Origin of the sequence: Acidiphilium rubrum (assembly GCF_900156265.1) — a bacterium.
Taxonomy (GTDB): Bacteria; Pseudomonadota; Alphaproteobacteria; order Acetobacterales; family Acetobacteraceae; genus Acidiphilium; species Acidiphilium rubrum.
In genome coordinates this window covers 56,245-113,915 of record NZ_FTNE01000012.1, presented here as the reverse complement: position 1 = coordinate 113,915, position 57,671 = coordinate 56,245, and the positions used below count along the sequence as shown (strand labels likewise).

The window sequence follows — 57,671 nt, the reverse complement described above, 5'->3', positions numbered from 1 at the left end:
GCTGGGCGACGTTGGAGTTGGTCGCCATCAGGTCCTGTTCCATCTGGCCTTGCTGGTTGAGCAGGATTGATTCACGGGTCTGGAACTGGGTGACGTTGTGTGCCGTCTGAAACGCGGTGAGCCGCGCCTCGGCCGCGTTCAGGGCCTGGCGCTGGTCGGCGACGGCGCGGGCGACCGCGCGGGACTGACGATCGGTGAAGATGCTGCGGCGGCGTGCGAGGTAGAGTTTCTGCAGGGTCGCGACGACTTGCTGCGCGACCGCTGGCTTGGGGTTGCCGAAGCTGATGGTGATGACATCGTTATCGGCGCCGGCCACGGCATCGAGATGGCTTTCGAACACCGGGATCGCGCGTTCGATGATATCATCGGGTGCCGAGGGTTTGCGGGGGATGATCAGGTCGTGCACCGCGTGGATCAGGCGCAAGAACACATTGGGTTTGCGGACCATCGCCGGGTAGAGGGTTTTGACGCCGATTTCCGCGATGACGGCGTGGGCCAGCGCGGGGGCGCGGATGATGGCGACTTCGGAATCCATCATGTTTTCGAGCGAGAGTGCTTCGTTGGCGAGGGAATGCGAGCCGGCGGTGGGGCGAAACGTGTATTCATTACTCGGCAGCACGACCATCTGGGACGAGGCGACGTAATTCGGTTTGACGTAGAGCGCGATCGCGAGCGAGACCACCAGAACCAGCAGCACGAATTGCAACAGCCGCCGCCGCAGCTTGAAGCCGGTTTCGACCAGTTCGTGCAGATTATCGGCAGAGGTAAAGCGGTTGGTCATGGTTGACATGGCTGGACTACTTTCGGAGCGATGACACGAGAGGGACGAGGGCGCGGCTGGTTTGGGACCGGGATGCGGCGCGAGCGACGACAGCGGGCGGCTTGATGCGGGCGGCGCGCGGTTCGGCAAATCCGGAACAGGCGACCAGCGTGCCGGCGAGGACGAACAGGATGTTGCTCTTGGCGCCGAGTGAATTGCTGGTCGAGGCGACCACGATGATCAGCACCAGCATCACCCGGCCGAACAGCGGCACGCGGCGCCAGAGATCGTACAGCAGCGATAGAAAACCGAGCAGATAGACCGAAAAGCCGATCAATCCGAGATTGACGAAGGCGACCAGCCAGTAGTTTTCGATGCCGGTGAACGGGGGGTGGAGGCCGACCTCGGAGACCAGTTGCGGCAGGCGGTTCACCTCGATCCCGAGCAGCAACTCGCGGAAATTCATCAATCCCGGCACGAGGAACTGGATTTCGCGGACCTTGGCGCTGGTATCGACATAGTCCTGCTTGACGATACGATCGGCGATCGAGGTCTGGGTGATGACGAGCCAGGCGAGTGCGAAGCCCAGGATCAGGGCGCCGATGATGCCGAAGAGCTTGAGCATGGTCAGGCGGCGGTTGAACAGGTCGGCGGCGAGCGACCAGCCGCCGATTGCGAGCAAGGCCGCAACGGTTGCGACCAGATCCGCGCGGCCGCCGAAGGCGAACAACCCGACCAGGGACCAGCCGAGCAGAACCATGGTCACGATCGGGCGCAGGCGCATCTGCAGCAGCAGGAAAATACCCATCGATGTCATCATCGCGCCGGTCAGCGGGTGATCGTACAGCGCGACGCCGCGAAACACCGGGAACGGCGCCTTGTATTGATACGAGCCGATGTAGAGCCCGATCAGGAGGTGGCGGGTGAGGCTTTCGATGATCGCGATGGTGACGTTGATCATGAACAACGACAGCATGATCGCACCGAGAAGGCGGCGTTCGGCCACCGAGATATCGCACAGCACGAGCATCAGGATGCCGGCGGAGAGGTAGCTGTCGATCAGCGAGGCCGAACCGGTGACGCCGATCGTGATCAATGAATAGGCGATGCAGGCGATGAAGGCGATCACGAAGGTGGCGATCAGGCGGTTGGCGGCGAACAGGCGCAGCAGCGCGCCGAACGGGTCGCCGCCATCGAACAGGCGCACGGCGAGCGCGAGCACCGCGACATAGGTGGCCGGGTTGATCTTGACGATCGGGTTGCCGCCGGGAATGTCGTAATGGATTCCCAGGATCATCAGCAGATTGGCCGAAATGGTCAGTTGCATGACCAGCGAGAGCATCGCGAGCGCAACACTCAGGCGTGGCGCGGTTGGCGCGGCATAGGGCGTCGGGGTGGGGCGGCGCATTGGTCGCAGGGCGCGCGGGGCGGTGATGCTCATGGCGAACGGCCCCGCAGATCGGCGACAATGGCGCCGGCGAAGCGGAACGCGCCGAGACCGTAGCGCCCGGCGAGGCGGCGCGGTTCCTGGATGAGGCGCCAGAGCCATTCGGCGTGCAACGTCTGCACCACCGGTGGTGCGCGGCGCACCAGACCGAGCGCCATTTTGACGCCCTGACCGACGCAGAGCGCCCAGCAATCGGGTAAGGCATTGTGGTAACGATCGATAAAAATCTCGCTCTGCGGCGCGCCGACTCCCATGACCAGCAGGGTCGGCCGGTGCCGCGCGATGGCCGAGGCGAGGTGCTCGCAGGCCGATGGTTGGGTGATGAAACCGAGCGGCGGGATGCTGGTTGCAACCTGATCGGCGATGCCGTGCGTGTGCGCCCAGGTTTCGACGGCGCGGGCGGTCTCCGGGCGGTCGACCACGAACAGCAGGCGGGCGGCGGGATCGGGGGCGTGCATCAGCCGGGCGATCAGGCCCGATCCGGTGACACGATGGGCAGGGTGGCCGCGCAGCCGGGCGTAGTAATGGACCGGAAACCCATCGCAGAGAATGATGGCGGCGCGGCGATAGGCAGCGCGGAACGCGGGGTTGCGACGGTATTGAACGATATGGTCGAGATTGGGCGTGACGACCAGGGATGCCCCCGCGCCAATCGGCGAGGGCGCGGCGATGCGCGCGGCGGCGGCCGCTTCGTCGAGCGCGCTGGGCACAAAGCCAAAAATCGGGCGCGCAGGCGGTTGCACTGCCAAGGACATAAATGAATCAAAATTTTTTTGCTGCTTTTTTTTCAAAAAAAGCAGACCTTGCTTCTGATCACGGGTCACGGCCGCACCCGATCGAACAAAGCGACATACGCGCCTGCGGAAGCGGTGACGGTGTAGTGATCGGCGCGGGCGCGCAAGGTTTCCGCCGACCAGCGTTGCCGCAGATCAGGGTCGAGCGCCGCGGCCAGGCCGTCGATATCGCCGGGTTGCACCAGGCTGCCGTAGCGACCGTGGCCGAGAATTTCGGCGGGGCCGTGCGGGCAATCGGTGCTGATCACCGGGGTGCCGCAGGCCATGGCTTCCACCAGCACGTTGCCGAACCCTTCGTAGCGCGACGACAGGACGAAGCCAGCGGCGGCGGCGAACCAGGGCTGCGGGTTGGCGACGTAGCCCGGCATCAGCACATCGTCACGGATGCCGAGTTCTTCCGCCAGGGCTTCGAGCGTCGGGCGGAGCGGACCTTCGCCGAGAATGACCAGCCGCATCGGGCGGTGCGCGCGGGCGCGGGCGAAGGCGCGCAGCAAGGTTGCGTGATCCTTCTGGCCGACCAGGCGCCCGGCGGTGATGAACAGGGGCCGCGTGGCGGTTTCGTCGACCCAGGGGTGGTCGAGCGGGGCGGCGGCGCGGGCGTGGAGCCTGGCATCGACCACCGGATTGTTGATCACTGTGATCCGGCCGCGATCGAGCCGAGCGCAGGTGACCAGATCATCCGCGACGCCGCCGGATACCGCGACGATGCCGGCGGCGCGGGGCGCGAGCAAGCGGTAAGCGAGCGGCAGCAGGCGGTATTTCAGGCTGGGCATCGCCCGCGCTTCGGCGCTCAGGGCGTTGTGCTGGGCGATGATCAGGCGGGTCGTTGACCGTGTGGCACCGAGCCGGGCGATCAGGCTCGCGAGGGTCGCGATCAGGTTGTTGTGATCGAGATTGGCGAGCAGGATGTCGGGATTATGGGTTCGCAGATAGCGCACCAGCGGTACGAGATCGGCAATGGTGCGGGTGGTCGCGAAATTGATCACCGTGAGGTCGGGCGGGAGCGCCGCGCGCAATTCACCGGCATCGGAATGAACCAACAGGGTGACCGCGATGCCGGCCGCGCGGAAGGCGCCGATCAGGCTGAGGGTCGCGTGTTCGACACCGCCGCTGCTGAAATCGTGCATATAGATGGCGAGCGTCAGCGGCGCGGCCTTGCGGCGGGCGGGCGGGAGGCGGGAGTCGATCACGGCGCGGTAGGCGGCGAGGCTGGCATCGATCGTGAAATCGCCGGCGCGACGGCGCAGATCGGCGCGGCTCTGGCAATCATCGAGCGTGCGGTCGATCGCCGCGGCGATCGCCGGGGCATCACCGACCGGGACGAGCGTGCCGAACGCGCCATCGGCCAGGATTTCGCGCGGGCCGACCGGGCAGTCGGTCGCAACGACTTTGGTGCCGCTGGCGAGCGCCTCGACGATGACGTTGCCGAAGCCTTCGAAGCGCGAGGTGCTGACGAAAACATCGGCCTGGGCCAGCAGGGCGGGCAGGCTCGGTGAAAAGCCGGGCATTTCGACGTCGCCGGAGATGGCCAGATCGGCTGCCAGAGTGGTCAGCCGCGCGCGCTCGGGACCTTCGCCGGCGATGATCAGACGCGCTTGCCGGTGGGCGCGGAGCAGGGCGAACGCTCGAAGCAGCGTGGCAAAATCTTTTTCGGGTGCCAGACGACCGGCGGCGACGATCAGCGCGGGGCCGTTGGGACCGGTATTCCGTAGGTCGTCGGCCGAGGTGGCGCCGGCTTCGACGACTGGGTTGAAGATGGTGTGGATCGTGGTGCCGGCCGGCAGGAGCGCACGAAATTCGGCGGCGATGCCGCTGGAGGCGCAGACGCGCACATCGGCCATCGGATAGCAGGCCCGTTGCAGGAGCGGCAGGACACGGTAGCGAAGACTGGCATGAGCGGCGATCAGCAGGGCGATCGGTGCGTGTTCCGTAACCACCACGACAAGGCGCCGGCGGTACTTGATCCGCGCGATCAGCCCGGCGGCGATGGCGGCGAGGTTGTTGTGCGGCAGGGCGGCGATGAGGGCATCCGCTTGCCACGCCACCGCACGTCGCGCCAGTGCGAAGGGGCTGGCGCGGGTGTGGCGGACATCAAGCGTCATCAGTTCGACGCCCGGAGGCACCGCAATGGCCGTATCGCCGGTGACTGCCGCCTGCACCACGATCGCGACACGGTGGCCGGCGGCGGCGAACGCACCAGCAAGCCGCACCAGCGCAATCTCTGCGCCGCCGATCGTCAGCGCGGGCAGGAAGAGCATGACCGATGCGGGCGGCGTGGTCGCGGCCGATGCGGGTACCACCGCTTCATGCGCGGCGCGCACCATGCCGCCATGGTCCAACGGCGGGTTCACGATGTGAGCCGCAGGGTGCGGGGGCGAGCGAACAGGCGGCGGTTGATTTTACCGGCCACCACGCGCGGATCGAACACCAGGCGCTTGCCATCCACCAGGCAGCGATCGCCATCGGCGGAAATGGTGTGCAGCCCGTGGGGGAACGTGCCGCCGGTGTCCGGGGCGATGCGGCAGACGATGCGTTCGGCAAAGGCGTCCGGCGTCAAGGTGGTGATTTCGGTGATGACCAGCGCGCCGCCGTAGGTTTCGGTGCAGTCCTGCGCCGGGCGGTAGAGGCCGTCGCGATGGCGGAACGGCGTCCCGCCGCTGCGCGCGGTGCGGCGGCCGGTGACGACCGGGTTCATGCCGTGGGGGTGCCAGGGACCTGCCGGCTGATCGGCATAGTAGATGCACAGGTTATTGTCGGTGCCGTAAGCCAGATCGGTTGCCGCGATCCAGAGGCGTGCATCGGCTTCGAACATTGTGGCGTCAACCAGGCGCCGGTCCGGGGCGATGGTGGCGACGCGTTCGAGGTTCCAGCCGCGATCGAGACGATAGAGCACGGTGGGGCCACACGCGGCGGACTCGGGGAGCAGATACGTCTCGCCATCATATTGAAAGACGAACGGATAGGACCGATGGCCGCCATCGTTGAGCAAGGTGCGGACCGGGGTGAACCGGCCATCGGTTTCGCGCAGGGCAACGATATGGCCGATGCCGGTGGTGAGGGGCACTTCCTCGCACAGCACGAGGCCGGTGCCGGGCCAGACGAACGGGTCGGCGCGGTAGGCGGCGCCACGCGCCGGTTCGAGCCAGCGGACTGGACCGAGGGCGCCACGTTCCAGAACCTCGCCGATCGACCGGTCGCAGATGCCGATCGACCACCACTCGCACAGCAAGCGGTCGCGCCAACGGCTGCGGAAACCCCGCGGCGGTTCGGTATGGGTCAGGGTGGTGCTCACACCTGTTCCTGGAGCGCGAATATCCGGCGGAATCGGCCGATCGCGACGCCGCGCAGGCCGGCCAGATCGAGCACGATAAGCATGACAGCGTATGAAACGACGCTTTCGGCCATGACGGCGCCCAGATGCAGCCATGGGTCGGTCAAATCGATCATGCGCGCGAAGACGATCATCGGCAGCAGGGCGGTGGCGACGCGTGCGATATCGGCTGGGGGCAACCAGAGCGGAAACACCCGGCGGGCGAGCAGCGCGCTGATCAGGCATTGCAGGCTGAGGCAGCCGAGCGCCGCCCATGCGGCGCCGAGCACGCCGAAGCGGGGGATCAGCACGACATCGATGCCAAGATTGAGCACCGCGAACGGGCCGTAGGCCAGCAGCATCAGATCGGAGCGGCGGGCGAGGTGGTAGGCGTGATCGATGAAATGGGCCGACATCATGCGGATCAGCGCGGTTGCCGCGACGATCGGCAGGAGTGCGACGAGTCCGGTGCGAAACGCCGGGCCGACGGTGATGCCGGCGAGTTGCGGGGCGATCAGCATGAGACCAACGCAGGCCGGTGCCGCGACCGCGAGCAGCAGGATGCCGTTGAAACCGAGTTGCGCCCGCGCCGCTTCGACCCCTTCGTCTTCGAGGGTGCGGACCACGCGCGGAAATGTGGCCGTGGTGATCGCGATGCCGGCGAGAGCGGTTGGGCGATCGACCAGGACGGTGGCAACGGTATAGATACCCAACGCCTGGGCACCGGCGAGGCCGGCGACCATGAAACGGTCGCCATATTGCAGCGCCGCGCCGACCGAATAGGTGAGGGCGAGCGGGGCGGAAAACACCCAGGCATTGCGTTGCAGGGTACGATCGAAACGTCCCTCGACGAAGGCGCGCCAAAAGTCGCGCGCGCCGATCCCCAGCATCGCGGCAGCGCCGATGATCAGGCCGAGCATGACGTTCTCAGCGGTCGGGCCACGCAGCACGACCAGCAGGACGCCGGCAGCGAAGCCGATGATCGCCTGACCACATTCGACGACTGAATAGGACCCGGAAGCATCGCTGGCGCGGCGCACCGCCTGGCCGGCCGAAAGCGTCGCACGCAGCAACAGCAGCGGCAGCGCGAGCCACAGTACCGGCAGCAGTTTCGAGGGCAGCGGGGCGAAGATCAGCACGGCCGCTGCCAGCGCCGCCGCGATCAGGCCGACCACGATGACGCCGATATAGCTGGTTCGGATCAGATCGGATGTGGCACCTTCGCGCACCGCGACCGGATAGAACCGCACGATCGACAGGCTGAGCGTGTAGAACAGGGAGACCTGGACCACCATCAGCGCCGTGAACGCCAGGCTGTAGCGCCCGTATTCCGCCGGTGAGAGCAGTCTGGTGTAGGCCAGAACGACACCGAGCGAGACCAGTGCTGGAATGATCGTGGCGGGCAGATAGCCTGCGATCAGTCCTTGCAGGTTGCGGCGCGGTGGGCTCGATTGATGCGGTCGGGCCGTCAACCGCGTCCCCCCAGCCAGCGCGGCCGATAACTGCGTTCGCGGTTGAACACCGCGCCCAGCACCTGCCCGCCGACCAGCGTGATCGCATCGCGCGCGGCCATGACATCGCGTGCCGAGGATTGCGTGGCGGCGGCGACCAGGGCAGTGCCATCGCAATGCCGCGCGATGGTGACGGCTTCGGGTGAGCGGCCAAGGGCCGGGCAATCGACGACGATGGCGTGGTAATCCCGGCGCAGGTCGGCGAGGCGTTCATTGAGGCTGATCGCGAGAGGGTCCGAGAAATGGTGCGGTTCCCGCCTGATGGTGGCGGCGAACAGGAATGCGGTTTCGGTTGGGACCGGTTCGATCGGGCCGGTCGCGGTATGGGCGGCGCCCGCATCGATCAACAGGACTGGGCGACGGTAGGACTGGGCGGCGGCGAGCGCGAAGCCCGCCGCGATGGTGGTGGTGCCGGCGCCGGGATGCGGGGCGACGAACTGGATGACGAAGCTACGGTCGGGGATGCGCAGGGTTTCGATCGTCTGGAACAGCGCAATGAAGCCGTAGGGCAGCGGTTCGGTATGGATTGCGGTCGCGGTGGTGAGCGGCCGCGCGATGGCGGGATCGGGTGCGGGATCAAAAAATTGCGGTTTCGCATGATCCGGGGAGATGTGGCTGTTCATGGGTTCAACACTCTTGCAGGGGCGGCAGGTTCAGAAGGCCTGATCGTCGCGGATGATGCAGCCGATGGTGCGAAGCAGGATCACGATGTCGAAGCCGAACGACCAGTTTTCGATATAATAAAGGTCGTGGTCGACCCGGTTTTGCAGGGCATCGACGCTGTCGATGATGCCGCGCCGGCCGTTGATCTGGGCCCAGCCGGTGATGCCGGGCCGCACGGCGAAGCGGTCGGGATAGTCCGGCACCAGAGCCTCGAGCTTCATGCCGGCGACGGTCATGGCGGCGGCGTGCGGGCGCGGGCCGATGATCGACATATCGCCGCGGAGGACATTGAAGATCTGGGGCAGTTCATCGAGGCTGTGGCGCCGCAGGATCGCGCCCAGGCGGGTTACCCGACGATCGTTACGCTCGGTTTGCAGGGGTGCGTCCGGTTGATCGGGTTGGGATGATGCCGATGCTGCCATGGTGCGGAATTTGAGAATTTCAAACAAGGTACCGCCGCGGCCGACGCGGAGCTGGCGGAACAGGACGGGGCCGGGCGAATCGAGCCGGATCAATGCCGCGATGATGAGCATGACCGGTGCGATGATCAGCAGGACGAGGGCGCCAACGATCAGGTCGAACAGGCGCTTCTGCACCATGCCGATCGGGGACAGCCGTGTCGTGTCGCGTTGCAGCACGGGCACGCCGCCGAGCGTGGTGAAGCCGGCGGCAGGATCGCGCCGCAGTGACAGGCCGGGCAGCGCCACCGTGGCGACGCCGCAGCTTTGCGCCGCCGCCGCGATGACGGCGATATCGGCCTGCGGAACCTGCGGCAGGGGGACCAGAACCGCATCGATGTTTTCCCGCTCGAGCAGGGCGGTCAGCCGGACGCGATTGCTAAGCGCGCCTGACTGGGCATCGGGCCCGAACAGCTCGATTGCCGGATCGCGGTAATCGAGGCTGGTGACGAGGGCGATCGATGTTTCCGCGTGCAGCTGGGTCAGCAGGCGGCGGCTGGAATCGAGGGCGCCGATGAACAGCACGCGCGGGATCGCGCGGAGAGCGAAGCGCGGGCGGATGGCAGCCCAGGCCAGACGACCGCCGAGCAGGGCAGTGAGGCCAGTGACGAACAGAATGGTCAGTTCGGACGGCACCACGCCGATGTGGCGCAGGCGTTGCGGTTCGATGCTGCGCGCCAGCGTTGCCACCACGACCGTTGCCCCGAACGCACCGATCCAGGCCCCGGTGAGACGGAATGGCTGGAACGGCGCGAACAGCAAATGATGAGTGGTGTAGAACTGGCGCTGCGTAAGGATCAGCACACTGAACAGAGGCAAGCCGATCATGGCGGCCCAGCTCGCCCCGCCGAGGCTGACGGCGGGGCGGAACGACAGAAACGCGACGATCACGACGCAGGCGATGAGAGCGGTCTCGATCATTGCGGCGAGAAGCGAAAGACCGGCACCGGGCGGTGCGCGCCTGAGTGCCGGCTTCGCAAAAGAAGTCGACTGAAATGGCCCGGTCTGAGTCGGGTACGGTTCTTTCGGTAATGCCGCCGCCTCATTTTGAAATGGCACGAAAGTCTCCTCGGCTGCGGATAGCCGCAAACGCTAAAATAACTTCCACGGAAGCCTAACGTTCCCGCTGAAAATCAGTCTTTTTTGATTTAAAGTGCAGTACAGCAATGAGTTTACGCATACCTAACGTACGACCTCAGAGCAATAGAAATAATGTAAATAAATATCTAATTAATATCGATAATAATATGTTATTCGATAAATTAGATAATTTACGCTGAAATCGGCATTAATTCTATAAATTAATACACTTTATCTGGTGATGATCATCGCGGCACCTCGGTGTTTAACGGCAGGAGTTGCCGCCAGGCCACGGATTGCGCCGGCCGCAAGGCGCCCGCAGCGTTGAGCGTACCGTCGGGCGCCTGGCGGGGTAGGTAGCCCCAGACCCACCAGTCCCCCGGCACCGGCTGCTCGCCGGGCCGAAAGGTTGGGCCACCCTCCGTTCCGTCCTTGCCGTTCATGTAGCCGAGCAATGTCGCGGCCCAGGCACGGGCGTTGGTGGACCGCATGCTGCTGCCCATTTCGCCGACCCAGACCGGTGCGATGTGCTGTGTTACCAGATAGCCCCAGGTGCGGTTCATCTGCGCGATGGCGGCGGGACCGGAGTCGGGGCGGACATCTGAAATCTCGGTCGGGTATTCGTGCACCGAGTAGACGAGCTTGTGCGGAATCGTCAGTTTCACCGGAATCCGGCCGGCGAGCGTGAGGTCGCCGGCCGGGGCGGGACCACGATCGGCGAAGGAGGTGCGGTAATTCTGCGGGCCTTCCACGATGATCAGGGCACCGGGATCGACCGCCTGGATCGCATCGCCGACGGTTTGCGCCATGGCGTGGATATCGGTCGGGCCGCCGCCGCCCCAGGTGATGTGCCCGTTGGCTGTCGGTTCGTTATCGAGATCAAAGCCGATCACGGTGGGGTTGGTTGCGAATGTCCGGGCGATCGTGACCCAATCTGTCTGGAATTGCGCGGCGGTGACGGTGCCGACCACGCCGGCACCGTTGGTGTCGTTGGTGCCGGGGCCGCGATCGAACCACAGGCCGTTGCGCTGCTGGGCGCCGAACCCGTCGCGCGGGTTGGTGAAACCTTCATCGTTATGATGATCGATGATGACTTTCAGGCCGGACCGGCTCGCGGCGGCGACGATCTGGATCAGCAGGCGCCGGGCCGCGGCGAGATCGGCATCGTCCCAGGAGACGCGCACGGTATTGAAGCCGGCGGCGGCGATGGCGGCGACGGTGGCTTGTATGGCGTTGAAGTGCTGGTTCCAGCCGACGCTGGCGATGCGGACGTCATGACCCGCGGCATCGATGATCTGGCTGCCCCTGGTGCTGAGATAGCCCTGGGGCAAGCGCGTGTCGCGGGCTGGGGCGGCGGCCAGGGCGGCGGCCAGAGCGGCGGCGGGCGGTTGCGCCATCATCGGCGGCGACCCTGGTCGATCCAGCCGGCGGTGAGCGAAACCGCGCCCGCGGCGACGGTGACACCCAAGGCGAAGCCGGCAATCGTGTCCGAGACGAAATGGAAATCGGCCGCGATCAGGCCGATTATGACCAGTACGATGGCGCCGCCCCAGAGCGGGCGATAGCGCGGGGCAAGCAGCCAGAGCATCGCCATCGGGGCGGTGATGGCGGTGGTGTGGCCGGATGGAAACGAGGCGTAGCTGCTGCCGCCGTGGAAGGGGAAAAACCCGAAGACATGGTCGTTCAGGTATGACGGATGGTCGTGAATGCCTGGAAACGGGTAGGATTGCGGCCAGACGCGGCCGAAATCGAATTTCAGCTGATTTTTGATCATGATGGCGACCAATGTGGCCAGCGCGATCGCCAGGACCATCCGGCCGGTGCGGTTGAGCGGGATACCGCACCAATGGGCGACGACGATGCCGACCAGTGCGATCGTGGCCAGGGGTGACGGCAGGTTGGCCATGGCGGCCATGGCGATGAAGGGCAGGCGGTCATGGACGTGGACGGCCATGAACCGGGCGACGGGGCGGTCGATATAGGTGATCGCGACCAGAATCAGCCCAATTGTTGCAACGGCACCGGCGACGCCACGACGTAGCGCGGGACCCGCGCGGACGACGGTACGATCAAGCTGTTCCGACACTGATGGCCACCTCCGGCACGCGATGCACATCGGTGTGCTTATGACAGCGATCGGAGCGATGCAAAGCGGTGAGCATCGCAATCGGGTGCGACGGGTGAAAATCGTTGCACGGTTCATTTCCGGTATGCTAACGGAAAAATAAAGATTGGGCACGTATTTTTATTTGTTTACTCATTATTTTTTTATGAGAATTATATAAATGATTAGACGGTCATCTGTAAAAGATTGTTTTCTGGTCTGTCCGGTCTCCGCCGTTGGCGGCGGCATGGGGCAGGTCGTGTCGTATCTGATGCATGGTTCGTCGGTCGATATGCCGCTGCGTCTGGTCGCGATCGACGCGCGGGGGCCGGGATCGGTGCTGTGGTCGCCCTACTATATGAGTGTGGCGATCGGCCGGATCGTGATTGCGGCGGCGCGCGGGCGGCTTGGGCTGGTGCATGTCCATGTGGCTGAGCGGGCCAGCCTGGTGCGAAAGGGTTTGGTCGCGTTGGCGGCGCGGATGATGGGCGTGCCGGTGCTGTTGCACCTGCATGCGGCAGAAATTCAGCCGTTTTACGATCGGTTGCCGGGGTGGGGCCGTTGGCTCGCGCGGGGCGTGTTTCGGCGTGCGGATTTGTGCGTCGTGCTCGGGACCGGATGGCGCGACTGGCTGATCGACACCATCGGGGTGGCACCGGACCGGGTGGTGGTGGTGCGAAACGGCGTGCCGATGGTGGCGGCACCGCGGCTGGGGGATCGGTCCGGCCCGTTTCGGATTTTGTTTCTGGGCAATCTGACGCCGCGCAAGGGGGTTGGTGATCTGCTCGTGGCGTTGGCCAGCCCGGTTCTGGCGGCAGCCGACTTCGAGGCGGTGTTCGCCGGCGGGGGTGAAGTGGACACCTATCGGCGGCAGGCGGCGGAATTGGGTCTGGATGCGCGGGTTTCGTTCACCGGCTGGGTCGACCGGGCACAGGCAGCCGCTCTGACCGCCGCTGCCCATGTCCTGGTGCTGCCTTCGTACCATGAGGGTCTGCCGTTGGTGATTCTTGAGGCACTTGGGGCCGGAACGCCGGTGATCTGCACGCCGGTCGGCAGCATTCCGGAAGTGCTCGACGATGAGACGACGGCGCTGTTCGTACCGCCCGGCGACAGCGAGGAGATGGCGCGGGCATTGCGCCGGTTGATCGACGATGCGGCGTTGCGCGCCAACCTCGCAGACGCGGGGCGCAAATTATATAGCCGTGAATTCACCATGGACGCATTTGTTGGGCGCATGGCAGCGCTATATCGAGAATTAATCACAGCAAACGTGTAACTGTGTCATATTTTGAATGTATTATCTATTATATAGATGAACAATATAATTATTTCGTTTGATTCCGCGCTTTGTTGATGATATTTAATGATCGGCTGGTCAGATGGACGTCATTTACGCAACGATTGATCGATCGATTAGGGATTTATCTGATCACGTTACAATAAATAGATATTCTGACACTGTATAATTGATTTTTACAAAAATTGGCATATTTTCATGAGAACACTTGATGTCGCTATTGTAGGTGCCGGTCCTTATGGGTTGTCGCTCGCCGCAGAACTGGATCGTCACAGCCTCGATGTTTGTGTGTTCGGTTCCGCCATGGCGTTTTGGCGCGATAACATGCCGCCCGGGACGAAGCTGAAGTCGGATGGTCAGTCATCCGATCTGCCGGCACCAGGTGCGGGATTTCCGATCAGCCGGTATCAGACCGAGACAACCGGCACGTTCGAGGCGACCCGGCCGATCCCGGTTACCGAGTTTTATGACTACGGCCTTCGGTTTCGCGACCGGGTGGTGCCGCGCGCCGACCCGCGCATGGTTCGTGATGTCCGGCAGGCCGGCAGCGATTTTATCGTGACGCTGGACGACGGGTCGCACGTGACGGCGCGGAATGTCGTGATCGCGGTTGGCGTGGCGTCCTTCCCTCATCTGCCGGAGCCGCTGGCCGGGCTGCCCGCGGGGTATGTCTCGCACAGCGTGCAGTATGGACCGGTGGCAGCGTTGGCCGGCAAGCGGGTCGCGGTGGTGGGTGCCGGTGCCTCGGCGATCGATGTCGCTGCCGCGCTGCATGAAGCGGGGGCGGACACGCAGATCATTACGCGGCGCGCGACAATCGCGTTTCATCACCCGCCGGCGCGCCGGCCGTTGCGCCACCGGGTCCGCCGGCCGGACACCGGGATCGGCGGTGGTTGGGATTTGTGGTTCTATGCCAATTTTCCGCAGCTGTTTCATGCGCTGCCGGAGGCGATGCGGCTGCGCATCGTTGCGAACACGCTGGGGGCGGCGCCGGGCTGGTTCATGCGTGAACGGATCGAGGGGCGGGTACCGATGCGCACGGGCATGACCATGCTGGCGGTCACCGGCGCGAACGGGGTTGTGACGTTCGACTTGCGGGACCGGCAGGGTGCGAAACACCAGATCGAGGTGGACCACGTGGTTGCCGCGACGGGATTCCGGCCTGACGTGGCGCGGTTGGACATGCTCGATCCGGCGTTGGCCGCGGGCATCCGCACCGCAGGCACGGCACCGGCCTTGTCGCGCCGGTTCGAGACCTCGGTACGCGGACTTTACATGATCGGGCCGATCGCAGCACCGAGCTTCGGCCCGGTGATGCGATTTGTGTTCGGCGCCCGGTCGACCACGCCGATTCTGGCACGGCATCTGGCGGCACAATGTGAACGCGCGAAGCCGGCGGCGGCGCTGCGGCGTGTCGGGCAGGCGGCGTATCGCCAACCAGGCGAATGAGCGACGTCAGTTTTCGCACGGCCGCGATCGTGGCCGACGGCACGGCACCGGTGGCCGCGTGGCCACGACCAGCCGCCGCCGCGCCACGCAAATTGCGCGGCTTGCTGGTGTGCGGGCTGTTTACCCTGCCGTATCGCGCGATGCGCTGTGCGGTTGCGGCGGGCGTGTCGGTATCGGTGCTCGGCAATGCCGGGTCCGATGGGCTGCGACGTTCGCGGTTGTGTGCGCGCTACACAAAAACGACGCGCGCGTTCGATGGCACGTGCGATGACGGGATGATCGCCACCGTGAACGCGGCGATTGCGCGGGACGACATCGATTTCGTGTTCGCCGGCGATCAGCCCAGCACGCGCTCGTTGATTGCGATGGCGCCGCATTTGTCCGCACCGTGCTTTCCGATGCCTGATCTCGCGACGTTTGATCTGCTGAACGACAAGGCGCGCTTCACCGAACTTTGCCAGACGCTGGGGATTCTGTGCCCGCCGACCCAGGTGTTTGCCGCTCGGGGCGCGCTGCTCGCGAGCCTGGCAAGGGGCGAGACGCCGGTGCCGGCGGTGATCAAGCCGTTGTCGCTCGACGGCAACCGGGGTGTGACCGTGGTTGAGAGCGCGGCCGCGGTGATTGCAGCAACGATCGATTATCGGCCGGTGCTCGTGCAGCGGTTTATTGAAGGGGCGGATATCGGCGCATCGGTGTACGCCGAGCGGGGGCGGGTGCTCGGCTATATCTGTCATCGGTTGCGCCGGGCGACCTATACCGCGCTCGATCTGCCGGTGGTGTTCGATGCGCTCAGCCGGATCGTGGCGGCGACCGGCACGACCGGGATTTTGAATTTCGACATGAGGCTCGATCCGGCGGGGCAAGTGCACTTTCTGGAGTGCAATCCGCGGGTGTTTTACAAAATGCCGCTGTCGATGCTGCTCGGGGTGAATTTCACCGCACTCGGGCTCGCGGCCATGACGGGCGGCGCGACGGATGCGCGGATGGTGCCACCGGGCAGCGCGGTGCGGTCGATGAAGGCGATCCTGGCGGCGCTGCCGACGCCGTGGCGGATCACGCGGCGCGACATTGCGATGCTCGGTTATATTCTGGCCGATCCGGTGCCGTATATCCGGGAAAATCTGCGGATCGACTGGGAAGATCGATCCTACTGAACAGGTTTTGATAACCGCACGGGCGCGGCGTTGCGGGCGCTATGCGATCAGCGACGCTTTCTGAACCTTGCCCGTCGCGCCCATGGGAAGCGCTGCCGCCAACCGGATTTCGGCGGGCCGCTTGTAGTCGGCCAGGCGGTTCGCGGTGTAATCGATCAGATCGGGCAGGTGCAGCGTGATGCCGGCCGCGGGCTCGACGAAGGCGATGATGTCCTGATGCGCCCCATCGCCGCGGCCGATCACCGCCGATTGGCGGACGCCGGGATAGGCGTTCAGGACGGCTTCGATCTCGGCCGGGTAAATCTTGAACCCGTAGCGGATGATCTGTTCCTTGCTGCGACCGACGATGAAAAGATGGTCGTTCTCGAATTTCGCGAGGTCGCCGGTATCGAACCAGCCATCGGCATCGAGCACGGCGGCGGTGGCGGCTTCGTCGCGGTAATAGCCCGCCATGACGGTGGGGCCGCGGAGGTGCAGGGCGCCGATGCCGCCGGCCTCGCCAACCAGGCGGGCGTCGAGACCAGGGAGCAACATGCCGACCGAACAATCACGACGGGGCTGGTCGATGCGGGTCTGCGCGATGGTGGGGGCGCATTCGGTGATCCCGTAGCCGTTGTTCAGGACCATGCCGAAACAGGCTTCGACCGCGGCTTTCACTGCCGGGTCGAGCGGCGCGCCGGCGCTGGCAATCAGGCGGAGGTGATGGGGGGGCAGAACCGACATGCCTTGCAGCGCGGCGTATTCGGCGAGCAGCGCGAACATCGACGGTGCGCCGATGATCATGGTGACATGGTCATGCAGGACCGCCCGCAGCGCACCTGGCGGATCGAACCGTGGGGCGAGCATGATGGTGCCGCCATAGGTGAGCGTGCCGAGCATGACGCCGGTGAACCCGAGGATATGGCTGATCGGCAGCACGGAATAGACGATGTCGGCGGGGCTGATGGCACGGATCGCGCCGGACGCGCGTGCCGAAATCATCAGATTGCGATGGGTCAGCATGACGCCCTTGGGCCGGCCGGTGGTGCCCGAGGTGTAGATGAGCGCTGCGACATCCGCGTTGGGTTCGGGCGGGGCATGGTGGGTGGTTTCGGCCAGGGCGATCGGCCCGAGGCCTTCGATCGTGAGGGGTTGAGCCTTGCAGCGCTCGGCGTGCTGGCGCGCACGGCCGGTACCGGGATTGGCGAACAGCAGGCAGGTTGGCGTGGCGTGGCGGGCGATCTCGTCGATTTCCCGGTCGGACAGGCGGGGGTTGAGCGGGACGACCCAGGCGCCGGCGAGGCTGGCGCCCAGCATGAGCGCGACCATGGCGGCACCATTATCGCCGAGCACAGCCACCCGATCGCCCGGTTGGCTTCCGCGGGACAGCAGCGTGTTGCGCACCATGATGATGGCTTGGTTGAGCTGGGCGTAGGTCCAGGTGCCGGCGCCATCGACCAGCGCGATCTGATCGGGGGCGTGGGCAGCCCACCACGCGACCGGCGCGGCCAGATGATTGAAGTCCGGCGGTGCGAAACGGCTCATGCGGGGTGCTGGTTCGCCCGGCCGATCGTGCGGGACAGCAGGACGGCAAGGTCGGCGGCATGATCATCGAGCATGGTGACGTGGTCGCCCGGTACCATCTGGACGTCGAGACGGGGGATCAGACGTTGCCACACCGCGCGGGGATGGGTTGGCAGGAACACCGAAGCGATTTCGGGCCTCATGAAGGTGACCGGATGGTTGAAGGCGGTCGGTTGGTAATGATCGATCGCGACCGAGGCGGCATCGAACACGGCGCGGATATCGGGCGTGGCGCCATCCGGTGCGGCGAGCCATTGGCGGCGCGACGAGGTGGATTCGGGGCCGCTGGCACCGAGCCCGAGACGGGTGCGGCAATAGGCGAGGCGCGCCGGCCAATCGGACGATCGCAGGACGCCGATCTGGTGGCGGATCCGCCGGAGGCGTACGTCGAGCGCCTGCCGGCGCGGCCAGCGCTGCGGGTGGGGGTAGGAGTCGAGCAGCACGACGCTGCCCACCGGGGTATCGGCCGCAAGCAGGCGGCGGGTGAGTTCGAGCGCAACCATGCCACCGAAGGAATAGCCGATCAGGTGAACGATCTGGTTGGGAAACTTTGCCAGGATCAGGCTTGCGTAGGCATCGGCCATGGATTCGACGCGGTCGAGCGGTGTTTCGGCGCGCTCGAGTCCATAGGCACGCAGGGCAATGACGCTGTGGTGCGTTTCGATCAGGCTGCCAAGGCTCAACAGATCGAACACGTGGCCACCGACACCGTGGATCAGGACGACCACACCGCTGCCGGGCTGCGCTGCCTTGATGGGGACAATGCAGGATGAAGCTGATGGCATTGTGCTGGCGTTGGCGATGCGGGTTGCGAGGGCGGCGATGCGCGGGGCATCGTAGATCGTGGTGAGGGCCATCGCGCAACCGAACCGCTCCTCGACGGCGCCAAACAGGGCCAGGGCGCTCATCGAGTCGCCGCCCAGATCGAAAAAATCGTCATCCGATCGTGGTACCGGCACGCGCAGGATCGAGCTGACCTCATCGCACAGCCAGCGAAGAATGGTGTCGGTCTGCTCGCCGGCCACGCGGGCCACGTGATCAACGACGAACATGACGCTCATCGATCGGACAAGTTGACTGCGCGTTGGCCCGATCATCGCGATCGAATTTCAGGAGAGCTGTAATTAAAAGTTGCATTAAGAGCCCTAACAGTCGCAGAAGTCGTAAAATACAGCACGAGATTCGTTATTTATTGATTCTGTCTTTGAATAATCGGTGTATAACAAGATTACGCTCCGATTGCACGACTAACTTTTATAAAAAATGACATCCAATTGGTTATTTTTTGACATGATGTTGATAATATAATATTTTGTCTTTTTAACTAAATCGAGTGCAGACCTAGTCCGCAGGATCTTGATTGCGATTCTCACGAAAGCCGGCGTTTCGGTCGACTATAAGGCACGGGTGCAGATCGGATCGACCACCATGAGTGGTATTTTATGATCTGATGCACGCGGCTTCTGAATTTTCTGTAGAGAATCCGCATTTTCCTGATGTCATTGTGCAGTGCACTTGGTATACTGCGACAACATTGATACGGAAGCGACGCATTATCGCGACTATATATATTTTTTTGCTTTTTTCTATTTATTTGTTTTGATCTTTTCTCAGAAGGACGACGTCGATGGGCGGTTCAATTAGAGATGCCCTTCAGGTTTGTGGGCCAAGCGCATGAAGCGCGAAACCATAGCCATCCATGCCGGTTACCAGACCGACCCAACGACCAAGTCGGTTGCGGTGCCGATTTATCAGACCGCCGCCTACGCCTTCGATAGTGCGGAGCACGGCGCAGCGCTGTTCGACCTGACGGTACCGGGAAACATTTATTGCCGGCTGAGCAATCCGACCAATGATGTGCTGGAGACGCGCATCGCAGCCCTGGAAGGCGGTGTCGCTGCGTTGACGGTCGCATCCGGCATGGCGGCGATTCAGTATGCGATTCAGAACATCACCGAAGCCGGCACCAATATTGTGACCTGCCCGCAATTGTATGGGGCGACGTACACTTTGTTCGCCCACGTGTTCAAGCGTCAGGGCGTCGAGGTGCGGATGGCGCGGGATGACCAGCCCGCGGCGGTCGCTGCGATGATCGATGACCGGACCCGGGCGGTCTATTGCGAAAGTGTGGGCAATCCGGCGGGCAATATTTCGGATATTGCGGGGTTGGCCGCGGTTGCGCACGCGCATGGCGTGCCGTTGATCGTGGATAATACGGTCGCGACGCCGATGTTGCTGCGTCCGATCGAACACGGTGCCGATGTTGTAGTGCACTCGCTGACAAAATTCGTCGGCGGTCATGGCACGACGATGGGCGGCGCCATCATCGACGGTGGACGGTTCGACTGGGCCGCACAGGGCGCGCGTTTCGCCATGCTGACCGCGCCGGAGGACGCGTATCACGATGTGACCTTCACCGAGCAATTCGGTGCATCGGCGTTCGTGGCACATTGCCGCAGCGTGTGCCTGCGCAATGGTGGTGCGACGCTGGCGCCGCTGAGCGCGTTTCTGTTGTTGCAAGGCCTCGAAACCTTGCCGCTCCGAATCGAACGGCACGTGGCGAATGCGCGGCGCGTCGCGCAGTTTCTGCGCGCCGATCCGCGCGTGGCATGGGTGAATTATGCCGGGTTCGCCGATAATCCGTACCACGCGCTGGGGTTACGCTACCTCGATGGCAATTTTTGTTCGCTGATGACCTTCGGAGTGAAGGGCGGGTTTGAGGTCGGGCGCCGGTTCTTTGACGCGCTTTCGCTGTTCAAGCGGCTGGTCAATCTGGGTGACGCGAAATCGCTTGCGACCCATCCGGCATCGACCACGCATCGGCAACTCAACGCCGATGAACTCGCGCAAACCGGCGTCACGCCGGAGATGATCCGGCTGAGCATCGGCATAGAGCATATCGACGACATCATTGCCGATCTGGATCAGGCGCTGACGGTTGCGGCGGGCACGGCCAGTGCTGCGCAGCCGCCACCCTCGCGCGCGACGGCGGCGTGACGGTGTCGGACGTTCAGAATGCGCTGACGCAGCCGATGCCGCCAAGCGGCATGACCACGCAGCATTTCTGGCCGCGCCGGGGTGGGGCCGTTCGCATTGGATTGGTCAACAACATGCGCGGCGCCGGGTTTCGCGACGCCGACCGTCAGTTTCGGGCGCGACTTCATGCCGCCGGGCAGGAAGATGGCATCAATGTGACGATGGGCGGGTATTGCCTGCAACCGCCAGGGCGCGATGGGTGGGACGCTGACTATCGCCCGGTTGCGGCGCTCGACGCGGATTGGCCGGACGCACTGATCATCACGGGCGCTGAGCCGAGCACGGACGATCTGCGTGAGGAGGCCTATTATCCGGCGTTGGTCCGGGTGATCGACCAAGCGATCAGGCGGCGAACGCCCGTGCTGTTTTCGTGCCTCGCGACCCATGCCGCGGTCCTTCACCTCAGCGGGGTCACGCGTCAGCGGCGGGCACGGAAATGTCATGGCGTCCTGCGGTTCGAGGTGCGGCGCGAGCATCCGCTCATGGCGGGTATGGGTGATCAGATCATTGTGCCGCATTCGCGCTGGAACGGGCTCGCGCCGGCGACTCTCACATCACACGGGTATCGGATATTGGCGGCGTCCGCGCGATGGGGTGTCGATCGGTTCGTGCATGACGATGCGCCGGGCTGCGTGTTCTTGCAGGGCCATCCGGAATACGAGCCGGCCAGTCTGGCGCTGGAATATCGGCGGGATGTGCGACGCTATCTGACGCGCGAGGCGATGGGATACCCTACCCTGCCGATCGGCTGTTTCGATGCGGCAACCCGCTCCGCGCTGCGGTCGTTTCAACGGGCGGTGCAGGGGCGGTTTGAGCCGGCGCTGATGGATGCTCTGCCGCTTCCGCCTGCGCTCGCGAACACAGCCTCTCCCTGGCAACCTGACACGATGCAGCTGTATCGCAATTGGCTGGAAACTGTCGCTGCTTTTCGCGTGCCAATGGGGGCGCCTGACTGAACCGATAGCGACATTTCAATATCTCACCCCCCTCATTTCAACTTTGACGCATTTTAGACGACAGGATTATCGAATGTGGATTGATCAATCAGGCCTGACCGTACGATCGCTGCGGCGTTTGGGCGTGGCTGGGGTGGCGTTGCTCGGAGGATGCACCCAGCTGCCGCCGCTCCAACCTGCACCGACGACATTGCCGGTGGCCGCGACCGTGACGCCCCAAATGGCTCAGCCGTACCGGATCGCGGTCGGCGACGAGCTTGCAATCAGGCTGCCGCTGGACCCCGAACTGAACGAAACCGCAACGGTGCTGCCCGACGGCAGCATTTCGACCAGCGTGGTACAACGGCAGGTGGCTGCGGGACTGACTTTGCCGCAACTCGATGCCGCGCTGATTGAAAATTACGCGCAGGTTCTGAAAAAGCCGGTGATCTCCGCGATCGTGGTAAAATCCGCACCAACCACGGTCTACGTGCTCGGCTATGTCGAAAAGCCGGGCGTCTATAGTTTCGAGGGATCGGCACCGCGCCTGGCCCAGGCGATTGCGGCGGCCGGCGGGTTGAAACTGGGCGCCAACCCGGACCGGATTTACATTCTGCGGCATCTGCCGAACGGATCACAGCAATTTTTCGGGACCAAATTCGCCGATCTGCAATCTGCGCGCGATCCGGCGGCGAACGTGCCGCTGGCCGCATCGGATGAGGTTTTCGTGCCGCGATCGGCGATCGCGCGGGCCTACGGGTATTTCAACCAGTATTTCCAGCAGTTTATCGCCACCAGTGCGAGCGTTAACTATCAGGTCAACTCGAACGGAACGACGAGCGTCATTCCCGGTCACTGAAATCGGCGCGGCTCAAGCGCCGCGTCAAAGTCTGTCACCCAAAGATCAACCGTCGACCCTAGGTCGACGGTTTTTTCGTGCCGGTAAATCAGTGCTGTTTAGTTGCGCTAACCGGTACGACGATCGCCTGATCTAACACATAAGGTGCTTTTACTGACGGCGACCACCCTCAGAATAATTTTATTTTTAGAATAAATATGATTATTTATACCAAAATCACATTTCAGCTATTTGTTTAAAGAATCTGTTGCTGTCAGTTCGTCATTATGCAATTATGAGTTGTGTTTAGCAGAATAACGCAATCTATAATCATGAAGGCGGACCTCGATGCAATCGTCTGAGTCGATGGGTCAATCCAGCTTCAGTCGTTCGACGCCGGTGAAGGCGATCCAACCCGGTGGCGTATCGGTCACCGCATCGCCAATGCTGCTACCGGCGGAATATCTGAGTACCAACGGTAACCAGATCGTCGATGCGGCGGGAGCACCCGTGCGGATCGCGAGTGTTGGCTGGAATCAGAACTTCACGAATATTCCGGGCACCGTCGCCGCGATGGTGGCCGCGGGCTTCAATACGATCCGGCTTGACTGGGTCGATGCCACGCTGTTCCAGGCCAACCCGGTCGATTCGATCAACCTTGCCACGATCAAACAGATTGTTGCCGCGGCGGGGGCAGACGGGATGAAGGTGATCCTGGATCACCATACTGATGAGGCCGGCACCGCGGGCGATGGTTATGGCGCCCAGCAGCAGAACGGGCTGTGGTACGATCTGGGTCCTGGCACAAACAACACCAACGGCGTCGGTGTAACCGGAACCGTGACACAGGCGCAGTTTCAGGCCGATTGGGTCACGGTGGCCAAGGCGTTTGCCGGCAACTCCACCGTGATCGGGTACGATTTGGCCAACGAACCGCTGATGTATGGTTCGGCAGGTACCACCGGCGTAACCTGGGGCAAGTATACCGCGACCGGCACCAACAACGGCGTGGTGGGTGGCCCCACCGATATTCATGCGATGTATCAAACCGTGGGCAATGCGATCCAGGCGGTGGACCCCGGCGCGCTGATCATTGCGGAGGGACCGCAGAATTACGGTGGCAATTTCGCGGGTACCGGCACCGCACCGGAAGGCGATCTCAGCGTCGCCGCGAAGGCCCCCGTGGTGCTGAACGATCCGAACAAGGTCGTGTATTCGGTTCACGAATATCCAACCGAAATTTCCAATATACCCGTCGATTCCGGAGCGGCCGCGGTGACCAGGATGAACCAGGCCTGGGGCTATCTGGAAAGCACCAACACCGCGCCGGTATGGGTGGGTGAAATGGGCAGCAGCATGATCACCGCCAATTCCCAGGCCTGGGCCTCGACGATGACCGCCTATATGAACGGTCATGACGCCGCACAGGGCGGGCCTGTATTCACGGGGCGGCAGCAGCCGGTCGGTGGCGATTGGTGGGTGTGGGGGTATCTGCCGGGTGAGGCGCCGGACGGCACGTTGAACGCCAACGGCAGCCTGAATGCGGCACAGAAGGCTGTCTGGAGCCAGTTGCTGCCGATGACGTGCTTCGCGGCGGGCACCCGGATCATGACCTTGCGCGGGGAGATCGCGGTCGAGCGGCTTGAAATCGGCGAGATCGTGATCTGCGCGAACGGACGGACCGCGCCGGTCTGCTGGGTTGGCCGGCGTACCGTCGATCTGGCGCGGCACCCGACGCCGGAGCGTGCGAACCCGATTCGGTTCGAGCCGGGGTCGATCGCCGATGGTGTGCCGCGCCGGGCGTTGCTGCTCTCGCCGGATCATGCATTGCTGCTCGATGGGCATCTGATTCCGGCCAAGGCGCTGGTCAATGGTGCGACCATCCGGATGACCACACCCCGCAGTGTTACGTACTACCATGTCGAGTTGCCGGCCCACTCGGCTCTGTTTGCCGAGGGCACCCCGGCGGAATCGTATCTGGATACCGGCAATCGCGGCGTGTTCGAAAACGGCGATGCGCCGTTGGTGCTGCATGGCCTGTTTGATCAGGCGCGGCGCGTTGCGAACGGCTGCGCCCCGTTTGCCGAGGCCGGGCCGGTGGTTGAGGAACTGCGCCGCCGTTTGCTGGATCGCGCCGCAATCGTGACCACGGCGGACGCTGCGGTCGAGGTGCGGTACTGCGCGGCCGGGGCGGTTATTTGCAGCCGCTCGGCGGTGCCGGGCGAACTGACGCCAGACCCGCGTGATCGCCGGCGATTGGGGGTCAAGATCGCTGGCATCGCGGTCGGAGGTGTGGCGATTGCGATCGATCAGCCATCGCTGACCGATGGATGGCACGCAATGGAAGCAGATGGGCGGTGGACGGACGGTGCGGCTGTGATACCTGCGGCGCTGCTGGAGGGGCGGTGTGATGTGAAGGTGACGATCGTGGCTTCGCTGGCCTATCCGGTCGAGGCTCGAGCCCTTGATACGGTGTGCGTCGCTTAGCGGAGTACCCAGACGAGTAGAGCCGCGATCATCATCCAGAATGCGATTCCCAAAGCGAGGGCTTTCAGCAGGCCCCGCGTGGGTGCGTGGCGAGCATCGTCAGGCAGCGGAAGATCAGGGGTTTGCGCGCTGGGCACCGCGCCATTTGCGGTCCCGCGAGCATTGCCGTCCGAACCACCGAGCAGATCACGAAAATCAACCTTTGACATCGGCATTGACCTCGGCGCTTTACCGGCTCACGGCATCGTGCCCGGCACAGGGTGAAAATCGTCGGTCCCGGCAATTGGTCGCACGGTGATGCTCCGGTATCAGGTCTTGGTCTCGATTACACCTTTATCGTTCACTCCCGCAACCTGAGTGTGTATGGTCTGGCGCACAAACCAAATCAATCAGCGTTTCGGGCCGAAGTTGGCGAATACGGTGCGGTTTTTATTGTCTTCCATCAACATGCGGAAACCTTGCAAGGTAGTGAACCCGAGGCCGCGCGGCAGGCCGGTTTCAGGATCGGGTTCGATCGCGCCATAGGCGGCACCCGATAATTTTTCCCATTTGCCGGCGGGTTTCTTCGCTTCGATATTCACGACAGTCGCTTTGCAGACCATGCGGACCACCGCCTCTTTCGGCGCGGAGGGTTTGGTCAGGCTGGGGTGGCCGGCGATCACGGTCCAGCCATTGGCCAGCGCCCAGGTGGTCAGTTCGTCTTTGGTCATTGTAGCCTCCTTATGGTTCAGGCGTGCGAACCGGCGGCCCAGCCGCTGGCCCAGGCCCATTGAAAATTATAGCCGCCGAGCCAGCCCGTGACATCGACGGCTTCACCGATGACGAACAGGCCCGGTACGGTCCGTGCCTGCATCGTTTGCGAGGACAGGTCTCGTGTGTCGACGCCGCCGCTGGTCACTTCGGCCTTGGCGTAGCCTTCGGTGCCGGCCGGGATCAGGCGCCAGGATTTCAGGGCTGCCAGGATGCCGGCCAGGCGATCATCGGTAAAGCTGCCGATCGGGTTGGGCGCGATCGGGGCGGGCAGAAAGACATCGGCCATGCGGCTCGGCATCATGTCCGCGATGATGCTGCGCAGCGCCGCCTTCGGGCGGGCGCGTTTGAGGGCGGCGAGGCCGGATGCCGGCTCATCGGGCAACAGGTCGAGCATGATCGGCGTGGCATCGCGCCAGGTCGATGAAATCTGCAAGATGGCCGGACCGGAGAGGCCACGATGGGTGAACAGCATGGCTTCGCGGAACGCGGCCCGGCCGCAGCGGGCGAGGATGGGTTGGGAGACGCCGGCGAGCGCACCGGTGCGTGCCAGTTGGGCGGAATCGAGCGTCAGCGGCACCAGCGCGGGTCGGATTTCGGTCAACCGGAGGCCGAATTGTTCGGCGATGTCGTAGGCGAGACCGGTCGCCCCCATTTTCGGAATCGACAGGCCGCCGGTTGCGAGGATGAGGGATTCGGCGGTGACTGTGCCGTGATCGGTCTCGATCCGGAAATGATCGGCGCGACTGACGCCGGTGATCTTGCGACCGAGAGCGATGGTGACCTGGGCGGCGGCGCATTCGTCGAGCAGCATCGCGACGATGGCGCGGGCCGATCCGTCGCAGAACAACTGGCCGAGCGTTTTTTCGTGCCAGGGGATGCCGTGCTTGTCGACCAGAGCGATGAAATCCTGCGGCGTGTAGCGCGACAGGGCGGATTTGCAGAAATGAGGATTGGCCGACAGGAACCGGCCGGGCTCGGTGTCGAGATTGGTGAAATTGCAACGCCCGCCGCCGGAGATCAGGATTTTTTTGCCGGGTTCATCGGCGTGGTCGAGCACCAGGACCCGGCGACCACGCTGACCCGCGGCGATCGCCGCCATCAGACCCGCGGCACCGGCACCGAGGATGACGACGTCGTAATGTTGCATCCGCATGCCGGACGTTATCGTAGTATCATTCATCAGGGGGATGTACGACGACATGCACGCCGAAGCGATGCTGGCAGAGGTCATTCTGGCGATTCACCTGATCGTCATTGCATTCAACGTTCTGGGATTGGTGATTGTTCCGCTCGGCGGTCTGCTGGGCTGGCGGATTGTGCGGGTGGCGTGGCTGCGGCTGCTGCATTTGGCGTTGCTGGCGATCGTGGTCGGGCAGGCCCTGGCCGGGCGGGCGTGTATTCTGACGATCTGGCAGGACGACCTGACCGGACAGGGCAGCGCACCGCCGCCGATGATCATGAAATTCATCGATGGATTGATCTATTGGAATCTGCCGCTCTGGGTGTTCACGATCATTTACGCGGCCGCGTTCGTGTATGTCGTGGCGTTGGTCGCGCTGGTGCCGTTCTGGGGTCAACGGCGCGCCCCACTATGAAAACTTAATTTGTATCGCTCGCTGTTTAGTCATACTTCATCGATCCATGCATATCACGCTCCGACAGCTACGGGCGATCGCTGCCTTGCACCGGCATGGATCGGTCACCCGGGCGGCGGGCGAATTGAACGTATCGCCGCCGGCGGTGACCTTGCAGGTCAAAGCACTGGAGGATCAACTGGGTATCGCACTTGTCGAGCGATCGGCCGGCGGGATGGTGCTGACGCAAGGCGGCATGGTGATCGCCGATGCGTCAACCCGGATCGAGGCGGTGCTGCGGGAATCCGAGGCACGGTTGGCTGCGATTGTTGGCGCGGAACGGGGCGAGGTTCGGGTCGGGATTATCAGCACGGCCAAATATTATGCCCCGCGCGCTCTGGCGGCGTTCTCGCGGGCTCATCCTGGCATCGATCTGCGACTGACCGTTGGCAACCGCGACGAGATCATCGACGGGTTGGTGCATCATGTGGTCGATCTCGCGATCATGGGGCGGCCGCCGACCGAGCTGAAGGTGATTGCCGACGAAATCGGCGATCACCCGCATGTGGTGGTCGCGCCACCCGACCATCGGCTGGCGACCGCGCGCGACATTGCACCGAACGAGTTGAACAACGAGGTCATGCTGGTGCGCGAGGCGGGCAGCGGCACCAGGCGGTTGATGGAGTTTTACTGCGAGGAAGCGGGCATCACGCCACGGATCGGCATGGAGATCGGCAGCAACGAGACCATCAAGCAATCGGTGATGGCGGGATTGGGAATTTCATTCATTTCGGCGCACACGATCGATGCCGAAGTGCAAGATGGCAGGCTTGTCGTGCTCGACATCACGGGTCTGCCGATCATCCGCCAGTGGTTTGCGGTCCATCTGACAGAACGGGCGATGATGCCGGCATCGGCTGCCCTGCTTGGCTTCCTGCGTGAGCAGGGCGGCAGCTTTCTGCCGCATGCCGCGATCGAATCATTGAAAAGAAGCAGCTCACTGGCATTATGACAGGATGGCATGACCAGTCGATGGCGAATTATACATTTGATTTGATATTATAATAAACAATGACCGCATAACCCGCTGTAATTGAAGAAGCCACGCATCATATCTGTGATGTTGCCTGATCAGGGATTATGCTGTTCGGTAATGCGGCGACATTAAGGCGGAGGTGCCAAACCTTCGCCGCATCGGACTCCAAACTTGCGCCGTGGATGGAAACACAGTCGTCTTCGATCGATCCACTCGTAGGAGTTTGAAACCGATGCGTATTGCGCAAATCGCCCCGCTGACTGAAGCCGTGCCGCCGAAACTGTATGGAGGCACCGAACGCGTTGTCTCGTTCCTGACCGAAGAACTGGTTGCGATGGGTCACGACGTGACCCTGTTCGCGAGTGGCGACTCCGTGACGCGTGCTAAACTCGAAGCGGTTTGGCCGCGGGCGCTGCGGCTCGACCCGACTATTCGTGATTTCATGGGGCCGCATATGTTACTCATGGAACGCGTGCGGCAGATGGCGCACGAATTCGACGTGCTGCATTTCCATATGGATTACTGGCCCGCCTCGCTGTTTTCGCGCCAGGGGGTGCCGTTCGTCACGACGCTGCACGGCAGGCTCGATCTGCCGGAGCTTCGGCCGGTCTTCGCCGGCCTGCCGCCGATGAGCGTGGTGTCGATTTCGGACAGCCAGCGACTGCCGTTGCCGGAGGCGAATTTCATCGCGACGATCCATCATGGCCTGCCGGAATATCTGTTGACGCCCCGGCCGACGACGCAGGATTACGTTGCCTTTCTGGGGCGGATCTGCCCGGAGAAGCGGCCGGACCGGGCCATCCGAATCGCGCGCGCCGCCGGCGTTAACCTGCGACTGGCAGCAAAAGTTGATCGGGCGGATATCGATTATCATGAATCGACGATCAAGCCGATGCTGGGGCCGGACGCTGATCTGATCGGCGAAATCGATGATCGCAACAAGCCTGAGTTTCTGTCGGGGGCGAAGGCGCTGCTGATGCCGATCGACTGGCCGGAGCCGTTCGGCTTGGTGATGATCGAGGCAATGGCCTGCGGCACGCCGGTCATCGCTTATGGTCATGGCTCCGTGCCCGAGATCATCGAGGACGGGGTTACCGGCTTCATCGTCAACAGCGAGGAGGAGGCGGTTGCCGCGCTCAGGCGGATCGATGATTTGTCCCGTACGCGGATTCGCGCTGAGTTCGAACGCCGCTTTACGGCGCGCCGCATGGCGGAAGATTATCTGGATACTTACGAACGGCTGATGGTGCCGAAGAGCGACCGGCTGCGCCTGGTTGGTTGACCGACCAAAATCCCACCCACTGCCAGGGGTGGGATTTTTTTTTCGCGCCGTGGAGCCGCGCGCCTGTCGGATGGGAATTCAAGCGAGTCGTCCCACGCCTGATTGAACGTGACCGCAAGTTCCGCCATGGTCCGCGCCGCATGAGCCCTGTCCCGTTTATTGCCCATCCCGGTTTCGCCACGCTGGCGCTGCCGCGCCATGTCGCCCTGCTTGCGGGGCTGGCTCTGTTTTCCGGCATTGTGGTGCGAACCATGATCTCGGTCGGCGTGCCGGACCGTCCCGACGCCCGGAAAGCCCACACACGGGTTACGCCGAAATCGGGAGGGGTGGGCATTGTCGCCGCGTTCCTGCTCGGCATTTCGCTGCTCTACCGCTTTGGCGAAGTGTCGCGCCTGGCGGCGCCGCTGTTTGTTGGCGTAATCGCAGCTGCCGTGCTGATCGCGGCGGTATCGTTGCTCGATGATCTGTTTGATTTTCCGTTTCTGGTAAAGCTCGGCGCACAATTCCTGGCGGCGCTGGTTGCGGTCGGTGCCGGGTTATCAGCGCGGAAATTCGATCTGCCGCTGCTGGGTGCCGTGCCACTGGGCATGGCAGGACCGGTGCTGTCGTTGATTTGGATTCTGTTCGTGACCAATGCGATGAACTTCATTGATGGGCTTGATGGTCTGGCCGCCGGCACGACTTTGATCGCGTGCCTGTTTCTGGCGGGCATTGCCGGGCTGCACGGCGGGTTTTTCGTCTATACCACGGCTTTGTTGCTGGCCGGCGGCGTCGCCGGGTTTCTGCCCTTCAACTATCCGCGCGCGCGGATTTTCATGGGCGATGTCGGCAGCCAGTTCTGTGGCTTCATGCTGGCCGTGCTGGGCATCGCCGCGACGCATTACCAGCGGGTCTCATTGTCATTTCTGGTGGTACCGCTGCTGCTTTCGGGTGTCCTGCTCGATGTGACGTTCACGCTGGTGCGGCGCACCGTGGCGGGGCAGAACATCGCCCGGGCGCACCGCGGGCATCTTTACCAGGTTGCGCATCGCGCGGGGATGGATGCGCGGTGGGTTGCTATCATTTATTGGGGGTTCGCGATATTCGGTGGTGTGGTCGTCATCGGGTTTCTGCACGCTCCCACCGATTGGAAGCCCGTGGTGATTTTTGCGCCGCTCCTGCCCTTCGCGATGTGGGCGGCCTATGTGGTCAGGCGCGCCGGGCGTGCTGAGATTGGGCCATGGGGATAGCGACCGCCCGAACCGCGATCAGATCAGCCGTGTTTCGGCTTCGAGCCCGACCATCGAGGCCAGGCGGGACAGGCGGCGGTCGATCGGGTCGCCGGCGAAGACACCGCTCGATGCATTGAGCGTGAGGACCAGTTTGCCACGATCGATCGTTAGGCTGGTTGCGGCGAGCAGTGTGGGCGTGCCGGCGGAGAGCGTGTACGCGAGGCGCAGAGCCGCACCTAACGTCTCGGCGCGACGGGCGGCCGCCATATCGAGCAAGGCACGCGCGGGTGCGAGGAACGGGCTTTCAATCGGCGCTTCATAGCGCAACGCCAGGGTCAGGGCCAAAAAGGCGCGAGCATGGTGATCCAGGCCGACGCCGGTTTGGCGGAGGACGCGCAGAAAGGCTTGTTCGGCCCGATATTCCGGATGTTCATGATTGCCGATGTCCGAAAACCAGCAAGCGCCCTCACGCAGCCGGCGCTGGGCGTTGGTTTCCGAGGCAAACAAGGGCGCGGTCCATGCGATGAGCGCGTCCGGCAGGCCGGCATCGCGCAGCAATCCAACCGTGAGGTCGCGCCCTGCCGCGACCAGCGGGTCTTGCAGACGCATTTCCGCAGGAAGTTGGCGTAGAAACCAGCCTTCGCGGAGGCCATTGGCGCTGAAGACGACTCGTGCCGCATTGGTGGCACGCAGCAGGCGCCGGAGAATGATGGCTGCGTAGGGCAAATCATCAATTCGTTTGCGGGCAACGCCAGGCATGCGCTCGATCAGCTTGCGCCCCGCTTCGGCGATGACCGCCGAAAGATCGCGGGCCTCGTCGCGACCAATCGTGTAATGGTGCACCATTGCCAGCGGGTAGCCGGTTTGCGCGATGTGGATACGGGCCAGTGCACGGAATGCGCCGCCCGACACATAAAGGTCGCCACCGGCGCCTTCACCGAGAAACGGGATCGCCTCAAGCTCGTCGGAGACGATGGTTTTGGCGCGGAGATGATCATTGCCGGCACGTTCAGCGAGGCGGATCACGCCGATCGGCATGGTCGCGGCTTCACCGATGCTGCCGGCAGACAGGCGCACGACCTCGAGCGAACCGCCGCCGAGATCGGCCAGAATGCCGTCGGCGGCGGGAATACCGCAAAGCACGCCCTCGGCGGAGAGGCGCGCCTCCTGCTCGCCGGTCAGGGTAATGACTTTCAGGCCGGGCGTTGCCGCTTCCAGTCGTGCGGTGAATTCGGGACCGTTGGCGGCATCGCGCACGGCGGAGGTCGCCAGGGCTTCAAATGGATGCGCACCCATGGCACGCGCGATCGCGCCGTAGCGTCGCACCACGGTGACCGCTTCATCCATCGACGCCGGGTCGAGGTTGCCGGTCGCGATCAACCCGCGGGCGAGGCGAAGGACGGCCTTTTCATTGAAGATCTGCACGGGATTGCGGGATTGGCCTTGGAACACGACGAGGCGGACCGAATTGGAGCCCAGATCAACCACGGCACGACGAGCATTGCTTTGCATGAGACGCTGCGTAGCGTGTCTGGCTGATATCGGATAGTGGGTCTTAATCCCTTGATTTCATTGAAGGGGCGGGGTGTATGCGGACAATTGTTCGGGACGTGTCGCGACTGACTTGGCAGAACGACCGGCCATAAGGCCAAGTGTTACTGCCTGTTCATCAAAATTGGCGTTTGACTTAGCCGGACAGCATCGCACTATAGGCTTTTCGCGAAAGAAAGTTGTGTGACATGATACCCTCTCTGATGCCGAACTATAATCGGATCGACGTTTCGTTCAGCCACGGCGAGGGCGTGTGGCTGATGACGGATGATGGTCGCCGATTTCTGGATTTCGGCGCGGGGATCGCGACCTCCTCGCTCGGACATGGTCATGCCGGCTTGACCCGGGCGATTGCCGAACAGGCCGCCAAGGTGATGCATGTTTCGAATCTTTATCGTGTGCCGCAGGCTGAACGACTGGCGGCGCGGCTGGTGGACGCCAGTTTCGGCGACAGCGTGTTCTTTTGCAACTCCGGCGCGGAGGCCAATGAGGCACTGGTCAAATCGTTCCGCAAGACGATGGCCGATGAGGGTAAGCCGGAACGGTTTCGGGTGATTTGCGCCGAGGGTGCGTTTCATGGTCGGACACTCGCGATGATCGCCGCGACCGGCAATGCAAAATATCTGGCGGGGTTTGGCCCGGCGGTCGACGGGTTCGACCACGTGCCGTTCAATAACCTGAACGCGTTACGCGCTGCGATTACGCCGGAGACCGCGGGGATTCTGGTCGAACCCATTCAGGGTGAGGGCGGGGTGCGGCCGGCCTATGGGGAATACCTGCAAGGATTGCGTGCGGCGGCCGATGAGTTCGGCCTGCTCCTCGGGTTCGACGAGGTGCAATGCGGCATGGGGCGGACCGGCAAATTGTTTGCACATGAATGGGCCGGCGTTATGCCGGACGCGGTCAGCATGGCCAAGGGAATCGGGGGCGGGTTTCCGCTCGGCGCGCTGGTCGCCAACGAGCGTGTCGCAAAACATCTGGTGCCGGGCAGCCACGGCACGACCTATGGCGGCAGCCCGCTTGCCTGTGCCGCCGGCAATGCTGTGCTCGATGTCGTTCTTGCACCGGGATTTCTGACCCAGGTCGAACAGGTGGGTGCGCGATTCCAGGCCGGACTCGAAGCGTTGGTGCGCCGGCATGGCGATGTATTTGGCGCTGTGCGCGGACATGGGCTGATGCAAGGTCTGGTCTGTCTGGTGCCGAACGGCGAAGTTCAGACGGCGTGTTTCAACGAGGGGTTGCTGGCGGTCGCCGCAGGAGACAATGTGTTGCGTCTGGTTCCGCCGCTGATCGTCTCGGAATCGGAAATCGATGAGGCGCTGGTCCGGCTGGATGGTGCGGCCCGGCGGTGCAAGCCGTCACTGTTCGCGGCTGCCGCGAAATGAGCATTGCGATCGGGACAGGCAACAATGACAACCAACCGAGGCACTTCCTTGATCTGGCACTGATCGAGGCGCCCGTTTTGCGGCGAATCCTCGATCAGGCGGCCCGGTTCAAGCGCGCCGGCCGATCGGCCGCGCGGCCGCTCGCCGGACGGTCGCTGGCGCTGATTTTTGAGAAACCGTCGACGCGGACACGCGTAAGTTTCGAAATGGCGATGCGCGGCCTGGGTGGCGATGTGGTGATGCTGTCATCACGCGAAATGCAGATCGGTCGGGGTGAGACGGTGGCAGATACTGCGCGGGTGCTGTCGCGCTATGTCGATGCGATCATGCTGCGGACGGATCGGGAGGCGAAACTGCGGGAACTGGCTACCTATGCTACTGTTCCGGTGATCAATGGCCTGACCGAACGGTCGCATCCATGCCAGGTGATGGCGGATGTGCTGACGTTCGAGGAGCGGCATGGTCCGATTTCCGGGCAGACCGTCGCCTGGATCGGCGACGGCAACAATATGGCGAAAAGCTGGATCGAGGCGGCGGCACGGTTTGGGTTTCGCCTGAATTTGGCCTGCCCAGCCGAATTGCGCCCCGACGCTGCTGCTGTGGCATGGGCAGAGGCGGCGGGCGCCAATATAGTCCTGACCGAAGACCCCGATGCTGCAGTTGCCGATGCGCGTTGCGTGGTCACCGACACTTGGGTGAGCATGGGCGATGACGATGCCGAACGCCGGCATAACCTGCTGGCGGGCTTTCAGGTGAATGAACGATTGATGGCGCGTGCATCAAAGGATGCGATATTCATGCATTGCCTGCCGGCGCATCGCGGTGAGGAGGTCAGCGCCGGGGTGATCGATGGACCGCAGTCGGTCGTGTTCGATGAGGCGGAAAACCGGCTCTATGCGCAGCAGGGAATCCTGGCGTGGGCTCTGGGTGGTTGAGACCAGCGGATCGTCGCGTGTTAGGGCGGGTCGCACCTACCGGATCGCCCAAACCTTTTGAAATTAACGCCGCCCCGCAGTCGCGGAAGCGAATTGTGTCCGGCTCAACTCCAGACGGTAAAAGCCGCTATCAGCAGCAGAATAACAACAAGACTGATGACGGTCACGACCAGAAACCGGGTGAACCCGTTCCAGCCCGCTTGGCTGCCTTGTTCGAGTTGCTCCAGACCGATAGGGAGGTTGTTCGGTGTATCAGTATCAGCCATCATTACCGCCTTGACCCTTTCGAATCCCATCCGCTTGTTATCGTGTCACACGCTTTCGTGACATGTTCAATGGTTATTGCGTCTTGGCGTCAAGCGCAAGGGCTGAGTAAAGCCACCGTCGGATCAGCGTATCTCGGCTGGACGCCGATGTGATGACGGAGCGCCATAGGGTAAATGATATGCTCCTGTACGAGAACCCGTTCGCTGAGCGTTATTTCGGTGTCATCGGGCAAAACCGGCACCGCCGCCTGCGCGAGAATCGGCCCCTCATCCATCGCCGCCGTGACCAGATGCACCGTGCAGCCGTGGATTTTGGCGCCCGTCGCCAGAGCGCGCGCGTGCGTGTCGAGGCCGGGAAACGCCGGCAGCAACGACGGATGGATGTTCAACATGCGTCCTGCCCACAGCGTCACGAACGCGGGCGTCAACAGCCGCATGTACCCTGCCAAACATACGATGGTGCAGCCGGCACCGATCAGGGCCTCATGAATTCGGGCTTCGTGCCCAGCGCGGTCAGTGCGGAAATCGCGACTCGGCATTGCCATGGCGGCAATCCCGTGCTGGCGCGCAATGTCGAGGCCGACGGCATCGGCACGGTTTGAGATCACAAGCGCGACCTCGGCCGGGTAATCGGCATTGGCCGCGGCGCGGATGAGCGCCTGCATGTTCGACCCTCGCCCCGAGATCAGAATACCGACACGTTGCTTCATGTAAATAAAGCGTCGGGGTCGGTGATGTGGATTGCCGGGGGACCGTCAGCGGCGACAATCCGCCCAAGGCGGCACGGTGCCAGCCCTTGGCCGGACAGCAGCGTGGTCGCGCCATCGCAATCGGTCTCGCGGACCACCAGAACCATGCCGATCCCGCAATTGAAGACCCGGAGCATCTCAGTCGACGCTACGCCGCCGGCACCGGCCAACCAGCGAAACACCGGCGGCATCGGCCAAGGCTGGTCGATCACGGCAGCGCAGCCTTCAGGCAACACGCGCGGTACATTGCCAGGCAACCCGCCGCCGGTGATATGGGCGGCGGCCCGCAAGAAGCCGGCACGGGCCAGGGCAAGCACCGGGTGAACGTATAGGGCCGTTGGTATCATGAGCGCGGCACCCAGGGTTTGCGCCGGGGCAAACGGGGCCGTATCGTCCAACTTGATCCCGGCGGTGTCGATAATGCGCCGCACCAGCGAAAACCCATTGGAGTGAACACCGGAACTCGGCAATCCGAGCAGAATGTCGCCAGGGGCGACCCGGTCGGGGAGCAGAGTGCCGCGCTCGGCGGCACCGACGGCGAAACCGGCCAGATCGTAATCGCCTCTGCCGTACATACCCGGCATTTCGGCGGTTTCACCACCAGTCAGCGCACAGCCCACTTGGCGACAGCCTTCGGCGATTCCCGCAATGACGCGGGTCGCGATCGCGGGATCAAGCTGGCCGGTTGCGAAATAATCCAGGAAAAACAGTGGCTCTGCGCCCTGCACCACGAGATCGTTGACGCACATTGCGACCAGATCAATCCCGACGGTATCATGAATACCGGTATCGATGGCGAGGCGAAGCTTGGTGCCGACCCCATCGGTGGTGGCGACCAACACAGGATCGGCGAAGCCGGCAGCCTTAGGGTCGAACAGCGCGCCGAACCCGCCGATACCGCCGATGACGCCGGCCCTGGTCGTCGCCTTCGCAAGCGGTTTGATCATATCGACCAATTGGTCGCCGGCCTCAATATCGACGCCAGAATCGCGATAGGTGACGCCGTTCCTGCCGTCGCTGCTGGTCATGCACGTCTCCGATGCGCTAATCGTCATTCATGAACAACCGGCGCACAATGGTCACCAACGATACGTCGCTCGATGGCGGACGGCAGCGCGCGCTGCGTTCGGCGCGGTTATCACCACAACGCCGGAGCAAGCGCAACCAGGCAGATCAATCATGCCGGATGGCATAAATCGTCACAGTAGCAGGGCCGGCGCTTCAACCGACGTCGCGACACTTCCGAACGTGCTGACGTTTGGCCGGATCTGTGCGGTTCCGATTGCAATCTGGTTGGTCTTGCGCCGCGACTGCGCAATTGCGGCAATACTTTTCGCGCTTGCGGGGCTGACCGACGCGTTGGACGGATGGCTCGCGCGGCGCCAGGGACCGTCTATCCTGGGCACATTGCTCGACCCCCTGGCCGACAAATTGCTGCTGACATCGATGTTTATCACGCTGGCCGCGATTGGGCTGCTGCCGTTATGGCTCACGATCCTGGTCGTGTTTCGCGATGGCATGATTATCGGCGGTATCGGCTTGCTACGCTTGCTCGGCAGAACCGTTGCAATCCGGCCGCTGATCATCTCCAAGCTGAACAGCGTCGCCCAGATCACGCTGGTTGGCGTTACTCTTGCCGAGGCTGGCTTCGCCGTGCATCCACCCTATATACGTCCGATGTTGATCGGTCTCGTCGCGCTGACCACGTTGATTTCAGGAGGGGCTTACGTCATGCGCGGCAGCAGATTGGTATGAATGGACGGATCGAGGCGGGGCCACGCTGGCAACGTTTCCTAGCGATTGGCGCAGCTGTTGTACTAGCGATAGTTTTTTTACGTCTGTTCTCTTCAATCTTGCTGCCGTTCGTTGCCGCCGCCGGAATCGCCTACTTCCTTGATCCGGCTGTTTCCGCGTTGACGCGCCTGCGGATTCCACGCTCGCTGGGCACCGCGATCATGTTGCTGACATTGATCGCCGGCGCTGCACTGTGCATCCTGCTGCTCTATCCACTCATTTCTGCGCAGATCGGGCTGCTATCGCAGCAATTGCCTAGCATGGTCCAAAATCTGCAGAAATTCGCGACCCATGAAATCAACAGCATCCAACAGAAGTTCGGTCAGGGTTTCGTTTCCAGCAAACTCAAGTCGCTGGTCAGCAACGAAGCCGGAACGCTCATGGGCTTCGTCGGCACGGCGGCACGGCGCGTGGTCGGCACTGGGTTTGTGCTGATCAATATTCTGACGCTGCTGATCATCACGCCAATCGTCGCATTCTACTTCCTGCGCGACTGGCCGTTCGTGATCGCCCGGATCGACTCGTGGTTACCGCGCTCCCAGGAAAGCGTGATTCGTAATCTTTCGCAGGAAATTAGCCGAATTCTGAATGCCTGGTTACGCGGCCAGGCCATCTGCTGCCTGTTTCTGGCAGTCTTTTATGCTGTCGCCCTTAGTATCGCGGGCTTGAATCTGGGCCTGGTCGTGGGGCTCACCGCCGGGCTGTTATCGTTCATTCCTTATGTTGGCACCATCGTCGGTGCCGTCTCCTCGATTATTCTGGCTCTGGGCCAGTTCAGCGGGATCGATCACGTCCTCGTCATCGCGACCATTTTCGTAGTCGGTCAGTTACTGAACGATTATGTCGTGGCGCCGCGGTTCCTGGGCGATCGACTTGGCTTATCGGCCGTATGGGTGATCTTCGCGCTGTTTGCCGGTGCCGAAACCTTCGGCTTTCTCGGCGTCATGCTCGCCGTACCCGTTACGGCGACCCTGGGCGTTCTGGCGCGCTTCTGGCTGCATCACTATCTCCAGAGCTCTTTGTATCTGGACCCGCCGAAGCCCAGTGCCTGACAACGCGACAGCCGCACGCCAACTGGCATTGCCGTTTGATGAGCCGGATCAATTCTCGGCGGCCGATTTTATCGAGGCTCCGTCAAACCAAGCAGCAAGGGCCGCCCTCGCCGCACCAGTAAATTGGGTCAACAACAGGCTTGTATTGTGGGGCGATGCGGGTTGCGGCAAAAGCCACCTCTCCCGTCTTTGGGCTGCCGAACGCGAGGCGGAGATCGTTGAGGCCTCGCAACTGCGCCAAACCCTTTCGTCATCGCGAGCGGCGATCGTCATCGAGGATGTCGACACGATGGCCGCCCCGATCGCCCTGTTCGCAACATTGGAACGGGCATCGGCAAGCCAGAAACCGGTCCTGATGACAAGCAGGACACCCCCCGCCCGCCTTGCCATCGACCTCGCCGATCTTGGGAGCCGCTTGCGCGCCAGCCTGACCATCCAGATCGCACCCGCCGAACCCGCGTTGCTCGATGCCATGCTCATCCGCCTCGCGGCCGCTCGACAAATGGCTATTTCTGCGTCGGTCCAGCAATTTCTGCTCGGCCGCCTCCCCCGCCGCCCTGCCGTATTGCGCGAAGCAATCGCCCGCCTCGATCGCTATGCGCTCGCACTCGGCACCGCGCCGTCCCGCCGGATCGCCGAACGGCTCCTCGGTGAACTCGCTGATCCGCCGGAGGAGGAACAATCGATACCGCAGCCCGGCCGCCAAGCTGAATTTCATGCAACGGAAACGCCATCGCTGCTTTAGCGCTGCGCCGATTCATGCCAACATCCTCGGATGGATAGTAGCACACATGTCAGCGCGAGGGAGGCACCGATCACAATCGCAGACCCCGCGCGCTTCATCAACCGCGAGCTCTCATGGCTCGACTTCAATTTGCGCGTGGTGGGCGCCGCTGAAAACCCCCGTTATCCATTGCTGGAGCGTTTGCGCTTCGTCTCGATCAGCGCCTCGAATCTCGATGAGTTCTATTCGGTCCGCGTAGCCGGGCTGATCGGTCAAGCCCGCGCCGGGCTCGTGCTGCATTCATCCGATGGGCAGACGCCGACCCAGCAACTTGCCGAGGTCAACCGCTGCGCCCGCGGCCTGCGTGAGGCCCAGCAGCGTGTTCTGGCGGAGTTGCGCGCCGAACTCGCCGCAGTCGGACTGACCATCATCAGCACTGGCGATCTGAGCGGAGAAGATCACAAATTCCTCGACAGTTACTTTATGGAACGGGTCTTTCCCGTTCTCACGCCCCTGGCGATCGATCCAGCCCATCCATTTCCCTTCGTCCAGAATATGGGCCTCGTGCTCGCGCTCAAGCTGGTCCGCGAAGACGATGCCGGGGTGATGCGCGCGCTCATCCCACTCCCAGCCCAGATCCGGCGTTTCATCCGCCTGCCGGACGCATCGTCCGCCACCATCCGGTTCGTCATGCTGGAGGATCTGGTTGCCCTGTTTCTTGACCGGCTGTTTCATGGTTTTCGCCATGCTGGCTCAGGGCTGTTCCGCGTTTCACGCGATACCGATGTCGAGTTCGAGGAAGAGGCCGAGGATCTTGTGCAATCCTATGAATCGGCCCTGAAACGCCGCCGCCGGGGTGCCGCGATCCAACTGACCCTTGCAGCGAATATGCCGGAGGACCTGCAAAGTTTCGTGATCGACGAGGTCGAGGCCCCGGACGACGAATTGTTCATCGAAGCCGGGATGCTGGGATTGGTCGATCTGAAGGAAATGATCGTCGACGATCGCCCCGAATTGCTCTTTCCCGCCTACACGCCCCGCTTTCCCGAACGCATTCGCGATTTCGGCGGCGATTGTTTCGCTGCCATTCGCAACAAGGACATCATCGTACACCACCCGTTCGAGAGTTTCGACGTGGTCGTGCAATTCCTCCGCCAGGCTGCTGGCGATCCCAATGTTGTCGCGATCAAACAGACCCTGTACCGAACCAGCCGCGACTCGCCGATCGTGGGTGCACTGATCGAAGCCGCTGAATCTGGCAAAAGCGTCACCGCCATGGTCGAACTGCGCGCCCGCTTCGATGAGGAAGCGAACATCCGCCTCGCCCGCACACTGGAGGCCGCTGGCGTGCAGGTCGTGTACGGCTTCCTTGGCCTGAAAACCCACGCCAAACTGTCCTTGGTCGTCCGCCGCGAAGGCAGTGCGATGCGAGCCTACGCCCATTTCGGTACCGGCAATTACCACCCGATCACGGCGCGCATCTACACGGATCTGTCGTTCTTCACCTGCGATCCCGAACTGACCCGGGACTCCGCCCGCCTGTTCAATTACATGACCGGCTACGCGCGCCCCGAGCACATGGACCAACTCGCGTTCAGCCCGATCAGCACGCGCCGGACGATCGAGGCTCTGATCGATGCTGAAATCGCCGCCGCGAAAGTTGGCCGGCCATCTGGAATCTGGTTGAAACTTAATTCCCTCGTCGACGAACGACTGATTGACCACCTCTACCGGGCATCGGCAGCCGGTGTGCGGATCATCTGCGTCATACGCGGCATCTGCTGCCTGCGACCCGGTGTGCCGGGACTGTCGGAGACCATACAGGTCAAATCGATCATTGGCCGCTTCCTGGAGCACGCACGCATCGCAGTGTTCGCCAATGGCGCTGACATGCCCTGCCGGGACAACAAGGTTTTCATATCGAGCGCCGATTGGATGGCTCGCAACATGGATTGGCGGGTTGAAACCTTCGTCCCGATCCACAATGCAACGGTGCATGCGCAGGTGCTTGACCAGATCATGGCGGTCAACTTGCGTGATGACGTCGATTCCTGGAGTCTCGGCGCAGACGGTAACTGGTCGAAAATACCACAGGGACCACACCCCGTGTCCGCCCATGAGTATTTCATGACAAATCCATCGCTATCAGGTCGTGGCTCAGCGTTGCGTAACCCGATTAACCATCAACAGCGTGAACGCAATCGATATCGCAAAACATTCCTGATCAACGAGTAATTAACGGCACCTGCAAAGTCTGTTTTACGGCCGCCAGATGATCATAACAGATCGCATGCGCCCGCCACAACGCCGCAACGTATTCCGCGACCTGCGACTGCCGTGTCGCCGCCGGCACAATCGGGCTTCCAGGGCAAGTCAACAGCGCAGTTGGAATTGCCGGCTGCACCAATTTGATTTTGGTGATCGTCACAGGCTTGCCCACAGTGCACCCTGCTACAAGGCAGCACATGAGTATCAATCTGATCATCGCGGGGCTCCTTGTGTTTTGGCGATCGATGCCAGAGTGTTCGCCAAAACTGGCGCGACGGTGGCATCATCCTTGGAGGGTGCTGTCGCAACCGTTTGGAGCAAGCCGTCAGTGAAGCGAGTGATCTGACTGTCGCTCGCCAATGTCGTCGCCAATGTTGCCTGCCAAGCCGCATCTTCCGCACGCAAGACTTTCAAGGCAGCCATGTTCTGCTGGTTTATCGCGCTTAGCTGGACGATCGTCGATTGCGCGGATGCAATATCCCCCTGAGCGGTTTTCAACTGATCGCGCAGATACCAGACATAAATCAAACAACCAATCACGCACAAACCGCCAATCAACCATGGCAAAAATCGCGTTATATATGATGCAAGCAATGCCGGCATTCTAGCCTCCAAACCGTGAACTCAACCCCATGCCGATTGCCCCAGCGGCAATCGCCGAACCCAGACCCATGCCGAACCGCTCCGGCTCAAACGCCTGATGCCGCACAAGAACGGCGAACAACTCGAGCCCGATAAAGCTAAGCACCCCAATGATGGACAACACAGCCAACTCGTCAGCACGACCATTGGAATCCGAAATAAGTTCCGCGAATATACGTTTCATGTTGAATGATCGCCGATCATGACAGCGAGTGCAGAACATGCGCGGCAATACTGCCAACCACCGCTGAAAGCAGCCCCACAACAATCATTGTTACCCGATGACCACCGGACTGTTCACCCCGGAACTGGGCCAGATCTGCATGAAATCGTGATAGCTCCTTGACCAGCTCATCACTCTTGCAGACGAACCGGTCCTGCGCTGTCTCAACCTGCATCTCGAATCGGCTGCGCCAGGTCTCCAGTGCCATATGACGTGCCTCGATGGCTACAATATCCCTGCGCGCCGAAGCCACTTCCGTCTGCAATAGCCCGACCTCAGATCGCAGGTCCGCCATCGCATCGCGCAGCAGCGCGATCGCATCATCCGCCATGTCTTTAGTCAGGAACCGTCGCCAACGGCACGCCGTAGGCTGTCGCTTGAAGTGGCATGTTGATCGAGAATGATGCACCAAGATCAGCCGCCATCGACCAGCCAACAGGCGGCGTGACTTGCGATAAGTTGTCAGTCACTGCATCACCTCTCCCAATTTGGTTACTACCGTAAGGATAATAGAACAGGCATTGACTGGCAGGGCTGGCCGGCGCTCGCGCCAATGTCACCGAAACATGGGTCGCATCAATCCGCACTGCCGCGGTCGCGGCGATAATCGGGCCGGGATTGGCGACAGTGCCACCATCCATAACTGCAAATCCCGCACCGTTGGTGGCTTGGAGCGGTACGATCAGATCATTTCCCGCATCATGCTTGATCGTCAGAACAACCTCGGTTGGCGTCGCCTGATATGCATGAACAATACTCGGCCCCCCCGCGATCGGCAGACCAGATACCGGAAACGCCGCAGGTGAGATCGTATCGGACAACCCCAATGCAATCATGGCCCGTGCCGCCACGTGCGAGCCGATCTGGCCATATCGCAACAGATCGGGTTGATCGCGGTGCTCCGGGTCGCCGCCGGCAAATATCCCGGTCACCGGATTCCATGTCGCATTCAGCGGGTTGGAATCGGCCGTCTGTGAGACAAACATCCGAATGCCCTGCGTCGGGTCCTGCGCAAGGTCAAACACGCTCTCGCGCACCATCTGGACGCCGGCATCGGTTTCATAGGGAATCGCGCTCCACATCAACAGAGGCATCTGCGCCGCGGACCGCCCGAACAAGCCGCGCGTCGCAGCTGCGAGTTGAACGACGCTGCCTTTGTAAAGCGCCTTGTTGGAATACGGCGTGGTGCTGTCCTGCTCGGACCAGGGCCAGAGCAAAAAGGCGATATCGCTTGCATCCGCGGCCGAAACGAGGGCCTGCGCGCCCGTCAGATACGCGGTTAGCGCCTGACCATCGGGCCCGAGGGCCCAGGTCGATGGAGACGAACCATCACCCGGATTAGTCAGGAATGTTCCACTGCCCGCGCCCGGAGGAAACAGCGGCGGCGATGAGTTCGATATCGGATGACCCGAGACCATGGAGTAGCGGGCCGGGCTGATGTAGCTCCCGGACTGTAGCGACGTCGCGGCCCATGAGGCAGCCCCAAGATACCAAGCCACACCACGCGCAAGCGCAAGCGGTGCCCCGGACTGGACGAACCATTCAGCGTTGGATTGACCCATCACCAACAGATTGACGCCGCGCCGACTTCTGAGCACCCATCGCCCCTGACAAGCGATCAGCGTCGCGATATCGGCAGCATCCAGCGCCCGCGCCCAATGTGCCGCCTCATGAAACCAGCATTGTGCCGAACCCTGCGCCGTACTGTCATGAAACAGCAAAACCTGCCCACCACTTGACGCCGGTAATGGATTTGCTGCCGCCGTTACCACCGGTACGCCATCGAGCCAGACATCCACGCCCGATCCGGGTGTGTTCCGCATGATCAGCGCGTGGCTGTGACGGCGCGCCAATGTCGGCGTAATCGTCACGCTATGCGGTGTGTTGGCAAACAGCACCAAACCAACGCCTGTTGGACCACCCGCCTGCACAACAGTGATCCCGCTTGCCATATCATGGATCAACGGTGTCGGGTCGTTATTGACCTGATAGGTGCCCTGCCGCCAGTTCGGCCGGGTCCATACCAAGTATACTGTCCAAGCTGCAGCATTACCCAGGTCGAGCGCCGCCAGCGATAATCCCCAATCCGGATCGAGGCTCGGTCCGTACTGGGCAATGGTCGCGTCGGGGCTGCCCACGGCACCCAGAAAGCCATTAATGCGCGGAACCACGAGCGTCGGGTTTGGCGTTACATTAACGAAATAATGGAAAGGAACCAAAGCCGCGCCTTGGCCCGTTTTATCAGCAAGCGCGCCCACCGTACTGTTGAAGGAACCCACAACATTGCCGTTTAAATCCAGAACGCCGCTCAACGCGCCGGCATCCCACCATCCCGCCAGGCCCGTGATAACCGAAGGGTAGGGACCTGAGAACCCGGTTGGCAGTGGCGCGCCAGAACTACTAGCTGCGAGCGAGCTTGATAAAATCCGCCCGGCCGACGATGCGAGAGGATTACCGCTCGCAACCACCATCAGTGCCATCCTCAGGTCACCTGGATCGAAAACGTTGAAACGACGGCGTTCGTCCCGCTCGTAGTCTCGACCCAGATGTAGTAGGTCCCTGCCGACGCTGGCACAGTCGCGTAAATCGCCCAGACGGTGTTGTTGTCGATAATCGCCGCATTTTGCCAGCCTGTCGTCGGGCGCACCGTGTTACTGGTCGAAAACGCGATCTGTGTCGCTGTCGACTGCGGCGGGCTGACACCGCCGTTCAACGCCAACGTGCCCGACCCTGCCGCTATGCTCACGCTCGCGGGTTGATTGACCGTGTAACTGATCGCAGCAACGCTGGCCGATACAACAATCGCCCCCGATACTGCCTGAATACTGACATCGTTGATCTGTTCCGCCCAAACGTAATAGGTTCCTGCCACAGAACCCGCCACCAGAGACGTACTCCAGTTTGCACTGCTAACGCTTGCCGCTGCGTAAACGGTCGGTGCAACTGTGCTGCTCGCGGAAAGCCCAACCTGCACCGCTGCACCAGACGGCGCCACGGTTCCGGTCACAGGAATCGCGCCGCCAACCGTCACGGACGTCGGCACGGCACCAATTGTGACGGTCGCTGCCGTTATGGTGAACGGCGGGCTGGTACCAACCACCGCAGTGTTCGCGTGATCGCGTACCATGATGGTATACGTCCCGGCCGCCATGCCCGGCACTTGGAAGTGATACGATGTTGCACCGATATTCGGCGTGACTGCTGCCGTCCAATGATTTCCGTCGAACGAGTAGTCAAGCGCGGTCGGAGTATCATCGAACAAACCACCGCTTACAGTGAACGCTGTATTCGGCGCGGGCGCGGCAACCATCGCAACCGTAATCGTGGGTGAGGTCGGCGCGATACCGTTCCACCACACGATCGAACCACCGGAGTATGTCAGACCGACAATCTCAGCGCTCGCACCTGGTGGCAGCACGCTGCTACCTGTACCAGAAACAATGCCCGCCCCCATCGTCACGACTCCCGCCGAGAGGTTGATCACACGGCATGAAAATCCGCTACCCATATTCGTGAAATTCGCCGACAAAACCATCGGCTGGCTCACCACTAACACGCGCTGGTTATGGTTCGTCGCATCGAGCACCGTGTTCGCCGTTAACTCGACCACACCAGCCCGCATTGTCGGAATTTTCTGTCCAACGTAAGTCCAGATGGCCGCGAAACTCTGACTCGCCAGCGCGTTGCCGCTCTGGGCGACCAGCAACTGATCAGAATCCGAAACCGGTCCAGCCGCGGGCAACTGATCAATCGTCTGCCCACCGATCAACTGCTGATAGGTAATCCAGGCGTTTGCACCGTTCTGCCAGATCGCGACGTAATCAGTGCCGGCGATGGTGCTGGCGGCATTATTGCTTCCCGGTGCAAGCAGCCCCGCGCCCGGCGGTCCTACCGGCCCCGCCACACCTTGCGGCCCACTCGCCCCAACAGGTCCCTGAGGCCCCACCGGCCCCGCAATCGCGCCCGCCGTCACACTAAACGTCCCGTTCGGATCAATGGCAATTCCTGCGCCAGCACTAAACAGGCCGCGCAACAAACCCATCGGCAGGCGACTGGGCGCCCCTGCAGCGTTCACAATCACCTCGTCATCGATCGCGAAACTGCCAAGCAGGCCGAATCTCAAATGATCGGTGCCGTTCGCCTCAAGCGTGGTGGCCGAAAGTGCCAGTCCGCCGCCCAGCGAAAGCGCTTCCGGCATCCCGGTGCCGGCGCTCGCTCTGCCCAGCACCTCGCCGGTCGGGAGCACAATCTCTGTCTGCAGACCTGCGGTAATCTGTTCGACCGAGGCCGCATAGAGTGTACCACCCTGCGATAACGGCAAAAGATCGGTAAGCCCGACCGTAGTCGCGGTCGGAAGCTGTGGTATCATGGTCATGGATAAAATCCTTGTCGGCGTTTCGGAAGCGATCTGACGAGGGCTTAAGCGACCGCCACCCACCCTGTGGCATCCGTCGCGGATTGTTTGATCCAAAACGTCGCGTTCAGACCGCCATCCAGATTCCGGTAGCTGGAACCAGGAACAGCTGAGACAATGCCCGCCGGCGAACCGCGCCCGATCAATGTCACACACCCGGTCGGCTCCGTCGTCGAAATCAAACGGACACCGCCGCCCACAGCGGGACAGAGCTTCACATCGCCCGCCTGACTCTGAAACGTCACACTGCCATCGCCGTCCGGCGACACGTAATCCGATTGCATGAACCGCGTCGCCTGCCAGGCGCCTGCCTCGCCGGCCCATTCGATCGTCGCACCCGTCGGCACCGTAATTGTCGCACCGGTCCAATTCTCCTGAGCCGGCACGCTGCCGGCTGCAGCAAAGCCAACCGGAGCAACGCAATGCACCGCCAACCGCCGTCCCTGTATCACCGGCAACCCAACCTGAACCGATATCGTCGCACCGCTGCCATTGCCGCTGATCACCGCAGCAGTGCCCGCACCATAGCCACTGCCAGCGTTCGTAACGGTGACGCCAATGATTACGCCACCAGAAATCCAGGCCTGCGCAGTCGCACCGCTCCCCGTCCCCGTAATCGAAATCGTCGCACTGCTATAGTTTGAGCCGCCGTTAGTCACCTTGATAAAACTGATCTGCCCCGCAGTCGCAACAGCGGTGGCACTCACAATACTTTCAACCAACCCTGTGCTCTGCGAAACCGTCACGCGATCGAGTAAATCTGGAAACACCAGCGTATTCACCCCACCGACACTGGTTGGGTTCACCGAAAACGAGTCAGCATAGTTCAATATATTACCGCGCAGAACCAGAGAATCAGTGTACGGTAAAAGCGCATTGAGCGGGTTACCTGCCGTACCCGATGACACGATATTATCTGTGACGACCACGCGCTGTGGGGCGTCGCGCAGAACGATCCCGGATCCCCCCGCGCCATAGCAGACGTAATTGCCTAGGATCGATAGATTATTGCAACTAATTCCAAAGTTATCGCCTCGGCCATCAGACTCGACATTCAAAGCCATGATACCTGCGACACAATCCTGAACATAGTTGCCCCGAACCGTGCAATTCTGGGATCCACCGATGCCGATCCCAATCGTCGGCCCATCAATGTAGTTGCCAGTCAGTTCGACATAGATCGACCCACCCGCATCGATCCCAAAGCCGCCCGATCCCGTGATCATGTTATCGGCGATCCGGCAATAACCGGTATTCGCCAACATACCCCCACCGGCGGGACCATTATTGACGATCAAATTTCCCGATACCAGAATATTTCTGCCAGATATCGAAATACCATAATTGGTGTTATCAAATACACAATTATTGGAAACCAATCCTCCGAGCACATCCGGGTTGGCGTTGCCGTAAACCCCAGGCTCGGTGTTGGTCGCATTAAAATTGCCGACCGATATTCCCGTCTGATTGTTCCAGCAGGTATTCCCGACAATCTGGACATCCCTGATCTTCAAAACAAATGTGGAATCTTGACTATCCACGTAAATGCCGTTGCGCGCGTTGTCATGGGCGCGACATGCAGTCACAGCGACCGAATCGCAAGCCGCCACCCACATGCCGTCAACCGCATTGGCCGTAAATTCACAATCATGCACATGGTGACGGGTCAGTGTCGGGTCGCTCGGCGCAATCGCCAGCCCCCAGCCATAAATCGAACCCATGGCATTGCGAAACAACGACCGCGTAATGTTCGCATTCGTGCACGAAGCCTGCACCACCACGCCCCAAGTGTCCGCCGTGACCGCCCGATTGGCATCAAACACAATGCCGTCCACAAAAAATTGGGTCGCCGTCACGCTGATCCAGGCGGGATTGCCGGATGTTCCAACCGCACTCTGCGCACCGCGGGTCAGCACGGTCGTGCCGGGAATGCCCAGTAACGCGGCGCAGAGTCCGCCAATGTCACATTCACCGTCAATCCGGTACGTCTTCGGCCCAAACCGCACCGGATTGCCCGACGCCAATGCAGCAATCAGCGCCGCCGCGTCATTGGTCACCCCATCACCTGCCGCGCCGAAATCCTCGATCGCGACAGCATTGGCACCTATCGCCGCCAACGTCCGCAGCTTGGAGGCACCCGCTGCAATCGCCTCCAACGCTCCGGCTTGAATACCCGGCACGCCAGCCATCCCCTGCATGAATGCCGCATAAGGCAATGCCGCATTCGCGCCACCTTGGCCGAGCGCCACCAGATCATTCACGCCAGGCGTCACGCCCTCCGGCAACCCAGCAATCGCAAACGGCGCCGCCGCGGCCGACAGAACCGTGCCGTTCAGAGCAAGATTAGCCCCGATACTGATCGGAACCGGGCTCGCAACCCCAGGGCCCACGCCGCCCAGCAGGCTGCCTTGTGGCAATGCGAGAGCCTGCTGCATCCCCGCCAAAATCTGCGCCCGCGTCGCGGCAACGGTTGCGCCGTTCTGAAATATCGGTAGTTCATCGCTGTCCGAAACCGAAGCAGCAGCCGGCAACTGTCCAATCGTTGGCATGTATGCTCCTTCAATCCGCAGTAATCGGCTGGCCGGAGGGGCTGGTCAGCGGCACGCCGCCCAGCGTGGTAATTGCCGTCGGCGGTGCCGGTACCGAAGCAAGCGCAACGACCGGCAATGCAATGCTGCGCGCGAGGCTCCGCCCACACACCGTCGAAATCCCGATTGTCACGGTGTAGTCAGTGCCTGGTTGGCCGCCGCTCAGCCACAGGATAGCCCGCGTTCCATCCGCGGCGGCCGACGCGAGGGTCAGATCACCGGGATTGGCGGGTGAGATCGCGACGCTCATGGTCGCAATCGTATCGCCGGGATTGCCGGTTAGCGCCGGCGCGATCTCGAATACATAGTCCAACGTATCGCCCGGATCCTTCTCCGGCCACGTCAAAGGCTGTGGCGGTAGCAAGGCAAGCCCGCGCGGGGTGGGAATAAAACCCTCGATTTCGATCAGCCGCGCCGATGAGACCTGCCAGGCATGGCCGATCTGCGTTGTCGTTCCACTCATGATGCCTGATCCCGCTCAATATTCGACGATCACGCGACCCGGCGCGCCGGCACCACCAGGGCTTCCAACCGAATTACTGGTCGAAGTGGTGGTACCGCCGCCGCCGCCGCCGCCGCCAAATCCGGTCGCCGCGAATCCGGCAACCGGCCCACTGGCACCCCGACCCCGACCGTCGCCACCACCATCACCTCCCCGGGATGCGATCGTGATGCCATCACAGCCCATCGCCCCAGCCTGAACGATCCGCGCGCCCCGACCCATGCCGCCAGCACCGCCGGCGGTTGCAAACAGCGCCGTCGTCCCGCCCTGCCCGCCGCCCCCGCCTGACGCGGACAAATAAGCGCCGAAGCTCGAGGTCCCGCCGGCGCCGCCATCGCCCGCGCTACTCGGCGGGACCCCGCCCGAACCAACACCCACCGCAATCACCTGCCCGGGCACCAAACCACCGATCACATCGATCGCCGTGCCACCCTGGCCGCCGCCGCCACCGGGCAAAGTCGCGTGATACCCCGCAGCACCACCACCGCCGATCGCCGTAACCTTCACCTGCGAAACACCCGCCGGAACCACGAAACTGCCGGATGATTCAAAAACCTGGATCGCAGAAAAACCAGGACGCAGCTGTGGTAATTTGAAGCTCAGAAACGGCGCGGTCGGCATCGTCACGATATCCGCGGCCGTGATCGCGCTCTGTCCGTAATTGACCGTAACCACATACAACCCAACCCATCCCGCATCGACCGCGGGCGTCGTCTGCGTCCCGGCGCCCGCCGCGGCACCGGGCTTGACCTGCAACTGCACGCGCTCGATCCGCACGGTATCCTGCGCCCCACCGGAATTATTTGGCCCGGAGTACGGCACGGCAGGATTGGCGGCATTCACATATGGCAGCACCACAGGCACAGTGTCGACTTCGGAAAACGTCGCCTCGATCAGATAATTGACCGACTGGCCCGAACTGCTCGGCGCCGCAAGCGTGAACGTCACAGGATCGAGGTTGATCCCTGTCTTGACCGTCTGTTCCGCCACATCCGCCGTCAGGCTACCATAACCATTGGCGTCCACCGGCCCATACTGGGTGATCGAACCAGGCGCGACCGTCACCGTCAATGAGGCTGGCACAGTCGGTGAACAGGCCAGCCCATCGGCGACGACGCCGGTGCCAAACACCGCCGCGTTCAGCGCACCGATGCCAACGAGCACGTTACGATTGATATTCAGAATATCCGTGTCGAGCGGAATGGCGCCCGGATAGACGATCGTGCGATCCATGAAATATCCCTTGATTGACAACAAAAACGTTTCAGAAGCCACGCCCGCTCAGTCGGAAAGCCGGGTCCACGCAACGCCGTTCACCGGCAGCACCCCGACAATGGCGGCATAGATCTCGGCATCGGTGATCAAGCCCGGGTCATCGGCCAGATCGCTCCACGCCATCGGCGCGGTCGCGTAACCCCCTGGTCCAAAATTGTAGCCACCATTATTCCCGGACGCCGTGACAACCGGCCGGTACGCCGTCACGAAGCATTGATACGGCAACATCAGGCTTCCGTAGCCGCCCATGGCGTTGTAGCCGAGCGTGTTACTTGAATAACCACCGGTATCCCCGGTGTTAAACGGCTCGAATACCACCGGAACCCGACCCGTCTCGACAATCAGTGCCGCAATCAGCGCATCCCGGGTCGCGCGCGGTGCCAACAGATTCGACCTGATCCGCGCACTGAACGCAGCATCGGTCTCACCCGCCCGTCTGGTCAATGCGGTACCAAAATAATCCTGCGCCGCAATATCCAAAAATGGTCCGCTCGCGGTCGCAATCCGCGTCTGCAACGCAGCGAACCCGATCAGCGCATATAAAGCCGCCCACACCGCCGCGACGCCCCCGAGCACGGCATCGAGCACCGGCGTGGCATCTGCAAACCATCGTGTCGGCAAGACTGCCTTCAGCCGCGCTAGCATGTCGGCCGAACTACCGGACGGAACCTGTGATCCGCTCATCGCTCAGGCCACGCTAACCGTACCGACCCGCACGGCACCAAACAACGGCGGTACCAAATCGGCCGTGGTGCCGTTCAAGACCGTGTCGGTCACATTGACCACAGCACTCGACGCGTCATAGGCGATCTGTGCAAGCCGCGAGTAGGGCAACCCGGCGCCCACCGGCAACGACTCGATATAGGCGGAAATCGCATCACTCACCGCCGCAATCACCACCGGCGCCTGCGCCCCCGGCGCCAACGTCAGTGTCATCGATACATCGGCGTTAACAACCACCGGACCCTGCACCGCAAACCGGGTACCTACCGGCCGCACTGCGTTCACCGCCGCAGCGATGCTCGCCAACAAACCGGCCGGCGGTGCCCCGGTCCCGTTATCGACCGTGACGACAAAACTGCCCATGCTCACGGCACCCGTCTGATCGACGTTCTCGGCAACCGAAACCGACAATCCCTGCTGCACACCAGCCACACTCTCCTCGATCGCATCTGGCGTCGCGCGTGACAAACTGGCCAGATAATTGCCGAACCTGGCCTTGAACGCCGCATCGCTCTCCGCATCCAACCCGCCGGTCATCGGTGCCGCGTTGCTCACGGTATCGATCCCGGGGATAGCGCTCGTCAGTAGCCCAATCGTCCCCGCCAAGACATCGCCCGCCGCCCCCGCCACCACGGCCACTACCGGCAAATCGATCGAGGCAATGCCCGCTGCGAGCCCATAACCGCCCGAGCCAGCACTATAGGCCGGGTTGCTCGTATCCGCGCTGACAGTGAAACTCTGGCTGCCATCGCTGGTCATCACCGTCGTCCCAACCGGCACAAAAGCCGATAGCACGGGTGCAAACCGGCCGAATGTAACAACGCCCCCCGCCGTCGAGGCCGGTAATCGCACGAACCCGAAATCTGCCCCGAAACTATCGCAATCGGTGCCGCTGCTGGTCGCCAATCGCGTCGTCTGCAAAACCTCGACGATCAACCATTGCAGCCACAATCCGAGCGACGCATTCGCCTCCAGAATCGCGCGCAAGACCGAGCCAACAGTCAGATCCAGCACCTGCGTCGCGGCCCCCTGCACGGCAGCCGCCATCTGCTCCACCATCGCGGTGAAATTCTGTAACGATAATGGCATGAAATATCCTCTAAATCCGGAAACAGCCGTTTCCGCGAGCAAGGCCGCCCAAACGCCTCAACCCAAACTCGATATCAGACGGGCAAGGTCAGCGCGGTCGCCTGACCGGTCATCGCGTCCTGATACGCAATCGTAAGCGCAATTCCCGAGGTACCGGTCTGCTCGACCGCAATCTGCGGCAAAGGCGATTGCGCAACGCGGGCCTCTGCCAGAAGCTGTGCGCGCGTCACCGCACCAACTGCGCCCGCCGCCCCGGCCACACCGACAAACTGACCCAACCCGGCACCGTAGGATAACTGCCAGATATAATCACCAGGATTGGTCAAGAGCCGTCGTAAAACCCGCTGCTCGGTCAAGCCGGACCCGCCGGCAAGCGCCAGATCACCCGACACCCCGATGGCCAGATCACCGCCAAATACCAATGCCGCATCCGCCATCACACCACCACCGATGGCACACCGGTCTGCCCACCCTGCGGATCGGCATGCACGTGCCGGTCATATGCCTGGCGCAGACGATCGACAGTACCATGCGCACCCGCCAGATCGGAAATCTCGCCACTCACCATCAAATCCCCCTGGATCGAAACCGTGCTCGCTTGCAACGTTATCGTGCCGTCATTCTTCAGTTTGATGAACGACCCGGTCTGATGCACCAACCAGAACTCGCCTACCGGTGCCCCCGGCGTCGGCTCGGCATTCGACCATACGCGCCCGATCACCACCGCCTGCTCAGCATCGCCCTCCTGCCCGAGCACCATAACCTGATCCCCCGGCGACAATGGCGCCGCCATCCCCCAGCCAGCACCAATCCATGAGCTGAGCACCGGAAGCCACCCGGATAGTGCATTCTCCGGCTGCAGCATCACCCGCGCGGCGTAAGCCGATGCATCGAAACTCGCGACGATGCCAAACCGCGCCTGACCGCTCATCCCATCCAACGCCGCCGCCCGCGCCTTCACGGCATTCCAGAACCCATCCATCATGCCACCTGCAACGCTTCAAAGCGCTGCACGAATCCCTGCCGAATATCGACACTCCGCTCGATGGTCCGCACCACATACGACGCGTCGAACACCGTCCCGGTCCCCTGCAAGGCAAATACGCTGTCCGGCACCATCGTCAGTTCCCCCGGCATGCTTGCCCGCAGCAACACCGCCTGGGCCGCCAGCGCCGCATGCCGCGCCGCCGCTTCCCGATCCACCTCCGCCTGCGTGAGATTAGGCCGCAGGAGCGTCACGCCACCGGCGGCGGTGCCGCCAGAGGACCCGACCGTGTTGGAAAAGCGTCGCTTCAATTTGGGATTCCAGCTTGTCACGGTCACCGGAGGCGCCACTAGGCCCAGAGCGCGATCCACCACCAGCGTCAGCAAATCACGCCCGAACACCACCAACGAGGTTGGCGCCGGTGCGGGTGGCCCGAAATTCAGCACGGTCCCGATCACGGATAACGAATACTGCTCGACCGCCGCCAATCCGGCGAGCAAGTCCCACCGCGTCGCATGCCGCGTGTGCATACCCAGGGCGGTCCGCATATGCGCCAACTCGTAATACTGCCCAACCGGCGTGCTCGTAGCGGTGACGTTCGCTGCCAAGCCCGCGTCCGCCGCGAACGCCTCGGCAATCTGGCTGGCGGTCTGATTGGCAAAGCTCTGGCCGACCTCGGTGTCGATCAGTCGCGCCGACAGATCACGTCCCGAGAGCACGATCTGCCCGGCTCCGAAATCCACCGCGACATTATCGAGCTGCCCGGTCAGTATGGGATCGCCCGATACAACCCCACCACCCAGCCCGATCGCAATCGTTACGGTCCCTGCCTGCAATCCGGCAAACGCCGCTGCTCCGCCCGGCGCCGCACCGGCAGCGAGCATCACCCGAAACCGATCAGCCGCGAAATGCCCGCACTGCAAAAGTTCCAGCCGTTCGACCCCAGCAACCGGCGCCCCATCAATCGCCACCGCCAGCGATACCGGACGCGCCATAACCGCCGATGCAAGCGTGTCAGACATTCGGCACACCACCCGTTGCCTGTGGATCAACCGGGGGCAGCGCCAAGGTCACCACACCGCTCAACACCGGGTCGCGCAGACCATTCGCCTGTGCAATCCGAATCCACTGCGTGGCATCACCCAGATACTGCGCTGCAATCGCGAATAGATTACCACCGACCACCGTCACCATGGTTTCGCTCATAACGCCCCCAGTCCGACATTTGCCGCAGCTCGTCCCAGGTAGGCCTGCGCCGCCGCGGCACCGGCCAGCGTCGATGATGCCGCCCCCAGAGCGGCCAAGGCCCCGATCGGCTGCGCGGCACCTACCCCTCCTGAAAAAAGAGTCGTTGCCGCGCTCAGCACCGATCCAGCCCCGCTCACCGCCTCCGCAAGGCTCGCCTGGCCCGCCGCGATACCGGCAGAACTGCCGGCGGAAACACCGGCCAGCGAAACACCACTTAAGCCACCGAACCCGGCCGCACTGGCAATATCAAGCCCGGCCTGCGCCAGCGCAGAGGGTATCGCCGTCACCAGATTCTCGACGGACAACAAGGTGATCTGAAAAGGGATCCACCAAGGCTTCTGATACGTCGCAGTGAAGGCGGTGATCACCACGCTAAACGCAAATCCGTCCCATGCGAGCGGCAGGGTCGCGCCGATGTTCAGCGCCACATCCAGCGCTTGCGCCCGCAACGCCGCATCCGGTCCGGAAAATGTCCCGCCGAACGTAATCTCACCCGCCGCCGCACCGAGCACATCCACTACGCGGCCACCACCAACCGGCTGATGCACCGCCAACCGCTGCGTACCGCCAAACTTGATCTCGGCCGGCACCTCGAAATCCCGAAATGCGACACCACCAAGCGTCACCGCAACCGACGTCATGCCAGACTCCTGATCTCAAAACCCCGGTTTGCGTCCCGGAAATATCGGCGAAAGCGCGCCATCGAACCCGGTCACGCCCGAAGGCGGTCGCCGCGCCTCATCGGCAAACAGATCACGCACCATCCGCGCCATATCTTCAGGCACGATCGCCGCCCCGGTCAGCCGCTCACCAAAGTGCCCCCTAGTCTCGACCGGCCCCACCGGCTGCCGGTCGAGCCGCCGGTCCACCACGCCCTGGTGGGTGACAACCCGGCGTCGGTGCTCATCAACCCTAACCGTTGGATCGACCGCCGCCGGCCGGCGCCCATCAAAGCCCTGATCACCCAACCGGCCACCGCGATCCCGCGCCACCGGCGCCATCGCCCGCACAACAACGCCGCCGCTTTCAGGCGCTACGTCATATCTCGACATCGGTTGGCGTGATGCGAGCATACGCCGGACCGTCCGGATTTTTCGGACACCCGCTGCCGCACAACGCCCGCTAAGCCGATCATCAATACGTCGCGGGATAATCCACACGAATCTGTCAGCCCCTCCCGCGGCACCAATGGGCGAAGCACCACCTGCAAGATTTCGCGGAACCGTCTTCATGAGCTTTGCCGCGACCTCAGCCCGCCTGATCAGCCCCGGCGGGAGTCCCCGCAGACCCCCAGCCCAAATCGGCACGCCAGGCCCCGCACGCCCTGTCCGCAACCTCTCAAACGACCATTCAGAGCGCCGCACGCGCCCCACAACCGATCCCCTGAACGACTCAGCCCGCCGCATCCCGAATCCGGCACCACCGACATGCACCGCATCATCCGGGCGCCCGGTAGCGAGGCGAACGGTCACTCCGGGCGATGAACGCGCGATCCGCCCGAACGCAGCGCCGGCACCGGCGCGCCAAGGCATCACGCGCGCCGCCAGCACACGCATCGCCAAAACCCGGCGCGGTGCCCCCCGCAGTCCCAGCGCCAACGATTTCGCCAAGCGCCGACCAGCGGCCCCGCCAAACCGCGCATAGCGCACGCCCGCCCCATCCCGCGGTACGATCATGGCGTCCCCCACAGCATGGTCTTCCAATCGAATTCCAGCCCGTCCAACTCGCCGCACGCCACAACGAACGCCAGGCGTTCCGCCTCACCCAGCGAAAACGCCACATCGAACGGCACCCCGCGCCCGACCAGATACAGGCAGTCGATCAACGCGGGGTGCCGGCTCAGTTTCCCGCCAGCGCCTTTACCGCGCCGGCGTCATCAGCATCGAGCGCCAAGGCAACCGCCTCGATCCCCTCCTCGCCCAACCGCTCGACCGCATGTTCCACCGCCGCCTCGCTCGCCGGAAACAGCAGCGGCACGCCATCCACCGCGGTTACCGAAGCCGCGAGCGACGCCACGCCGAGATACGCGTCGTTCATCGATAAATTCGCACCCAGAGCCTTGAACAAACGCAAACGGTCCAGCATCGTCAGCGTTCGCAGGCTCAACTGCCGCCCACGCGCATCCTCGATCACCCGATCGCTCATACCCGCTTCCTGGTCGATGCAAAGAAGTCGAGCTTCTGCGCAACCGGTGCGTCACCGCGATACATACCGGCCGAGCTGAGCTTGAACACCACGCCCTCGTATTGATAGGTCGAGGTCGAACCATCGACTTCACTAACATATTGATAGAGCGTTCCCGGCGGAATTGCCTGCCCCGCCAGATACGCCTGCTCGATCTGCGCCATGAAATCATCCGCGACCGACGTGCCCCGGTCCAGTGCGAAACTACCCTGCCACCCGCGCGGCAGTTCGGCACCCAGCTGCACCCCATCCAGCCGATCGATCCGCACGCTCTGCGTAACCTGGCTCACCTCGAACCCGGTGACGAACGCCAGATCGATCCGGCCAAATGG

General features: G+C 62.6%; 56 protein-coding genes (2 of these 56 only partly in view). 17 read left to right on the top strand and 39 right to left on the bottom strand.

Annotated features, from left to right (window positions below):
• The 10 genes from BW994_RS10760 to BW994_RS10705 form a co-directional block, all read right to left on the bottom strand.
• A protein-coding gene (locus BW994_RS10760) for a GumC family protein (protein ID WP_029312133.1) crosses the window boundary here: on the bottom strand, positions 1-790 show its 5' portion. 764 nt of this gene lie to the left of the window's left edge; the window shows 790 of its 1,554 coding nt (coding positions 1-790); its start codon is at positions 788-790; the stop codon falls past the left edge of the window.
• 7 nt (positions 791-797) lie between these two features.
• A complete protein-coding gene (locus tag BW994_RS10755) occupies positions 798-2,201 on the bottom strand; it encodes a VpsF family polysaccharide biosynthesis protein (RefSeq protein WP_029312134.1) in 1,404 nt (467 codons plus the stop codon).
• On the bottom strand, positions 2,198-2,962 hold the full coding sequence (locus BW994_RS10750; RefSeq protein ID WP_139334077.1) for a WecB/TagA/CpsF family glycosyltransferase: 765 nt from the start codon (positions 2,960-2,962) through the stop codon (positions 2,198-2,200). Before BW994_RS10750 ends, BW994_RS10755 begins: the two co-directional genes overlap by 4 nt.
• A 65-nt stretch (positions 2,963-3,027) precedes the next feature.
• A complete protein-coding gene (locus tag BW994_RS20425; protein ID WP_139334076.1) occupies positions 3,028-5,352 on the bottom strand; it encodes a glycosyltransferase in 2,325 nt (774 codons plus the stop codon).
• A complete protein-coding gene (locus tag BW994_RS10730) occupies positions 5,349-6,293 on the bottom strand; it encodes a glucosamine inositolphosphorylceramide transferase family protein (protein ID WP_029312136.1) in 945 nt (314 codons plus the stop codon). Before BW994_RS10730 ends, BW994_RS20425 begins: the two co-directional genes overlap by 4 nt.
• Positions 6,290-7,783, bottom strand: a complete 1,494-nt coding sequence (locus tag BW994_RS10725) for an oligosaccharide flippase family protein (protein ID WP_029312137.1) — start codon at positions 7,781-7,783, stop codon at positions 6,290-6,292. Before BW994_RS10725 ends, BW994_RS10730 begins: the two co-directional genes overlap by 4 nt.
• Complete coding sequence (locus BW994_RS19675; protein ID WP_029312138.1) at positions 7,780-8,445, bottom strand: P-loop NTPase family protein; 666 nt, start codon at positions 8,443-8,445, stop codon at positions 7,780-7,782. The genes BW994_RS10725 and BW994_RS19675 overlap by 4 nt, the downstream gene beginning before the upstream one ends.
• A 30-nt stretch (positions 8,446-8,475) precedes the next feature.
• Entirely contained in the window at positions 8,476-10,002 is a 1,527-nt protein-coding gene (locus BW994_RS10715; protein WP_139334075.1) for a sugar transferase, read from the bottom strand.
• Between the two features lie 266 nt (positions 10,003-10,268).
• Positions 10,269-11,423, bottom strand: coding sequence for a glycoside hydrolase family 5 protein (locus tag BW994_RS10710; protein ID WP_051657383.1), 1,155 nt, complete (start codon positions 11,421-11,423; stop codon positions 10,269-10,271).
• Positions 11,420-12,109 (bottom strand): phosphatase PAP2 family protein, encoded by a 690-nt coding sequence (locus BW994_RS10705; protein WP_029312141.1) that lies wholly within the window; start codon positions 12,107-12,109, stop codon positions 11,420-11,422. Before BW994_RS10705 ends, BW994_RS10710 begins: the two co-directional genes overlap by 4 nt.
• Before the next feature lie 265 nt (positions 12,110-12,374).
• Between BW994_RS10705 and BW994_RS10700 the strand changes: the two genes are divergently transcribed.
• The 3 genes from BW994_RS10700 (at position 12,375) to BW994_RS10690 (ending at position 16,027) form a co-directional block, all read left to right on the top strand.
• Entirely contained in the window at positions 12,375-13,403 is a 1,029-nt protein-coding gene (locus tag BW994_RS10700; RefSeq protein ID WP_051657384.1) for a glycosyltransferase family 4 protein, read from the top strand.
• 219 nt (positions 13,404-13,622) lie between these two features.
• Positions 13,623-14,873: an NAD(P)-binding domain-containing protein gene (locus BW994_RS10695; RefSeq protein WP_029312143.1), complete on the top strand. Its 1,251-nt coding sequence runs from the start codon at positions 13,623-13,625 to the stop codon at positions 14,871-14,873.
• Positions 14,870-16,027 (top strand): ATP-grasp domain-containing protein, encoded by a 1,158-nt coding sequence (locus BW994_RS10690; protein WP_029312144.1) that lies wholly within the window; start codon positions 14,870-14,872, stop codon positions 16,025-16,027. Before BW994_RS10695 ends, BW994_RS10690 begins: the two co-directional genes overlap by 4 nt.
• Before the next feature lie 39 nt (positions 16,028-16,066).
• Here the strand turns inward: BW994_RS10690 and BW994_RS10685 are convergent, their stop codons facing one another.
• Both BW994_RS10685 and BW994_RS10680 read right to left on the bottom strand, forming a co-directional pair.
• Positions 16,067-17,551 carry a class I adenylate-forming enzyme family protein gene (locus BW994_RS10685; RefSeq protein ID WP_035229027.1) on the bottom strand — a complete coding sequence of 495 codons (1,485 nt, stop codon included), beginning with the start codon at positions 17,549-17,551 and terminating at the stop codon, positions 16,067-16,069.
• Positions 17,548-18,651 (bottom strand): thioesterase domain-containing protein, encoded by a 1,104-nt coding sequence (locus BW994_RS10680; protein WP_029312146.1) that lies wholly within the window; start codon positions 18,649-18,651, stop codon positions 17,548-17,550. Before BW994_RS10680 ends, BW994_RS10685 begins: the two co-directional genes overlap by 4 nt.
• A gap of 613 nt (positions 18,652-19,264) precedes the next feature.
• On the opposite strand from BW994_RS10680, the gene BW994_RS10675 reads away from it, so the two are divergent.
• The 4 genes from BW994_RS10675 (at position 19,265) to BW994_RS10660 (ending at position 24,886) form a co-directional block, all read left to right on the top strand.
• Positions 19,265-20,587, top strand: coding sequence for an O-acetylhomoserine aminocarboxypropyltransferase/cysteine synthase family protein (locus BW994_RS10675; protein ID WP_051657385.1), 1,323 nt, complete (start codon positions 19,265-19,267; stop codon positions 20,585-20,587).
• Positions 20,588-20,589: 2 nt separating this feature from the next.
• Positions 20,590-21,582, top strand: a complete 993-nt coding sequence (locus BW994_RS10670; RefSeq protein WP_139334074.1) for a homoserine O-acetyltransferase/O-succinyltransferase family protein — start codon at positions 20,590-20,592, stop codon at positions 21,580-21,582.
• Positions 21,583-21,655: 73 nt separating this feature from the next.
• Positions 21,656-22,420: a polysaccharide biosynthesis/export family protein gene (locus BW994_RS10665; protein WP_051657387.1), complete on the top strand. Its 765-nt coding sequence runs from the start codon at positions 21,656-21,658 to the stop codon at positions 22,418-22,420.
• Between the two features lie 345 nt (positions 22,421-22,765).
• A complete protein-coding gene (locus BW994_RS10660; protein WP_051657388.1) occupies positions 22,766-24,886 on the top strand; it encodes a Hint domain-containing protein in 2,121 nt (706 codons plus the stop codon).
• Here BW994_RS10660 and BW994_RS19985 read toward each other — a convergent pair.
• The 3 genes from BW994_RS19985 to BW994_RS10645 form a co-directional block, all read right to left on the bottom strand.
• Positions 24,883-25,095, bottom strand: a complete 213-nt coding sequence (locus BW994_RS19985; RefSeq protein WP_076454551.1) for a hypothetical protein — start codon at positions 25,093-25,095, stop codon at positions 24,883-24,885. The two genes, BW994_RS10660 and BW994_RS19985, sit on opposite strands and share 4 nt — an antisense overlap.
• Before the next feature lie 180 nt (positions 25,096-25,275).
• Positions 25,276-25,596, bottom strand: a complete 321-nt coding sequence (locus BW994_RS10650; protein ID WP_029312151.1) for a hypothetical protein — start codon at positions 25,594-25,596, stop codon at positions 25,276-25,278.
• Between the two features lie 17 nt (positions 25,597-25,613).
• Positions 25,614-26,786: a BaiN/RdsA family NAD(P)/FAD-dependent oxidoreductase gene (locus BW994_RS10645; protein ID WP_029312152.1), complete on the bottom strand. Its 1,173-nt coding sequence runs from the start codon at positions 26,784-26,786 to the stop codon at positions 25,614-25,616.
• A 40-nt stretch (positions 26,787-26,826) separates the two neighbouring features.
• Between BW994_RS10645 and BW994_RS10640 the strand changes: the two genes are divergently transcribed.
• The 4 genes from BW994_RS10640 (at position 26,827) to BW994_RS10625 (ending at position 30,760) form a co-directional block, all read left to right on the top strand.
• Positions 26,827-27,234 (top strand): DUF2784 family protein, encoded by a 408-nt coding sequence (locus BW994_RS10640; RefSeq protein ID WP_245594132.1) that lies wholly within the window; start codon positions 26,827-26,829, stop codon positions 27,232-27,234.
• Between the two features lie 46 nt (positions 27,235-27,280).
• Complete coding sequence (locus BW994_RS10635; protein ID WP_035229030.1) at positions 27,281-28,225, top strand: LysR family transcriptional regulator; 945 nt, start codon at positions 27,281-27,283, stop codon at positions 28,223-28,225.
• A 256-nt stretch (positions 28,226-28,481) separates the two neighbouring features.
• The gene (locus tag BW994_RS10630) at positions 28,482-29,531 is read left to right on the top strand and encodes a glycosyltransferase family 4 protein (protein WP_029312155.1); all 1,050 of its coding nucleotides are present in this window, start codon (positions 28,482-28,484) and stop codon (positions 29,529-29,531) included.
• A gap of 140 nt (positions 29,532-29,671) precedes the next feature.
• Positions 29,672-30,760, top strand: coding sequence for a glycosyltransferase family 4 protein (locus tag BW994_RS10625; RefSeq protein ID WP_029312156.1), 1,089 nt, complete (start codon positions 29,672-29,674; stop codon positions 30,758-30,760).
• 18 nt (positions 30,761-30,778) lie between these two features.
• On the opposite strand, the gene BW994_RS10620 is transcribed toward BW994_RS10625, so the two are convergent.
• Positions 30,779-32,254, bottom strand: coding sequence for a Ppx/GppA family phosphatase (locus BW994_RS10620; RefSeq protein ID WP_029312157.1), 1,476 nt, complete (start codon positions 32,252-32,254; stop codon positions 30,779-30,781).
• Positions 32,255-32,481: 227 nt separating this feature from the next.
• Here BW994_RS10620 and BW994_RS10615 point away from each other — a divergent pair, with 227 nt between their 5' ends.
• Positions 32,482-33,678: an aspartate aminotransferase family protein gene (locus BW994_RS10615; RefSeq protein ID WP_029312158.1), complete on the top strand. Its 1,197-nt coding sequence runs from the start codon at positions 32,482-32,484 to the stop codon at positions 33,676-33,678.
• On the top strand, positions 33,675-34,613 hold the full coding sequence (gene argF, locus BW994_RS10610; protein ID WP_029312159.1) for an ornithine carbamoyltransferase: 939 nt from the start codon (positions 33,675-33,677) through the stop codon (positions 34,611-34,613). The genes BW994_RS10615 and argF overlap by 4 nt, the downstream gene beginning before the upstream one ends.
• 104 nt (positions 34,614-34,717) lie before the next feature.
• Here the strand turns inward: argF and BW994_RS19670 are convergent, their stop codons facing one another.
• From BW994_RS19670 to purM, 3 genes are all read right to left on the bottom strand, one after another.
• Positions 34,718-34,879, bottom strand: coding sequence for a hypothetical protein (locus BW994_RS19670; RefSeq protein WP_156038136.1), 162 nt, complete (start codon positions 34,877-34,879; stop codon positions 34,718-34,720).
• A gap of 89 nt (positions 34,880-34,968) precedes the next feature.
• On the bottom strand, positions 34,969-35,589 hold the full coding sequence (gene purN / locus BW994_RS10600) for a phosphoribosylglycinamide formyltransferase (protein ID WP_029312161.1): 621 nt from the start codon (positions 35,587-35,589) through the stop codon (positions 34,969-34,971).
• Complete coding sequence (purM, locus tag BW994_RS10595; protein ID WP_029312162.1) at positions 35,586-36,656, bottom strand: phosphoribosylformylglycinamidine cyclo-ligase; 1,071 nt, start codon at positions 36,654-36,656, stop codon at positions 35,586-35,588. Before purM ends, purN begins: the two co-directional genes overlap by 4 nt.
• Here purM and BW994_RS10590 point away from each other — a divergent pair.
• From BW994_RS10590 to BW994_RS10575, 4 genes are all read left to right on the top strand, one after another.
• Positions 36,625-37,383 (top strand): CDP-alcohol phosphatidyltransferase family protein, encoded by a 759-nt coding sequence (locus BW994_RS10590; RefSeq protein ID WP_245594133.1) that lies wholly within the window; start codon positions 36,625-36,627, stop codon positions 37,381-37,383. The genes purM and BW994_RS10590 overlap by 32 nt on opposite strands.
• Positions 37,380-38,474 carry an AI-2E family transporter gene (locus BW994_RS10585; protein ID WP_029312164.1) on the top strand — a complete coding sequence of 365 codons (1,095 nt, stop codon included), beginning with the start codon at positions 37,380-37,382 and terminating at the stop codon, positions 38,472-38,474. Before BW994_RS10590 ends, BW994_RS10585 begins: the two co-directional genes overlap by 4 nt.
• Positions 38,475-38,763: 289 nt before the next feature.
• Positions 38,764-39,219 carry a hypothetical protein gene (locus BW994_RS20540; protein WP_408734950.1) on the top strand — a complete coding sequence of 152 codons (456 nt, stop codon included), beginning with the start codon at positions 38,764-38,766 and terminating at the stop codon, positions 39,217-39,219.
• A 30-nt stretch (positions 39,220-39,249) separates the two neighbouring features.
• A complete protein-coding gene (locus BW994_RS10575) occupies positions 39,250-41,433 on the top strand; it encodes an RNA degradosome polyphosphate kinase (protein ID WP_051657389.1) in 2,184 nt (727 codons plus the stop codon).
• Here BW994_RS10575 and BW994_RS10570 read toward each other — a convergent pair.
• The 20 genes from BW994_RS10570 to BW994_RS10480 all read right to left on the bottom strand — a co-directional run.
• Positions 41,423-41,683 carry a hypothetical protein gene (locus tag BW994_RS10570; RefSeq protein WP_245594135.1) on the bottom strand — a complete coding sequence of 87 codons (261 nt, stop codon included), beginning with the start codon at positions 41,681-41,683 and terminating at the stop codon, positions 41,423-41,425. The two genes, BW994_RS10575 and BW994_RS10570, sit on opposite strands and share 11 nt — an antisense overlap.
• On the bottom strand, positions 41,680-42,069 hold the full coding sequence (locus BW994_RS10565) for a hypothetical protein (protein ID WP_139334073.1): 390 nt from the start codon (positions 42,067-42,069) through the stop codon (positions 41,680-41,682). Before BW994_RS10565 ends, BW994_RS10570 begins: the two co-directional genes overlap by 4 nt.
• 1 nt (position 42,070) lies before the next feature.
• Positions 42,071-42,292 (bottom strand): hypothetical protein, encoded by a 222-nt coding sequence (locus BW994_RS10560; RefSeq protein ID WP_029312168.1) that lies wholly within the window; start codon positions 42,290-42,292, stop codon positions 42,071-42,073.
• A 16-nt stretch (positions 42,293-42,308) separates the two neighbouring features.
• Positions 42,309-42,662 carry a hypothetical protein gene (locus BW994_RS10555; protein WP_029312169.1) on the bottom strand — a complete coding sequence of 118 codons (354 nt, stop codon included), beginning with the start codon at positions 42,660-42,662 and terminating at the stop codon, positions 42,309-42,311.
• Between the two features lie 4 nt (positions 42,663-42,666).
• A complete protein-coding gene (locus BW994_RS10550) occupies positions 42,667-44,811 on the bottom strand; it encodes a hypothetical protein (RefSeq protein WP_029312170.1) in 2,145 nt (714 codons plus the stop codon).
• A 2-nt stretch (positions 44,812-44,813) separates the two neighbouring features.
• On the bottom strand, positions 44,814-46,706 hold the full coding sequence (locus BW994_RS10545; protein WP_029312171.1) for a collagen-like domain-containing protein: 1,893 nt from the start codon (positions 46,704-46,706) through the stop codon (positions 44,814-44,816).
• A gap of 44 nt (positions 46,707-46,750) precedes the next feature.
• Complete coding sequence (locus BW994_RS10540) at positions 46,751-49,294, bottom strand: right-handed parallel beta-helix repeat-containing protein (protein WP_029312172.1); 2,544 nt, start codon at positions 49,292-49,294, stop codon at positions 46,751-46,753.
• Positions 49,295-49,304: 10 nt separating this feature from the next.
• A complete protein-coding gene (locus BW994_RS10535) occupies positions 49,305-49,796 on the bottom strand; it encodes a phage fiber-tail adaptor protein (protein ID WP_029312173.1) in 492 nt (163 codons plus the stop codon).
• Between the two features lie 15 nt (positions 49,797-49,811).
• Positions 49,812-51,068, bottom strand: coding sequence for a glycine-rich domain-containing protein (locus BW994_RS10530; protein ID WP_029312174.1), 1,257 nt, complete (start codon positions 51,066-51,068; stop codon positions 49,812-49,814).
• A 48-nt stretch (positions 51,069-51,116) separates the two neighbouring features.
• Positions 51,117-51,794: a hypothetical protein gene (locus BW994_RS10525; RefSeq protein ID WP_029312175.1), complete on the bottom strand. Its 678-nt coding sequence runs from the start codon at positions 51,792-51,794 to the stop codon at positions 51,117-51,119.
• Between the two features lie 3 nt (positions 51,795-51,797).
• Positions 51,798-52,922 (bottom strand): baseplate J/gp47 family protein, encoded by a 1,125-nt coding sequence (locus BW994_RS10520; RefSeq protein WP_029312176.1) that lies wholly within the window; start codon positions 52,920-52,922, stop codon positions 51,798-51,800.
• 74 nt (positions 52,923-52,996) lie between these two features.
• A complete protein-coding gene (locus BW994_RS10515; RefSeq protein WP_029312177.1) occupies positions 52,997-53,359 on the bottom strand; it encodes a hypothetical protein in 363 nt (120 codons plus the stop codon).
• A complete protein-coding gene (locus tag BW994_RS10510; RefSeq protein ID WP_245801558.1) occupies positions 53,359-53,904 on the bottom strand; it encodes a phage baseplate assembly protein V in 546 nt (181 codons plus the stop codon). The genes BW994_RS10515 and BW994_RS10510 overlap by 1 nt, the downstream gene beginning before the upstream one ends.
• Entirely contained in the window at positions 53,904-54,929 is a 1,026-nt protein-coding gene (locus BW994_RS10505) for a hypothetical protein (RefSeq protein ID WP_029312179.1), read from the bottom strand. The genes BW994_RS10510 and BW994_RS10505 overlap by 1 nt, the downstream gene beginning before the upstream one ends.
• Positions 54,922-55,113 carry a hypothetical protein gene (locus BW994_RS10500; protein WP_029312180.1) on the bottom strand — a complete coding sequence of 64 codons (192 nt, stop codon included), beginning with the start codon at positions 55,111-55,113 and terminating at the stop codon, positions 54,922-54,924. The genes BW994_RS10505 and BW994_RS10500 overlap by 8 nt, the downstream gene beginning before the upstream one ends.
• Positions 55,110-55,796, bottom strand: a complete 687-nt coding sequence (locus BW994_RS10495; protein WP_029312181.1) for a hypothetical protein — start codon at positions 55,794-55,796, stop codon at positions 55,110-55,112. Before BW994_RS10495 ends, BW994_RS10500 begins: the two co-directional genes overlap by 4 nt.
• A gap of 15 nt (positions 55,797-55,811) precedes the next feature.
• Positions 55,812-56,207: a hypothetical protein gene (locus BW994_RS19235; RefSeq protein WP_139334072.1), complete on the bottom strand. Its 396-nt coding sequence runs from the start codon at positions 56,205-56,207 to the stop codon at positions 55,812-55,814.
• A gap of 620 nt (positions 56,208-56,827) precedes the next feature.
• On the bottom strand, positions 56,828-56,980 hold the full coding sequence (locus tag BW994_RS19665) for a hypothetical protein (RefSeq protein WP_156038138.1): 153 nt from the start codon (positions 56,978-56,980) through the stop codon (positions 56,828-56,830).
• A 14-nt stretch (positions 56,981-56,994) separates the two neighbouring features.
• The gene (locus BW994_RS10485) at positions 56,995-57,300 is read right to left on the bottom strand and encodes a hypothetical protein (protein ID WP_029312183.1); all 306 of its coding nucleotides are present in this window, start codon (positions 57,298-57,300) and stop codon (positions 56,995-56,997) included.
• Positions 57,297-57,671, bottom strand: partial view of a hypothetical protein gene (locus BW994_RS10480; RefSeq protein ID WP_029312184.1) — the 3' portion only. Its footprint extends 54 nt past the window's final position; the window shows 375 of its 429 coding nt (coding positions 55-429); its start codon lies beyond the right edge, outside the window — the gene reads right to left on this strand; its stop codon occupies positions 57,297-57,299. Before BW994_RS10480 ends, BW994_RS10485 begins: the two co-directional genes overlap by 4 nt.

Bases quoted from the DNA above. Each gene is read 5' to 3' on its own strand.
- BW994_RS10675 (WP_051657385.1), top strand. From the start codon at position 19,265: ATGAAGCGCGAAACCATAGCCATCCATGCCGGTTACCAGACCGACCCA.
- BW994_RS10535 (WP_029312173.1), bottom strand. From the start codon at position 49,796: ATGAGTGGAACGACAACGCAGATCGGCCATGCCTGGCAGGTCTCATCG.
- BW994_RS20540 (WP_408734950.1), top strand. From the start codon at position 38,764: ATGGCCGCCCCGATCGCCCTGTTCGCAACATTGGAACGGGCATCGGCA.
- BW994_RS10665 (WP_051657387.1), top strand. From the start codon at position 21,656: ATGTGGATTGATCAATCAGGCCTGACCGTACGATCGCTGCGGCGTTTG.
- BW994_RS10630 (WP_029312155.1), top strand. From the start codon at position 28,482: ATGCGTATTGCGCAAATCGCCCCGCTGACTGAAGCCGTGCCGCCGAAA.
- BW994_RS10710 (WP_051657383.1), bottom strand. From the start codon at position 11,423: ATGATGGCGCAACCGCCCGCCGCCGCTCTGGCCGCCGCCCTGGCCGCC.
- BW994_RS10560 (WP_029312168.1), bottom strand. From the start codon at position 42,292: ATGAAACGTATATTCGCGGAACTTATTTCGGATTCCAATGGTCGTGCT.
- BW994_RS19670 (WP_156038136.1), bottom strand. From the start codon at position 34,879: ATGGCTGATACTGATACACCGAACAACCTCCCTATCGGTCTGGAGCAA.
- BW994_RS10750 (WP_139334077.1), bottom strand. From the start codon at position 2,962: ATGTCCTTGGCAGTGCAACCGCCTGCGCGCCCGATTTTTGGCTTTGTG.
- BW994_RS10565 (WP_139334073.1), bottom strand. From the start codon at position 42,069: ATGCCGGCATTGCTTGCATCATATATAACGCGATTTTTGCCATGGTTG.
- BW994_RS10755 (WP_029312134.1), bottom strand. From the start codon at position 2,201: ATGAGCATCACCGCCCCGCGCGCCCTGCGACCAATGCGCCGCCCCACC.
- BW994_RS10540 (WP_029312172.1), bottom strand. From the start codon at position 49,294: ATGCCAACGATTGGACAGTTGCCGGCTGCTGCTTCGGTTTCGGACAGC.
- BW994_RS10515 (WP_029312177.1), bottom strand. From the start codon at position 53,359: ATGGCGGATGCGGCATTGGTATTTGGCGGTGATCTGGCCATCGGGGTG.
- BW994_RS10495 (WP_029312181.1), bottom strand. From the start codon at position 55,796: ATGACGTCGGTTGCGGTGACGCTTGGTGGTGTCGCATTTCGGGATTTC.
- BW994_RS10620 (WP_029312157.1), bottom strand. From the start codon at position 32,254: ATGCAAAGCAATGCTCGTCGTGCCGTGGTTGATCTGGGCTCCAATTCG.
- purN (WP_029312161.1), bottom strand. From the start codon at position 35,589: ATGAAGCAACGTGTCGGTATTCTGATCTCGGGGCGAGGGTCGAACATG.
- BW994_RS10525 (WP_029312175.1), bottom strand. From the start codon at position 51,794: ATGAGCGGATCACAGGTTCCGTCCGGTAGTTCGGCCGACATGCTAGCG.
- BW994_RS10545 (WP_029312171.1), bottom strand. From the start codon at position 46,706: ATGACCATGATACCACAGCTTCCGACCGCGACTACGGTCGGGCTTACC.
- BW994_RS10555 (WP_029312169.1), bottom strand. From the start codon at position 42,662: ATGGCGGATGATGCGATCGCGCTGCTGCGCGATGCGATGGCGGACCTG.
- BW994_RS10510 (WP_245801558.1), bottom strand. From the start codon at position 53,904: ATGGATGGGTTCTGGAATGCCGTGAAGGCGCGGGCGGCGGCGTTGGAT.
- BW994_RS10700 (WP_051657384.1), top strand. From the start codon at position 12,375: ATGGGGCAGGTCGTGTCGTATCTGATGCATGGTTCGTCGGTCGATATG.
- purM (WP_029312162.1), bottom strand. From the start codon at position 36,656: ATGACCAGCAGCGACGGCAGGAACGGCGTCACCTATCGCGATTCTGGC.
- BW994_RS10680 (WP_029312146.1), bottom strand. From the start codon at position 18,651: ATGAGCGTCATGTTCGTCGTTGATCACGTGGCCCGCGTGGCCGGCGAG.
- BW994_RS10500 (WP_029312180.1), bottom strand. From the start codon at position 55,113: ATGAGCGAAACCATGGTGACGGTGGTCGGTGGTAATCTATTCGCGATT.
- BW994_RS10550 (WP_029312170.1), bottom strand. From the start codon at position 44,811: ATGGCACTGATGGTGGTTGCGAGCGGTAATCCTCTCGCATCGTCGGCC.
- BW994_RS19985 (WP_076454551.1), bottom strand. From the start codon at position 25,095: ATGTCAAAGGTTGATTTTCGTGATCTGCTCGGTGGTTCGGACGGCAAT.
- BW994_RS10660 (WP_051657388.1), top strand. From the start codon at position 22,766: ATGGGTCAATCCAGCTTCAGTCGTTCGACGCCGGTGAAGGCGATCCAA.
- BW994_RS10625 (WP_029312156.1), top strand. From the start codon at position 29,672: ATGAGCCCTGTCCCGTTTATTGCCCATCCCGGTTTCGCCACGCTGGCG.
- BW994_RS10645 (WP_029312152.1), bottom strand. From the start codon at position 26,786: ATGCAACATTACGACGTCGTCATCCTCGGTGCCGGTGCCGCGGGTCTG.
- BW994_RS10575 (WP_051657389.1), top strand. From the start codon at position 39,250: ATGGATAGTAGCACACATGTCAGCGCGAGGGAGGCACCGATCACAATC.
- argF (WP_029312159.1), top strand. From the start codon at position 33,675: ATGAGCATTGCGATCGGGACAGGCAACAATGACAACCAACCGAGGCAC.
- BW994_RS10695 (WP_029312143.1), top strand. From the start codon at position 13,623: ATGAGAACACTTGATGTCGCTATTGTAGGTGCCGGTCCTTATGGGTTG.
- BW994_RS10650 (WP_029312151.1), bottom strand. From the start codon at position 25,596: ATGACCAAAGACGAACTGACCACCTGGGCGCTGGCCAATGGCTGGACC.
- BW994_RS19675 (WP_029312138.1), bottom strand. From the start codon at position 8,445: ATGAACAGCCACATCTCCCCGGATCATGCGAAACCGCAATTTTTTGAT.
- BW994_RS10615 (WP_029312158.1), top strand. From the start codon at position 32,482: ATGATACCCTCTCTGATGCCGAACTATAATCGGATCGACGTTTCGTTC.
- BW994_RS10685 (WP_035229027.1), bottom strand. From the start codon at position 17,551: ATGAGCCGTTTCGCACCGCCGGACTTCAATCATCTGGCCGCGCCGGTC.
- BW994_RS10585 (WP_029312164.1), top strand. From the start codon at position 37,380: ATGAATGGACGGATCGAGGCGGGGCCACGCTGGCAACGTTTCCTAGCG.
- BW994_RS10520 (WP_029312176.1), bottom strand. From the start codon at position 52,922: ATGCCATTATCGTTACAGAATTTCACCGCGATGGTGGAGCAGATGGCG.
- BW994_RS10635 (WP_035229030.1), top strand. From the start codon at position 27,281: ATGCATATCACGCTCCGACAGCTACGGGCGATCGCTGCCTTGCACCGG.
- BW994_RS10505 (WP_029312179.1), bottom strand. From the start codon at position 54,929: ATGTCTGACACGCTTGCATCGGCGGTTATGGCGCGTCCGGTATCGCTG.
- BW994_RS10640 (WP_245594132.1), top strand. From the start codon at position 26,827: ATGTACGACGACATGCACGCCGAAGCGATGCTGGCAGAGGTCATTCTG.
- BW994_RS10530 (WP_029312174.1), bottom strand. From the start codon at position 51,068: ATGGATCGCACGATCGTCTATCCGGGCGCCATTCCGCTCGACACGGAT.
- BW994_RS10485 (WP_029312183.1), bottom strand. From the start codon at position 57,300: ATGAGCGATCGGGTGATCGAGGATGCGCGTGGGCGGCAGTTGAGCCTG.
- BW994_RS10570 (WP_245594135.1), bottom strand. From the start codon at position 41,683: ATGATCAGATTGATACTCATGTGCTGCCTTGTAGCAGGGTGCACTGTG.
- BW994_RS19235 (WP_139334072.1), bottom strand. From the start codon at position 56,207: ATGTCGAGATATGACGTAGCGCCTGAAAGCGGCGGCGTTGTTGTGCGG.
- BW994_RS10690 (WP_029312144.1), top strand. From the start codon at position 14,870: ATGAGCGACGTCAGTTTTCGCACGGCCGCGATCGTGGCCGACGGCACG.